Source organism: Pseudomonas sp. S1(2024) (assembly GCF_046557535.1).
The window spans coordinates 56435-112503 of record NZ_JBKGFP010000001.1 but is presented as its reverse complement, the minus strand read 5'-3'; the positions used below and the strand labels follow the sequence as shown (position 1 = coordinate 112503).

Below are 56069 nucleotides of genomic sequence, written 5' to 3'. Positions count from 1 at the left end.
ACCTGATGCTCAGGAGAAACCTCCAGCGGCGCGTAGGCCAGAGGAATTACGGAGAAAGCCCCGCGTGACATGGTCACCAGCACGGACGTATCGGCATTGAAGGTGCCCAGCGACTCGATTCTGAAGTCCCTGTCATTGATGCCCTTGTTGGCCTGGCCCGTTCGACAGTGCTGAAGAATGTGCGCCATCAGGTCGGGCTTTTTTTCCAGGTCATGGCAATAGTCGGTCTTGAAACCGAAGACGGTGAACGCAGAGCGAACTGCATTTTTCTGCAGCGCCTGGGTTGAAGGCTGAAGCCTTTGGTCAGGGTGGTCTTTGACCAGGGAGCGCAGGGCTTTAAGTGCCAGTTCAGGTGGATAGGCCGAGGCATAGGAAGGGGTCGGGCGATGCTTGACCAGATTGAGCCCCCAAGGCATTAGGGTCAACCACTGGTTCGAGACCAGCAGGTCACAGTGATCCTCCGAATGGTGGTACTGACTGCAGGCCACCCCCGAGAGTGCTGAAATGTGCGTAAAGCCGCTCTCCCAGCAGGCCTCTGCCTGATAGGTCTTGACCTGATTATCAGGTTCACTCATCAGGCCGGAGAGGTCTTGAAACCGATCCGTGCTGATCGTGTGCATTAGGTCATGCCGGACGCTGAAAGTCACCAAATTGCCCATACTGGACTCCTTTTCTGCATTCAGCGTACCACGGGGCAGCGATGGCTTTCTATTGTTTGCCTTTCTTGAAGAAGCGGGTGAAGAAGCCCTCGAACCTGGGGCTCTGCGTAGTCTTCACCACCTTGCCGCAGCCGTACTGACGCTCAAATTCCAGCACCATGCCCAGCAAGGCGGGGCTGTGCTTCATCAGCATTGCCTCGGACTGGCTGCGGATATCCTCAGGAATGCCGTACAGGGGCTCGGCAACCGAGCCGGCGATTGCGAGCAGGGTGTCTACATCACCCCCTGCGTGCAGTCCCAAGCGCATCGTCTCTTCGAAACTGTCTGCTTGAAACACGCAGGCCAGCGCCACGGGCACAGTGCCTTGGCAGGTGGGGGTGAAGGTGTACTCTTCGTGCAGGACGTCGAAATCAAAGACTGTCTGATACTCGAACCACTCCTCGATTGCCAGGCGGATCGACTCCTTGTCCATGCCGGTTCGGGCCATGAAAATGGCCGAGGCGATGGCCTGGGCGCCCTTTATGCCTTCGGGGTGCATGTGGGTCACACTGGCACTTTGATGGGCTTCCATCATGGTGCGCTGGATGCTGTCGAATGCCCAGCCAATCGGCCCCACCCGCATGGCCGATCCATTGCCGTAACTGCCATTGGGTGTGCAATAGTTGGGGGACACCAAAGCCCATTCATTGAACGATCCGCCGTAGCCATAGGTGGGGTAGGCTCTGCAGTATTTTCGGTACATGTCGGCATAATGCTGATTGCGCAGAATGCTTTCTGCCGTGGCGACACTCAGGATGCTGTCATCGGTAATGGTGGAATCGGCCAGAAAAAGTTCAGTGTCGCGGTCTTTTTCGTCGCGAAACTCCCAGTAACTGCCAATAATGTCGCCTGCAATAGCACCAATCATGATTTTTTTACCTTTGTTGTTTTTATGGCGAGGCGCCTGGGCCTCGTAGTAATTATTTGAAGGATACGAATATGGATAACTTAAATCAAACCAATATTTACTAAATTCGTCTGACTGCTTCAGAAATTCTCGGGGATTGATTTGTCCTGCTTGTTGGCCCGAGGTGCTCCCAGGTACTATTTCGGCATACGTCGATTAACGGTGAGCACAATCATGTCGGCATGCCCCCAGGTACTCAAATCATTGCTGGAAGACTTCAGGGACTCGGTCGCACAAGAGACCGATGGCAAGTGGGTGCTGACTGCAAAAGCGTCTGAGTTTGTCGTCGCCAAAGCCCCCGTGTATCGACCCATGATTGCCGCCTGGTTTGCCGAAGGGGGCAAGGCGCTGGATTTTGAATTCTATAACCTGCTCAACATCCTCAATGATGTTAATCCAACTCAGAATTTGCCCTCGGTAAATTTCTGCTTCGCCCTGATCGCCGGGCAATTGGTCAACGCCGCCACCCCGAAAGAAGTGATTGCGGCCATCACCGGGCATTTCGACAAGGAGTTGTCCTGCGGTCTTTCCATCGCGGGCGTGGAGATACGCCAGCACCTGGGTGAAAACCACCCCCTGTTGATACAAGACCTGCGCACCGATGCGCTGGATCTCAAGGCGCGACGGGGCTGGCTGGATGCCAACGGACTGTGGGGGCGCCACCTGATGGAGTATGCGCTGAAGTATGACGATGCCGGCGCTGCTGAGGTCTACATCCAGCACGCCAGCAGTGAGAACCTGCTGTCGCACCTGTATGTGGCGCCAGTGGGCAAGTGCCCGGCCATCCGGATGTTGCTGCTTGGCCAGGAAGAGGCAATGCCGGAAGAACTGTTGCGACGCCTGGAGATGGCCCTTTCCAATACTGATCCAGATCCAAAGCGCCTTCAGGCCCTCGATTTCGATCCGCGCATTTCGCCTGAATTCATCCGTGACAACGCCGAGCGCCTGCAGGGGATCATGAATGCCTTCACTGGGTGGGGTATGGACAATGCCGTTACCCGCAAAATGCTGCTGTGTCTGGACGATGCCGGCTTTGAGTGGAGCGACTACCTGGCAGACCTAACGCTGAAGACTCGCCTTTCTACGCACATGGAGGCAATGAATCCCATCAAGGTGGCGATGGTACGGTGCCTGGAGGCCATGGGCGATCGCCCGCAGCTCGCCGGCATCTTCGCCTGCCTGTCACGGCAACTCAAGCCGATCAAGCTGCTCCAGCACATTAAGGGGCATGACGCACTGCTGCTCAGGGCCTATCAGTGCAGCGGGGATCAGGGTTTCCTACGTTGTGTGTCCAACCCTGACCTGCTGGATGATACATTGACGGAAGACCTGGGACTTTGATCACAAGCCCAGATCAAGTTCAAGCAGCATGGAACGCCCGACTTCATTGACGATTTCCAGGTGGTTGTGATTCAGAACCCCGATGGAAATCAGCTTTTGGCATTGGATGGGTTCAAGCTTGGCCAGAGCGTTCGCGAAGCCTTTGGGGTCAGACGCCAACGCCACCTTCAGCTGTTTTACACCACGCGGGACGTTGGGTGAGTGACTGACCAGATCCACCAAAAACTTCGCCTGCGCAGCATGCGGAAGCAATGGAAAAACGCCAGTTGCTCGCCAGTTGTAACCGGCTTGTAACGCCAGATCTTCCGTGCCTGACACCGCACCGCCCAGCAGACCGATGGCCATGGGGTTAAAATGCGCCCCTGCTTCGATCGCCTTGTTGACATCACTGAAGCAGCAGGCGTGAATCCGAGCCAGGGCTGGATCATTGCATTCTATCAAGGGGTCAAGCAACTCGCGGTAGCACGCTGGAAAGGTCAGGGGGTGTTGGCTCTGCGCCAACACGCGAACGATGTTCAGCCTTACTGTTTTTGGTGCCAATTCCATTGCCATATGCCCGGCAAGAAGGGGGTGCTGATACAGACTCAGGATATCCTGGAACCTTTCGGGGGCGAGGGTTTGAGTCAACTCTAGAGCCTGTTCAAGGGCCGCAGAGAAACATGCCACGTTGATATTGTCGCCAATGAGCATTACCCCGGCATGCGCGGCTTGCTCCAGGGAGCCTAGCGGGTCGAGCAGCACCCTGAAGGGAAGGAGGCCAAGCAACAGCGTTTGGCGAATAGGCAATGCCAACACCGCGTCGGCAAAGTCCAGACGTTGACTGTCATTGAGCGCTTGAAGCAGGGCGGCGGGCTTGAAGGCCTGGCCGTCGAGTATCAAGGAGCTGGCCCGCATGTACGCCTGGGCAGTCTGAGCAGTGAACTCGACCGGCTGGTTGACGCGGTAGCGGACATCTTTGGTGAGCGGGTATTCGTACATACGGATTCTCCTTTGCTCCATTATTGCAGCAATACGCCAAGATTTGCTTGAAAAAATCGGCGCTCGGTACAATGGGGAAATACCGGAGATGCTGCATGACCCCTACAATCAATCCCTACCTTGCCTACAGTGTTCGACGCAAGCTTCGCACCCGATATCCCAGAGAAGTGCTGGATCCTGGCTTGCTCATGGCTGTATCTGCGCGGGCACTTGACCAGTTTCTGCGCATCATGCAGGTGCGGGCGTACGATATCCTCATCCAGGATGCCGCGCATTTTGAATCACTGCACCGCAAAGCCTGCGTTGACATGCGGGGCTATGTGGATGACTTGATTGTCACCAAGCTGGATGTGCTGGCCACCGAATCGGCGACCAACTATCTGGCTAACCAGTTGCACCGGTCACAACACCACAAGGACTACGACTGGCCAGATCCGCAGACCTTCAAGGAGTTTGTGGATGCGCTGTCAGAGGAGGATAAAACGGCGTTCTCGCAGTTATTGAAAGCCTTCACCGGCAATGATTGCGCCACGGTTTTTGAGCTCCCGCATGCGGACTGGCAAACACCCCATACGATTGATGAGTTCAAGGAAGCTGTGCTGATCTTGGGCAGAAAGTTCGTACCCTTGGAAAATGGCGATAGCATTCGGATCGACCGTTTTGCCCAGCGGTATGTGATCGAGGAGTACTCGCAACGCGAGCGAGAGGACGAAGGCGGCTTTCAGACAAGCAATCACCTCCGCATTGTCGGCACAGCGGGTACCCTTGCCGGGGCGATCGAAGTTGCCGAGCGCTCAATTGAGCGCATTGCGCCATTTCTCAGCGACGTGGCCACCCCCTGGGGCAGTCCGTTCCCTTATCGCTACAAAATCATCGCCACGAACAGCAATAGACCGGTGCTGCAGGCCAACATCGAGTTTTCCAGCCGGCGCACACCGGAGGGGTTTGTCCTCACCCCACACAATGAATGGGAAGCCCCCCTGACAGCCCTTGAATGCGCCCAGGTGCAGCTTGAGATTGAAACGGTGGAGAAGGAGATCACTGGCGCTACCCATTCGAAGTCTGGCTACGATCACCTGAACAATCGATTGAGCACCCTGAGGAATCGGTTGCCAGCCCCTGGCCACACACCTGAAACCATCAGTACCACTTTGCGTCAAACGCTGCATCTGCTCGGGAAAGAACAGGCTCTGGCCACGCTCTTGGAAGTGGACATGGGCCTTTGATCGCTTTGCATTTAAATTGATACGGGCTTGTGGAACCCGGCATACTGGAAACATCCAGGAGAATAGTCATGCAGCCGAAAATCAGCCCGTACCATTTCCGCGTGATCACCCAGCGCTTTGTATTGAGTGATCCTGAGCCGAATATGCCGGACGCCTGGGTCAACGACATTCCGCGCCCGGTAATGGATCGCTTCATTCGCCTCCTTCAGCCATGCATTGGCAAGGAGCAGGTCAAGAACCTGGCACACCTGGAGGCGCTGCGTGACAAGCGCATTGCCCAGTATGAAGAAGACCGCTTGGCGGGTGAGGACTACGAGGGCTGGGATCGCGAGGTGCAGTCAGTGACCAACTTCCTTCACCTTGCGCTCGGAAGCGTTCGCTATGGGGATGGCGTAGACTGGCAAGGTTTCTCCGATTTTGTTCAGGCGCTTGAACCCAGGACGCGCAGCAAAGTCGATACCTTGTTGAACTGCTTCATTGGCATTCCCTCGTCGCAATTGCTGGCACCGGCCTCGAAGTGGTACCTGTCGCCCACCAAAATCAACGAGCTCGAAAGTGGCCGTGATATTCTGGGTCGATTGTTCGTGCCGAAAGATGAAGGCAGATGGATACGCGCCGATCGGGTGGTGCAAGCGTTCGGCGTGCTGATGCATAGCGCTGAGACGGAGTGGGATGATGAGGAATATCGCGAGTACACCACCATCAGAAGGCATGTGATTGGCACCACGGCCACCCTGGCAGGTGCATTCGAGATTGCCGAGCAAGCCGTAGCGCAAGTCCAGGTTCGCTATGATGACCACGGGGTGACAATCGGTGGTGGGCGCCCAATGCCCTTCAAAGTGCAGATTTTTGAGGGCACAGATTCCTGGATTAATCGGCAGCCGATCATTGCAGCGGATATCACCCCGGATAAGTCTCAGGCTGGCCAACCCAGGATCGACACGGCCAGGGCCCGCTGGATCGAGCCTTACAGTGAGGCTGAATGCGCGGCGGCGACCATCAAGCTTGAACAGTTGCGCAAAGAACGCGCTGAAAATTCACTGGCCGATAACTACAGCACCTGCAAACAGCTGACCCAGGAAATGGAACTGATCCAGTCCCGCTTCCCGTTGGAGGGCCACCCTGGCCATGAGGTCATGGATACTCTACGGCGCACGCTGGTGGTCATAGGGGCACAGAAATCTCTCACAGGGTTGCTGGAGGCTGATCTTGGCTTGTAGGCTCGCCCTCGGCCACGTATCTTCCCCCCATGCGTCGACCTCGGTACCACCAGCCAAAGACCTTAGCACCATGCCAGCACTGATAGAAAAACTCGACCCTTACCACTACCGGTACTACTCCGAGAAATTGGAGCAATACCGCTCGATCCTGAGGTATGACAGGGAGGGGGTCGACGCGCCTTTGCTGAGCTTGAAAAGCGCTGATCAGGCGAAGCTGTTTTCAGTGCTTGGCCTCGATTTCAAGTCGCTCAGGATCCGCGATCTCGGCGATTTGCGACACATCCAGTCACGCCATGATGATGACTTGTTCAAGCCTGCGGCGAAGGTTACTGTGCTTGCAGCCTCGGATGACATACCGCCTCTGGCTGCTGAGGCGCCCCAAGCGCCCATCACCCCGGCGCAGTACCCGACACCTGAAGCTGAAGAAACGCTCACCTCCAGGCCAGGTTTCTTGAAAGCCCTGCAAGGGCTATTCACATTCAGCAAGGACAAGTCGGTTTCTGTCGATGCCCAGCTCCCGCAAGAACCTGGCGCGGAATCCGCCCAACCCTTGACAGCTTCCACCCCAAAGTTCCGCCCCCAGGAAATGGATTCGATGCTGGCGAGAAAGTCGCTGACTGGCATACTGGCCTACGCCCTGGAGCGACGTGAACCAACGATCGACTGGCAGAGCTTGCTTGATTTCTATAACCAAGCCAGTCCAACGGCGCAGGTATCGCTAGACAGACTTTTCAAGCTCCTGACCGACTGCAGCATCCCTGAGCTGCTTACACCACCAGGCTTGGAATGGGGGAGACCGTGTCAGATCAGCGAAGGGGCATCCCGCAAAGACATCATGGGTCGCACCTACATTGAAAACGAGAACCAGCATTGGCTGCGAGAAGATCGCTACATCCAGCGCTACTTCGTGTACGCCACGCTGGAGGAGCATAGAAAAAACAATTCTGTTGATCGCGTGAACAATGGGATGACTCTTGATTTGACCAAACATCGATTTGTAGAGCGCATTCAACTGGTCGGCACCACGGGCTCGCTCGAAGGCGCCATTGAGGTGGCCCTGCTGGTAAGCAGGCAGCTTCCCAATCAGCAGCATGAGGGCGCTCAGTGGGCCGCAGCCATGAACATCTATGAGGGGCCTTTGATCACCCGGAGCGATCCAGCCCTGCTCTCGGCGGAGATCCAACACGAGCAGGTCGATCTGGCTGACAGCACCGTGATCGAGTCCAGGCTCAATTGGCAACGTCCAGATAACCCGAGCATGGACAAGCTGCTGATGGATACCCTGGCCATACTGGGGAACGAAGAGTCGTTGGCCGGGTTCCTGGAAGATGATCTGAACCTTTAATACAAGTCTGCACGGTATGAGAAATTGAACTCGTCCAGGCAATACGGGGAATCATCGCTCACGATTGCTTTGGTGCTCACGACCGAGCAGAACACGATCAAAGCGATGAGAAGCGACCAGGCCCATTTGTGAAGACAAAGCTCATGCCACAAGGCTTTGAAACCAATGGCGAAGTGAATGATCGCGTGAAAGATGACCAAAAACCCAAGGGTGACAAGAAAGACCGGTTCTCCAGCGATCCATAAGCCTCGATACACTGAGGCCACCAGCCAGGCAATAGTAGCAACCAATAAGAAAAGCCAAGTGGGAAATGCCATTAGGGCCAATGGAACATTTGCCAGGTAGCGCTCTCGGCGATCGAAGGCTTCATTCACCCTCGCTACAACGCTGGCCTGATATTCTTCGCCTTCGGATCCTGACTCCAGCTGACATTCAGCAAAACCCAGCGCGCTACCCTTGAGCAATACAAGCTCCTGGCGACGGGCCTTCTGCATGGCCTCGATCTTCGCTTGAACAGCGGGGTGCAGCGCGACGCTTTCAACCCCCGGTAGTCGAGTGTTCATTTCTGACCTCCAATATTTTCTCAAACCGATTTGCGGTAATGCCGCGATATTACCACGGAAGAATCTGAACAAAGGCTTGGCACACGGCCCAATTTTAGGTATACTCGGTATCATTAAATCCCAGCGGAGACCGGTCATGTTTCAACGTGAAGAGTGGACACTGTTTCGCAACCTGAGCACCATCGGCCAGAAGGCAGGTGTCCCGCTCGATCGCCTGGCGGAGATCTGCTGCAAGGAGCTCGTGGACAACGCGCTCGATGCCGGCGCTAAAGCCACGATTGACCGCACAATGGAAGGCGTGGTCATCACCGACAATGGCCCTGGTATCTCGGCTGACCCGGATTACATTGCACGGCTGTTCTCGATCAATCGTCCACTGATTTCCTCCAAACTGATCCGCCTGCCCATGCGCGGCGCCCTGGGTAATGGCCTGCGTGTCGTGGTCGGCGCTGTCCTGGCATCCCGAGGCACCCTGACGGTCGAAAACTTCGGCCTGAAATTCATTCTGACGCCCCAGAACGACGGCTCCACTTCGGTCGAGACCGAAGCATCCTCGGTATACAAGGGCACCCGCATCACCTTGTGCCTGGGTGACGCCATTCCGGTCAATCGCGATTCGCTCAGCCTTTCCGAAGTGGCCATCAGCATGGCTCCGCTGGGTGACGTGTACAAGGGCAAAACCTCCCCCTGGTGGTACGAGGAGGAGGCCTTTTTTGAAATGTTCGCGGCCAGCGGTGATCGCCCGGTCGAAGACATCCTGGAGCTGTTCCACGGTATCAAGCCTGCCTTTGCCCGTGACCTGGCCAATGGCCGGATCGCTTCACAGATCGACCACCATGTGGCGCGCAACCTGTTGATCGCCTTGCGTGAGCAGTCGACCAAGCTGTCGCCCGCCAAGCTGGGGAAAATGGGCGACGCATTCTCTGGCTTCGGTTATCAGCACATGAAAGGCGAAATTCCGATCAAGAGCGCGGGGATTGCAGGCAGCCTGCCATACAGCATCGAGGTCTATGCGGTCTCGAACGATGACGCTTCGGACACCATCACGTTGCTGGTCAACCGCACACCAGTAACCGGTGACCTGCGCATTTCCCGCATCAAGCCGTCGACCAAGGTGGGTATTTTCGGCTGCGGGCTATCGCATGGCTTCGAGGTGGGGCGCAAAGGCGTTACCCTGTATGTGAACATCACCACCCCGTTCATGCCAATCACCACAGACGGCAAGGAACCTGATCTGTTACGTTATATTGCACCACTTGCAGAAGCACTGAAGAAAGCTTGCGCCAAGGCCCGACGCCTGGCGGCCAAAGACAGCGCCGGCAAGGTCATCTCGCAGCGCTCGGTCATCGCTGACAACCTCGACGACGCGATCGCCAAGGCGAGTGGCGATGGCAGCTATCGCTACTCCCTGCGCCAGTTGTTCTATGCGGTAAGACCCTACATGCTGGAGGCCTTCGGCAAAGAGCCTGACTACAACTACTTCGCCCAGATGATCACCGACATTGAAGCCGAGCGGGGCGAAGATTTGCCGGGTATCTATCGCGATGCACGCGGAACGTTGTACCATCCGCACCTCGGCGAAGACATCCCGCTCGGCACCATGAACGTCGAGAAATACCAACGCCCAGCCCACACCATCCGGCACGTACTTTATCTCGAAAAAGAGGGATTCAATAACCTGCTAAAGGATACGAAGTGGCCGGAGCGCAATGACTGTGCATTGTTGACCAGCAAGGGCTTTGCATCAAGGGCCGCACGTGACGTCATCGACTTGCTCGGCGACTCCGAAGAGGAGTTGTACTTCTACTGCATTCACGACAGTGATGCCTCGGGCACGCTGATCTACCAGGCATTGACCGAAGCCACCCGCGCCAGGGGGGCCCGAAAGGTAAAAGTGATTAATCTTGGCCTTGATCCCTGGGAGGCGGTCAATGTAATGGGTCTGCAGGTCGAAACCTTCAAGGAAGCGAGCGATTCGAAACGCAAACTGCCGGTCGCCAACTATGTCCATGAATATGACGGCGAAGATGGCAAGGGCTACTGGGCCGACTGGCTGCAGACGCGCCGGGTGGAACTGAACGCCATGACCTCGCCACAGTTCCTGGCATGGCTGGACAAGAAGTTCGAGCCGTACAAGCAGAAAGTCGTGCCGGATTACCAGGTATTGCGCAGCACATTCAACGACCAGGGTAGAAAGGCGATCGAGGCAGAGCTGGCCAGAAAGATTCTCAAAGAGGCCGGGTTCGAAGAACAGGTGGCCAAGGCCATGGAGAACCTCGCCCACGCAGCCGGGGAAGTAGACTTCGAGCAGATCGTGCGGGACGGCCTGGAAGAAGTTCCGGAACACCGTTGGGACAACCCGCTGGGGCAAGTGGCTGACCGGATGGCCAAGCGCACGGTCGGTTGATCAACTGGTAATCAGAAAGGCCGGGGAAACCCGGCTTTTTCATGCCCGCAGCGCAGGGGTAGCGCACCCGGCAACTCACTTCAGCTGGGCAAGTTTGCTATCAATATGCCGCTTATTTGACGTCAAAAGGCCATTGTTTCAATATCCGTGATACTTCGTCATAATTTAGTCACCTTTAATACAGGAGGCTGTTGTGACTGAATATGCTTTAATTGATCCGAATATTGAGCCGTTTAACACAGTCCTGGGTGAATCAGGGGCTTCCCTGCAGATGCACATCATGCGTGGCACTGAATGCCGAGCTGGTGCACCGCTGGAGGACGGACAATGGGAGTATCGCCTCTTCGCCAACGGCGCTATCGCTCTTGTTCTCAGGGATGCGGTCAGTCGCATCCCGGTCAGGAATGAACTGGGCGAGACCATTCTGGCGTCCCCTGAAGCGATTTCTCTGTCCATGAACCTGCTCGCGCTCAAAGATCAGCAGCAGTTGGTACCGCTGGAAGTCGCCACCCGACTTGAAACCCTTTACCGGGCGTTGAAGGAAGCGCTGATCCAGGAGCATTCCACCTTGATTCTCTCAGGGCTTGCGCCCGACCTGCGTGCGCGAAAACCTGCTGATCGCAGGGAAGGGCGTCTGCGCCCACACCGGGAAGCACACAGCATTATTCAGATGGAAGGATAGGGTTTTGTCCACTGGGTCGCTCGCGCTACCATGTATCAAAGGAGATCGCCATGAAAGCTGCCGACAACGACCCACTGGTACCGTTAAAAAACCTGCTGCATAGTCGCGCCGAAAAAGCCGCCCTTGCACTTGAGCCTGATGATGGGATTGGGCCGATCATGTGCAAACTGGTTGAGGCAGGGATCAAACTTGATGCGGACAAACCCGTAGCCAATGCCTGGGCCAAAATCCTGGGCTCGGTGCCGGCGATTCATGCGCTGCTGAGGGAGGGCGCTTCCCCCTACTGGGCATCCGCAGCGAAGGTTGAGAGCCGGTTCGGCGAACCACTGATCCTCGGCCATCATCCAGGCATTGCGTCATCTGCGAGCGCCCGTTCGATGGTGCTGGCACTGGGCATGCTGCAGAGCACCTCAACACTGGCCACCAATGAGCACATGGTAGCCTCCAATCTGCTGCGCATGATGTTACTGGGCGTGATCACTCCGTATCATGTGGCGACTGACCAAATCAGCCCTCGGTGGAAACAGCTGCTTTGCCAGCCCGCAGTGCAATTGACGATTGCGGATGAACTCACCCGTCAGCCTGGCGGGCAGGCCTTGTTGGACAAACCGGAAAACGTCTTGAAAATGGGCGTGATGTTCCAACAGCTTGGCGCCCAGACTGTCGTTGAGGCACTGCAAGACCATCCTTTGGCGCAAGCGCTGTTTACGCCGAATGTCATCCGTGACGGCGCCGTGACCAACCTGGTCATCCTGAGCCTCGATCTGCCTGATGCAGACAAGGTTGCCCAGGTGCATGAAGCGGTAGCGCGCTTTCTGGGGATTGAAGCACTCGATGAGATCTTCGATCAGGCCTTTGCCCACGCCTGCCAGACCCCAATGACCAACGAAGGTACTGGTGTGGCAAGGAGGGTGTTATCTCTTCGCCTGGCCAACCTTTCGCAGCTGGGGGTGGGCTCGCAAGCACAACCTTGGCTCGCCCAGGCTGCTGCCTTCCCCCTGGATTCGGCTGATCCAGAATCTCAATTCCACCTGCAGCCGTTCTGGCTTGAGCTGGCCAGATATCCTGAGCTCATGCAAGGCCCAACCCGGTTCCTGCAGCGCCTGACGGACAGTAGCTTCCTCAAGGGCACCCTGGATACTATGGGAGAAAACGCCTGGGCACAGATTTTCAGTGCCGCCTGGGGCACAGATGCTGCTCAATCGTCACATTTGGAAGTACTCACACGCCTGAATGCCCAGGAGCTAGCGTCATACCCTGTACTGCGCAAGGCCATGCTTGGCGTTATTGAGCGGGAGATCGTGCGACCCGAAGCGTCGTTGGCTTTCTTACAGAAAGATGATCTTGATAAAATCTGGGATGGCTATCGCAACGCTGCGGTGAAAATCTGCAGCATGGTTGGTCTGTACTTGGCGCCAGATTACTGCACAGAAGCCGCTGCGGCCTGGTTTGACCTGCTCAAACATGCCATCTGCCAGCAAGCAATGATTGCAAAGCTGCCTCGCGATCCCGTGTTGCTTGCCAAGTTGGATGACGCAGGTCTGGAATCAGCCTTGTCCGGGGATTTAGGCCTCTGAGCTGAAGATCTGGTTGACTTCGATTAGCATGGTCTGTCGCCGGCAGATCCTGAGCTCCGCTTGCCACTGGACTAACGCAAGATGCAGGCGTGCAACCAGAATCAGGTGTGCGGGTTCCTGCAATGCTCAGCCGGGTTGCGCCTGGAAGCTAGGCGCATGCCCCGACTGAGTGGGGCTTAGCAACTCAAGTCTTGCTCAGGTTGCGTAATGATTCGAAAGTCCGCTTCGTTGCGGTAGCTGCGATGGCCCTCGGCCATGTCGATCAACCAGAGCTTGCCTTCCTTGTCCTTAAGAAAATCGACACTCCAGTACCCTTTGAGGCTGCGTGTAATGCGCTCTGAGGCGTTGATCATGAAATCCAGGTCTTTCCCTGTAGGGTTGGATATCGCCTTCAGGGCCTCTTGCCAGGCGGCAATGGACGGTTTTTGAATTGAATCGACTGGCCAGTACGGCTGGTACCCTTCGATGACGCCATCGCGAGCGAACACGCGGTACTCTTCCGTGACCGGCATTTGGCCCTCAAAGGCCGTGAAGACCGGGGCAACATCAATCATTTTTCGAACGACCAATTCGGGGGTGAATGTCTCAATGCCGTTCATGCCCTGGAAGTTGAGTAGCTCGCAGACGTGAGCCAGGATCGTTTGCGGCTGGCCATCGGGCAAGGCGCAGGCTTCTGACCAGTAATGCTTTGCGCTGGTGAAGGCCGTTTTGATGAACAGCGGGTAGCCATGCTCGGTGCCGAACGTCTGAATGGCCTGCACCAATGCATCAATTTGAGTTTCAACCTGGGCATCGGCGGGTTTGCCGTCAAGCAGCGTGCTCTGAAGCTCGGGGCTCAGCGTGATCGTGGAGGTCTTGGGATGGCGGATACCAGCCACTTCGACGGCGGGAAACCAGTTGGAGAATGCATTGGGGTTGGCCTGGCAACGCTCGTAGGCTTCCGCCATCATGGTCTTCATTTGACTCTCGTCAAACTCAGGAATGACAAACAAACTGTCCAGGTCAAATGGGGTTTTTCCGGTCATTGCATAGCCCTCTTTAGTTAGAGCTATATTGGCATAATCAAGGTTTAAATTGGTAGAGGGGAGGGGCCATCCTGGCCAATGCTCCATTAGGGCCGAGACAATACGCCCATACTCTGGATATCTGCTTCAAGCTCTGTAACCAATTCGGCGATGTCGGGATATTCCGATTTGAGCCAGGTGCTGCTAACGTAGAGGTGTCCCAGGTAGGCAGTAGTAGGGCTACCGGTTTGCTCGCAGGCCGAGATAGCAATCATGGCTTCATTTTCAGCGTCGGCGAGCGCTGCCGGCAACAAGATCAAGCCGTCCTCGGTGATGGCGAACGACCGGGCCCATTCTGGATAGCGGGAGTCAGATGTATTCTGCGTTACATACCATTTCATGTTGCCTACTTCACCCTCGTACCTGAGAAAGCGCCGCATATTAGCGACTACTGTCCAAAATTGATACCCACAATGTGCGGCAAGCACGATCCATCAAGGATGGCATTTAGCCACAAGGTGACCCTATGAAAACCGTACAAAACGCCTGTTTTCTCGCGAGCTTGCTGGCAGATGCCACCACTGGCCGGTTGATGCCAGCAGATATGAATCGCCCCTATGTTTGGGAAAAGGCGCATGTAGAGACCCTGTTTGATTCAATTTTGAAGCAAATCCCGATTGGTAGTTTCTTGTTGTGGCAACCGAACGGAAAGGCCAACCTGTCTCAGCTTTCACGCAGCCGGCTTGGCCCTGTCGCCATCCTCAAGGATGTGCAAAGTCATACCCCGCTCAGCCTGCTCCTGGATGGCCAGAACCGCCTTGCCACTCTGATGTGGCTGGCGAATATGAGGCCAGATTTGGTCACCGCTCAACTGTCAGGCACAGAGAAAGCCACGTGGGGATCGGGGGAGGCGCTGGTGTTTGACGGGGATACAGGTTCTGTAATCTTTGTTCCCAGTGCTTTGGCACAAGAGGGGTTGCGCGTGCCCGCATGGATGCTGATGCGCTCAATTTCAGCGGAACAGTCTGTGGCTACGCAAAAGGGTCTGCGGCAACTGTACCTGCATTGGGAGACGTTCAAGTCGGAACACGAAATCGATCTGTTCCTTACACAGTTTGAAGCCGCTGCAGAGGCCTTCAGGGATGCCAGGGTCACCGTGACCACCATTGAGGATGCGACAGCAGAAGAAGCCAGAGCGATTTTCCTCAGGATCTGCCGTGTTGGCGTACAAATGAGCCAAGTTGATTTCGACCGGGCGGTAGGTTGGACACCTAAACCACCGGCAGATGTTTCTCCTGAGCCTGAATGTCCGTAAGATGTGCGTATTTTCATCTCATTAAGGACACGCCGGCATGACTTCTTACACCCCTGACAGTTCAAGCAATGACTTCGAGACGCTGTATAGGGCAGCTATCAACAGCGATGAAGTTGGGGGCGTAGCCCGCGATACGGCGCAGAAAGTCGTTGAGCGGTTCTTTGAGAACAAAAACGACGGACAGCTTTCAGACCTTACTGCTCAGATTCAGGAGGCAGCGGGTGATCGCAACATCGACCGCATCTTGAAACTTACGGAAGAGCTTAAAAGGGCCAAAGACACCGAGCATGAGCGGGCGATGCGCCTGGTGAAGTTCGCCGAGGAGTTCACATTCCAGGAGCTCTTGCAGGCTTTCCCTAGCGACTTTAAAGACCTGGCCTACGAAATTGGCCTGCTGGTGATCCAACACACCCAACAAGGCATCGCCAAAAGCAAGCGCCGTGGAGGCTCAGCGCCTGGATCCCGACGTGTCAGCCGGCACAAGTACCTGATCTCCAGGGGTGATCAGACCATTGAGGCCGTCAGCAACGTGGGCTCGCCGAAGAAGCCGGGGGCTGAGCGTGAATTCTTCGAGTTCATGGGCTTCACCGTCTCGGAAGACGGACGCTCGTTGCAACCGCCAACCTTTGTCAACATCAAGGGCGAGACGGTTACCATCGTGTCGAAGAAGGCTGTGATCGAAGACCTGATGGCGGGCCATGATGCTTGGCTGAGCAAGGGCTACAGCATCAAGGTGCAGGAGCAGACACCTGAACCATCCGGTGCCTGATATCAGTTCAGATCAAAGCCCCACGAGCCAGCCTCCGGGGCTTTTTTTCTGGCAGCTGACTTTTTGATCACGACATTGTCGTTGTCGTCATAGCTGATGATGCTGCGGGCTTCTTTCTTGAGCAGCTTCAAGCAATGTTCAGGGTTCAGCTCTGTCTCAGAAAGGGCAACGATGGTGATTCCCGTTGTCTTAACGAACATGAACATGTCGGGTTTGTTTTCGGTGCGCTCAGGGTGGAAGTAGCGCTCAGTATCGTAGAGGTTGGTGATGGACTTCTTGTATTTGAACTGGAAGAAAACCTCGCGTTTGCCTTCCCGCAGCTGACAACTGAAATGATCACCCACTTTGAATGAACCATTCATTATGTCGTCCCACACAGGATCTACGGCGGTGTTCAGTTTAAAGAAGTAGTTGCCATCCAGGGTCTCTTCATAGATGTAGGCAAATTGATTTGCCCGGAAGGCTTTGAGCAGCGCCGATTTGATGTCGCCGAAAACAAAGGTCATGCGTTGTTTTTCAGCTTTGATCTCAGCTTCAAGGGAAGGGTGCATTAGGGGTACTCCGCGTTCGAGTGTCGAGGGTACCACAGCAGAGGGGCGCATTGTAGGTGGCGCGAAAGCAGGGTACGCCTGGCGAATGGCTGACTTGCTTCAAGCATGACAGAAGTCGAAGCCAGGTGTCATGAATATGTTCACAGAAATGGCGCGCCTGGCCCGATTTGAACGGGCGACCTTTCCCTTAGGAGGGGAACGCTCTATCCAGCTGAGCTACAAGCGCATGAGGCAGTGCATGGTAGCGAGTGCCGGACTCGAACCGACCTGACAGGGGAATGAACCCAGTGGCATCACCCGACCGCCGAACTCGCATAACACAGGTGTATGAAGCCTAGACTTCATTCCCGGCTAGCCAACCATAAACCTTATGGTCAGTAGTGGACAATGTTTTCAGGCGAAACACTCTCCACTACAGCCTGGATTTCAAGTGGTTTCTTTCACTTGGCGCCCCAGGGTGCGTGAATTTAAATGACACTTGCAGCTTACTTGTGTAGCATATGTTGTCGCCAGATCTTGAGGCGAGCCAGGATCTTGTGGCGCTGGAGCCCATCGAAAATGTGTTTGCCGACAAAAGCGCCGAGCGAGAACACTGTCAGGGCGGTGACACACACCAAGACCAGGACACTGACAATAACGGATTTGATTGCAAAACCAACGCTATTGAACATCGAACCACCAACATGAGTTGATGTAGCTGAAAGGTGGAGCGGGTACCGAGAATCGAACTCGGATAGTCAGCTTGGAAGGCTGGGGTTCTACCATTAAACTATACCCGCGCATTCATTTGTTGATCGACATGGGAAAACAAGCCGTTCAACTAAAATGGTGCCCTGAGGGAGACTCGAACTCCCACACCATTGAAAGTACAACCACCTCAAGGTTGCGCGTCTACCAATTTCGCCATCAGGGCTTTTGTTGCTATTTCAAATCTTAATCTAGATTTAACCTCAGGTCAACAGCCTAAGCTATTGATTTTCCGCGAATATGGCGGACAGAAAGAGATTCGAACTCTTGGACGAGTCACCCCGTCGACGGTTTTCAAGACCGTAGCCTTAATCCACTCGGCCATCTGCCCGGAAAGCATGGGCTGTTGTCAGCCAACACTCTAGTTTGTCGCTCGAACTGGGCCCGGTCGTGACTTCGGGCTGTAGAGACCACCATCCTACTTATTGCTCAGTGGGGCGGTTCGGCTAGGTGATGAGGGCTTTCAGACATCGCCCCACCGAAACGCTGAGCTTTTCTTTCCCTCGATTACCCAGAGCCGGTGGTTGCCGCTCTCTCGAATCCCGGAAAATTTGCCTGCCTACAGGCTTCCTTTCGAGTTCTCAGTATATTGTCATCGCTGGAGGCCGTCAATACTCGATTTGATATTTTATTGATTCTACGAAACTTTCTGGAAGGATGCTGCTGTGCCGCCCCTGCTGACAGGCTATGCCAAGAGTGGGAATGCGCTGTGCGGTAACAGCATGGGAAGGAAATTTCTGGTGGGCCTCGGCAAGCCCGCGCAGGATTGCGCTTTCGGTTTATATTGTTTCCCCGGCATTGCCGAGCCGCTCCACAGTCGGTCACAGGAGCTGAGATTGACCCCATTGAGAGCTCGCGTCCTAGGCACGCGAGCGACCTACTGCCCTAGCGCATTTGATAGATATACGACCGAAACGCGGGGATGCGCTCAGTGGCTATCCTGCAGCAGGCTGCCGCGCTCTCGCAGCGGCCCAGCATGCCCACATCATTGCTTAGTACTGCCTGCACCTTGAGCTCTGCGAGACTCAAGGCTGTCATGAACGACATAGGCACTTGCGCCAGCGTCTGCGCGCACTGCGCCAGGAACTCCACCTCCAGGAACTCGAAGCCCGCCAGCACAGCAATGGGAAAGGGCGCCCTCATTGCGGTGGCGTCAGTTGCAGCGCCCGCAGCACGTTCGGTGACGAAGCTGTCGATTACACCCTTCTATGCTTTCCAAAATGCCTCGGCCTCACTGTTAGCCCCCAGTGCCACGAGCATGACCTTCTGCTCGCGTTTGGCCATGAGCAGGACGCTGTCTAGTTGGCAAGAAATGCCAGCAAGCAGCACATAGCCGACTTGGGCGTTGTCGAACAGCTCGATCAACGCGGCAATTTCTTCGCGCCCCCCACGACCAGACCACCTGCACGCCACGGGTGGATGTTCGTGAAGATGACTTGATGCAAGGCTTTGTTTCGAATGTGCGAGCTCTTGGCCCTGACGAGCAAGGCCTGCGACACTGACACATCGAAATTGGCTGAGTACACCAGATCTTGTGCATCGTCCTGGAGGATCGCGGCGGAGGTCGGCATTTCAAATTACCTGAATTATGAGCGTTAACTAACCAAGATTAACTGACAAATCCAAAACAAAAAGGGGGTTGCGCCTATCAGTGCCCAAGCCTTCTGCACCGATCGCGAACCCCCTTGCTTGCCAGCCGAAGCTGTAGGTTGCTATTCCACCCTGAAGTCACGCCGCAAGCGGCACTGGTACGGTTTCATAAGAGCCCCAGGGAGTTAACCAGCTTCCCCCTGACGCTGAGGGTTAATCAGTCACCCACAACTGCTCGACCTTTCCCCATCTATGACGCTACACGTGATTGCGCCGCGTCTCCGGTGCCAGTGGCCATGACGGATTACCTCTCCCTCACGCGCCCTCGCTTCAGTCAACCCACAGAGCGTAATAGCGTCATCGGTAGGGGGTAGGCCTTCCCCTGGCGATCTACTGGAACGGCGAGTGAAGCATGAGCCCGTCTCCAGCGCTAGTGGGGGCGGTACCGGGTTTCGAACGCGCCGCAGCGCGAACAGATTCCGATCATCCACCCCGCTGCCCATTCTCGGCGCAAAAGATTGACGCGCAACCTCAAGGGCCGAACATGGACAGGTATGGTGCCGCCAATAGGATTCGAACCTATGACCCCCTGCTTACAAGGCAGTAGCTCTGACCAGCTGAGCTATAGCGGCATATTCTGTACTGATGATCCAATCTACATTGTCTGTCGATCGTCGTCAATATATATCTAAAGGTGGCGGAAAGCGAGGGATTCGAACCCCCGTGACCCGTAGGTCGCACCGCTTTCGAGGCGGGCCCATTTAGCCAGGCTCTGGCAGCTTTCCGTAACTCGGTGCTCAGTGCGCTTGCAAAGCCGCCTGGTGCTTGCACGTGTGCTCCACTGAGCGATAAAGTAGTGAAATTCCCATCTCAGGTACCAGCCAATGCCAATACCTCACACCGTCCCTGGTTCAGCCTGCACCCGCGTGAGCCCTGAAGACTGCGAAGCCATCAAGGCCTGGTTTGAGTCCCCCGAGGCGGGCGCCGCTTTACAAGCGGCTGCGCAGGAAGCGCGTGCAACGATCGCCAGGATGCGCCGTGAAAGCCGGATTGACTGGCGTGAGCTGCACCGGCCTATCATGCGCATCCTGCCTTAGAACATAAATTGGTGCGGAGGAGGGGACTCGAACCCCTAAAGCTTTCGCCGCCTGAGCCTAAATCAGGTGTGTTTACCAATTTCACCACATCCGCGTTTTACAACAAAAATGGTCGGGATAGGAAGATTCGAACTTCCGGCCTCCAGTCCCCCAGACTGGCGCGCTAACCTGGCTGCGCTATACCCCGTAAAACTTGTCTAATACTCAATATCACTCAATTATTGTGCCAACCAAATGGTAGGACTAAGATAAGACACTTGCACTTTGACACCTTTCAACAGATGTCCGTATTATGCACGGCCACACACATGGTCGGTACAACTATATATGGTCGGAGTACCAGGATTTGAACCTGGGGCATCCTGCTCCCAAAGCAGGCGCGCTAACCTGGCTGCGCTATACTCCGAATTATTGCATAAACCTATGTTTCATACCAAGACCTTTGACGGGGGAGTCGAACCCCTTTGCCCAGCCAGGCGCTTTCTTGGATTCGAACCAAGCCGCTGCCGGTTAGTACCGGCGCACCACCAATGGATCAAAGGCCTTGGTATGAAACATACAACTTGTTGGCGGAGAGTCCCGGATTCGAACCGGGGAGGCTGTGACACCTGGCAGGATTCAAAGCTGCTACTTTAGACCGCTCAGACAACTCTCCGTAACTGGTGCTGAGGGCGGGACTCGAACCCACGACCTGCGCCTTATGAGGGCGTCGCTCTACCGACTGAGCTACTTCAGCAAGACTCGATGTCATGGCCATGTTCCAGCCAAAACACATTAATAATCAGGCATTTGCGATGGAAGCTCGAAATGCCAAAAAGGGCTGCTAGACTCAGGCCTACGGCCTGCAGGGAACCCGTTTCTCCCTGTTGATCCTGAGGTCGAAGGTTCAGCAAACCCTCCACTTGACCACTCAAGTTCTTCATCAATGATGAACTAGCACATATGGCGGTGATGCAGGGATTCGAACCCTGGATACCTGTGATAGATATGCCTCCTTAGCAGGGAGGTGCTTTCGGCCACTCAGCCACATCACCATATAAAATTCTGTCAGATTGTATAAAGAGCGGTAAATCTTGAATCGAATGTGGCGGTGAAGAGAGGATTTGAACCTCCGAACCTGTGACAGTTACCTGATTTCCAATCAGGCCCATTCAGCCGCTCTGGCACTTCACCGAAAACTTTTCCAAGGCATTAAAAAACCCGGAGCATGTCCGGGTTTTTGGATACTGGATCCCGGACGGCGTGTCCGAGATGCGAACACGCGATACTATGCCATTGGTGACGGCAGCGTCATTGTCAGACTAGATGGCATACTTGGCATGTTCATGGGTAGTTCCTCGTGCATATGTCTAATAGTAGTCACTGCTTCGAATTAGTGTCAACAGCCTTTTTCAAAAAAAGGGAAATAATTTTTCAGCTTGACCTACCACAAACATTGCGTATACTTGGTGTACGTTAACTGATGCGATGGAATCACCGCCATGCAGTATATCAAGCCGGAAAACCTGATCTTTCATAACGATGCCCTGGTGACCCTTGAGGTACTGCGTGAGCATACCCTGGGGTGTGAAGGTGATGAGGCTGTACGCCTGGGCATCCTTTCTAAAATCGATCGCCGCATTGCCGAACTGAAGGCCTCAGTTTTTGAGCGTAGGGAGGCCAATGGGTCTATTCGGGTACGCCATCCCGCCATCGGCGTCCTGTGTATCGATCACGAAACCCTCAAAGAGCCGACCCAACTGTTCGCTTCCCATATCAAAAGCCTGGTGGCCTTCACCATCACCATCAGTCGTGCGGACGCCATCATTGGTGTCGATGGGCTGATTGATTACGAGCCCTATGAAGAGATTGCGCGCTTTAAGATGACTGCATCAGCGTTTAGCGAACTGATTACAAGTCCTGGGCGTGGTCACCATCCGGCCACATTCGAATTCGCCAAGTACTACCGGATTGATCCCTACCTGCCGGATGCCATGGCCAATTCAAAAACACTGTTGGCCCGCAGTGTGGAAAATTGTCTGGATGGCACGCAAGAGTGGCTCAGCAACCTGGCAGGACTTATCTCCGAAGCTGCTGAAAAATCTGCCAAGCCAACCCTCAAAGCCGTTGCTGAGATGCAGAAATACACGTCCATGCTTGAGTCATCGGTGGTCGCAGGCCCTGCGTACAACCTGGCACGCTTAGCCGAGTTTGCCGAGGTGGTTAAGGCCCACAGTCAGCAGGAAATCGAGGCGCTCATCGCCCTCCACAAAATGAATGAGGAGTCTCGTTGATGCGCTCAATTAATACTGCCGTGCTATCGTCCCTGGATCTTTCGGTTGCCGAGCTTGCGTTACTGGCGCCCACCGCAATCAAGCGACACGCGGAGCATGCTGCCAAGTACAACTACAAACCGGATCCGAAGCGCTCATTTTCGGAATGGTTGGCGCTGTACGGGCCAAAGGGTCTAAAGGTTGAGCAATACATCGATATTCAGCTCATGCACGCCCTGGCCACCCGCCATAAGCCCTACACATCTGTCCGCGAAGTCGAAACCAAGCTATTCGCACAGGAATATGGCACCCACCACAGTAGCTATGGCAGCATTTCCCTAGGTGCGCCCTCGTCGAGTCGAGTCGCACTGGTTGGCACCTCAACCATGTCCAGTTATTTCATGCAATTTGATATTCAGTTCGGCCAGTTGGCCGTCCGTGATGGCGACACGCCTCATCTGATGGACAACATGGGTTTGATTCGGGCAGCCATGTCTGTTGAGCAGTTCTCGCTTTTGATTCGCGGTGGCAGTGGGGTCAGGGCCCCAACCAAGCTTCAAGTTATTCCTGAGGGCTTGGGAGACGACCCGCCCGCATTGAGTCCGACCTCTGCCAAGCGCCAGGATTTTGAAGGTGCAATTCGCCAAGCGGCACAACCATTCATTCTGGCGATGAAAGCGATCGCAGAGATCCTGGGGCAGGACTTGTCCAAAAAGGCGAATCGTGTGGCTTTGGGCGAGGCCGGTAAGGCGGCACAGCTCGCGCTGACCGAGGTGCAGGGGCAGATTTCGGCAATGACCGTGGCGGCGAGCCAGGAAGAAACCGAGCGGGTGCAGCGCCAATTCGACGTGGAAATCGCCGAGCGCCTGCAATCGATGGGGATTGAAAACCTCAGTGCAATCATTCCCCGGCTGACCTGACGGGCCTCCCCCTGAGTGAGCCCCAACTTGCACCTGCAACTGGGGTTTACTCGTGAAGACCGCTAGAGCCCAATCTCACTCTCCAGGTGCATCGTCAAGACGCGCTCGCTGACGTGGTCGAGCAGGTAGGGGAGCTTGATGATCTTGAATACTCTGTCAGCCAAACGCGGATTGCTGGCATACGTGAGCACCAGGTCTTGCGGGAGCGCCTGCAGAATAAGCGCCGCAACAGGTGCGGCCTGCTGCTTGGCACCGGCCTCAATCAATTCAGCAAGTTCCGCCAACGGCTGTGGTTGCCTGTCTTTAAGCCCTAGGTAGATGTAGCCGCCGACAAGGTATTGCTTCAAGCCAATGAACCAATCGGCACCGTCCGCGATCAGTCGGGTCATCAGCTGATCATCCCCATCCCTGGCTTTTTGCTCACGGCGGAACATCGCCTGGATGATTTCATGGCCGCCATTTCGGGCGAATTCGGCTTTGTAAATCGGCTCCACTGTTGCCCAGGCGCCAGACGGAACGGCGCCAATGCTTGCGCCCAGCCAGTCTGCGAAATTCATGCTGGAATACGCTGCAGGATGGTCTTGGTCGCCGCCAGTAAGCATGAAATTCATGAACGCGGCGGGAATCTCCTGGTTCGCTGACCTGGCATATCGCACCATGTTTTCTGCGTCCATGTAACGCCGGATGGAGCGTATCCCCTGCAGACTCTTGAATGCTTCAATGTCACCGGCCCTGGCCACATTGAGCAGTACTGCATTGATGTTGGTGCCATTGTTAAGGAGTTTGCGAACGTCAGCGACCTTGCGCAAGCTACCATTCTGGAAGCGCATGACGCTCTGGGTAAGGGGCAGGGGGTTGAGGTGATCCAGGCGGTAGCTGCGACCTTTCTGCTGGTGGATGATCGCGATTATCCGTTCGCGAGTGTCTTCTTGTGTCAGGGCTAAGGCGCAAACCTTGTCAAAGGCGGAATCTACCCAGCGTTCTAACGTCGTTGTGCGAGCATGCTTGTCCGGGACATGGCCTGGGAACCCCTGCTCGATCACCACATTCGCCAGCTCGCTTTGGCCAGCGTAGAGTTGCTTTGCCACCTCCGAGATCACCTTCTGACGAGGCTCATCCGCTCTCCAGGCCATCCACTCAATCACCTGCGGTGCAATCCCGGTCAGACACGTCGCGTCCTTCCGGGCATGCCCGGCATCGGCAAGCTCGTTAAATTGAACTTCGGTCAAGACGAAGGAGGGGGTCGGCGTAGCAGTCATACAAACTCCATCTGCATCGGGATTTTCTTCTTGAGATAGACCTATTATGCTTGCTGCCCCGCACTGGGGTAAATCACCAGGCAGTTGACACCATTAGGTATACTCCGTATACTTTAATCACCACCTCATCAAGGATCGTGCTCATGAAAATGCTCAAGCTGCTAGTTGCCTCCGCGTTGCTGTCGGTCTTGGCGGGTTGTGCAGGCCTAACCTCGAACTCTGACAGTTCCGTCGAATACACCTATGCAGGCGTGCCTGACGCCATGGCTGATCACTGGGTGGGGGCGGCCACTGAAGACGGTGGCAAGGAGAACTGGACGTTCGCCATGGATTTGCGCCAGAAAGAACTCAGCCTGGTGAACTACTTCTCGCAGAACTGCACCGCCGTCATGAAGTACCAACGCACTGAGCCTAATGGTGGCCTACTGTTCCTGCAGCAGCGCAGCTCGGGCAACCAGTGCTTCGGCAACCACTATGTCCGCCTTACGCAGATTCAGCCCAATACCCTGGAATATGCCTTCTACACCCTCGAAGGCAAGAAGAAAGCCAGCGGCCAGCTCAAGCGCTCCAGCACCACCGCCTTTCATGTGAACATGGATTCGCGCCTGGTGGGCACCTGGAAAGGTACGGCAGTGCTGGTCGGCGGCAAGTCCACGCCGGCTGTTATCACCATCGGCAAGACCCAGACCAGTTCTGCCAGCTACGATGCGTGTGGCAACAGCCGCCTGTACTACCGCTCGTTTGTCAACCGCTCGGTGGCATTTGAAGAGCAGGCCAGCAACGGTCAGCCAAGTGCCTGTGTTGGCCAGATCACGACCTTCAACTACATGCCTGACGGCACGCTGCGTCGCATCAACCTCAACGCCAAAGGTGAGCGGATTTCGGCGACCTACTTCACCAGGGTCAAATGACCTGGATCTGATCGGTAAATGAAGCCCGCGCCAGCGGGCTTTTTTGTGGGCAAAAACCGCTATCGGCTTGACCCATAAGGGCTTTTCACTCATAATGTATACAGAGTAGACCTTATTGGATGTTGCCATGAAAGTTGCACTTTTCGGCTCCGCATTCAACCCGCCCTCAGCAGGCCATGCCGATTGCGTTGCGCAGCTGGCCCAGTTTGTAGACGAGGTGTGGTTGATACCGTCTTTTCGCCATGCCTTCGACAAAGACATGTCGCCCTACACCCTGCGCTGTGAATGGGTACAGGCGTTTGCGCAAGACCTGGGGCCGCATGTGAAACTCATGGCGATCGAACACGAGCTGGCGATAGCGACGGGTACGCCGCGCCCCATCTACAGCTACGAGGTGGTGGAGCATATCGCGCAACACCATCCTGATCACCAATTGCTGCTGGCCATTGGCCCTGACAACATGCATGCCTGGAGTCGATTCAGCCATACCGAGCGCATCCACGCCCGGTGCCAAGTCATGGTCACCCAGGAGAGACTTCAAGTGCGCAGCACAGGTATTCGCCAGGAATTGGTACGTGGTCATGTTCCACGTGCCATGCTCACACCACATGTGATTCAGGCACTCACCCAATACAACCCATGGAAGCCACTTTATGTCGCTTGAACAACTGCACGACAAAAGCCCAGCGCCTCGCCATGACCCTATCGTGACCCTGGACGCGGTCATCTTCTGCTGGTTGAACGAAGAACTGCTGGTGTTGCTGGAAAAGCGACGCAAAGAGCCATTCAAAGATGTGCTCGCAGTGCCTGGCGGCTATATTCACACTGACTCAGATAAAACCATCGACACCGGTCGCGATCGCATCCTGCGGGAGAAAGTGGGGTTCCTGCCTGACTACATGGAGCAGCTCGAATCGGTGGGTGGTATGGATCGAGATCCGCGTGGCTGGTCGGTCTCGATCATCTACATGTGTATTCTCAAACAAGACAGCCCAGTCTTGGCGAACTTGCCCGAGCACCTGCAGCTGCTTCCCATCTCGCAAGTCACAGGCCCGGACGGTGTCGAGCTTGCGTTCGATCATCGCGAAGTGATCAACCGCGCCTATCAGCGCCTGTCCAGCAAGACCGCTTACTCCAGTTTGCCGCTGCTGTTCATGCCCAGGCTGTTCACGATGCCGATGATCATTAACATCCACAAGGCCATCATGGGCACCACGCCGAACAAGATGAGCCTGCACAAGCGTTACAAACAGGGCGACCTGATTCGCAAGGTGCCAGGTGAAATGCTCTCACTGTCGGGTGCGCGGATTACCGATGCCTACGAGGCCACTATCGTAGAGCCTGAAATGTTCAGCGGCTCGCTGGGGGGTGGGGGATGATCAACTGGATTCAATCCCACCCCCGCAATACACGGGGCCGGGATTTCGCGATCAGCGATATTCATGGGTGCTTCAAGTTGCTGGAAACCAGCCTGGAACAAGTGGGATTTGATCCTGCTTGCGATCGCCTGTTCCCGGTAGGCGACCTGGTCGATCGCGGCCCTCAGAATGAATGGGTACTCGACTGGCTGGACAAGCCCTGGTTTTTACCGGTGAAAGGCAATCACGAGGCCTTCATCTTGAAGCTGTATGCACAAGGCGAGCCTTCGCAAGAGGCGCTGACCCATGCCCTGAATTTCAAGAAGTCTGGATTCGATTGGTGGGGTGAAACCTCCCGGTCGTTCCGACACAAGTTCTTGGCGGCCATCGCCAAACTCCCCATCGCCGCGCAAGTCGACACGTCATTGGGCAAGGTGGGGTTGATTCACGCGGACGTGCCATCAGGGATGCACTGGGAGCACATCGTCGATCTGATCAATGATCCTGATGCTGAACAGCAACGCCGGCTACTGAGCAACCGCGACCGCGTGACCAACAAGGACTGCACACTGGTACCGGGGCTTGAGCGCGTCTACGTGGGTCATAATATTGTGAAAAGGCCCCTGGTGCTGGGCAACACGGTGTGCATTGATACGGGTGCCTACCAGGGGCGTACGGCAAAGTGGCCGGGGAAAGGCGGCCTGAGCATCATTCGCCTGGATGTGCCGATGACTGAGCTGCAAGCAAAGATCAACAGCTGCAAGCCCAACAGGGGGCTGCTGATCCCTTAAGATGCAAATTGGCCAGGTGCAAACACTGGCCAAAAAATGGGGATTTGCCCTGGCACCTGTTGCCCGCTTTGCCCCCGAAAGCCCCTCCCTGCAGGGCGCAACAAGCGCTATTCCTCAACTTCAAAGGCGTCCAAGCGCTCATTGATGTCGAGCAGGACGGCATCTGTGCTTTGCACTAGATCCAACATCGAATCCGACACCTTGAGCTCGGGCTGAGCCAGGGTTTGCGTGATCAGTGCCTGGATTTTCCCCAGCAGATCTTTGAGCTTCCACAGTGCAATCAGGCGCGGCGGTTCAAGCAGAGCAATCAACTGATCATTCATGCGCAACTCAGTTTCGCTGATTGACAGCGCAATGGACTCAAGCTTGTACTTGAGCAGCAGGTCAGTCTGACTTGTCTCGGCCTGATTCATGGTGAGCCTCTTCAGTGGGTCGATGCAGGTGCGCTGGCAGTCGCGGCACGTCGTACAAGCCACTCACGCACCAAGGTGAAAGCCAGGGCCAGGAAGACCGGGCCCAGGAAGATACCCAGGAAACCCCAAACCATCATGCCACCCAGCACGCCCAGCAGCACGATGGGCATCGGCAGCACGCCGCCGCGACTGATCAGAATGGGTTTGAAAATATGCTCGGCACCACCAACAATCACAAAGCCCCAGAACAGCAGGAAAATCCCCATCCACAGCTGGCCATCGTACATCAGCCACAGTCCGATCGGGACATACAGCAAAGGTGGGCCCATGGGAATCAAGCTCAAGAAGAAGGTGGCCAGGCCCAGCAACAGCACTCCAGGGGTGCCGGCGATGGCAAAACCGATCGCCAATAGCACCGCTTGGATGAGTGAAGTGCCTAAAACCCCATTGATCACTCCCTGGATGGTGTTTTGCGCCACCGTCCAGTAACTGCGTGACGACGGCCCAACAATGTAGGACAGCGCGTCATGGAGAATTTCGGTGATTTGCTCGCCCTGGATATGGAACCAGAAGGCGAAGACAATGGCCATCAGGCACTGCACCACAATCGTTCCCACTACGGCACTGTGACTCAGCAGGTAGGTGGCAGCGGTATGCAGGTATGGCTTCACATCCAGGAACCAATCCGGCCCTTTTGCCTCCCAAAACCCCCATTGCTGATGGATGTAGCTGCCCGCCAGCGGGATCGACTCTACCCAGGATGGGGCTGCGGGTAACGTGGTGTGTGCCATCGTAACGATCGGATCAATAAACTGCTGCGTGCCTCCGGCCAAACTCATGGCCAGCGCCACCAGGGGGCCTGCGATCAGGATAACAAAGACCAGGGAGATCAGGCTGGCAGCGACCCAGCGCGACCCCGTAACCTTGCGAAGCCATTGCACTGCGGGCCAGGTTGCGAAGGCAATCAATGCGCCCCAGGCCAGGGTAATTGCAAAAGGTGTGAGCACGTAGAGGGCAGCAAGCAGCACCCCCAGCACAATGGCCATGCCAATGGGCTTTTCCAAGCGGTTGAACATGTTGAATCGTCCGTTTTGGTGAATGAGGTTAATTGCACTGTAATGGCGACCTGCCACTTTTGCAATATATTGATTAAGCGTTGTTTTTGACATTGAGACTGACCGCCAGTGGCGTCTTTTTCTCTACAGTACACCCGCCTTTGAAAAAATCAGGAACGGCAGGTGGGCCGTGACGACCATTACACAGATCGGGAAAGCAAACAGGAAGACCAAGCCCATCAACTGCATGGCCAGCACACCACCCAGCAAGTACATCATTGCGGCCAGCACCACAGCGCACAGGGCTAAGCCGATTGTTATGAGGGCGATTCGACGAACCTGGGCGCCGGCAAGCAGCCAAGAGGCTGAGCCAGACTGGCCAGTAATCGAGGTGAACACTAGGTTTAGCAGCGCCGCCAGACGCTTGGCGTTGAACTGCAGGAGCAGCGAGCCGCCCACACTGACAACCGTGGTCAGGGCAACCCAGTCAGCCCGCCCAGCTGCGCCTAAGAACGCTTGGGCATTCAGTGTCAGAGACTGCTCAACCGTGTGAACAGCCTCGGCATTCATGGCTGCCAGCGCCTCCCATCGCTGGGTGATGTCGGTGCCCAGGATCGACACCCTGGGTAACCAAGAGGGCGGTGTGCCAACCTCGGTGCTTGCCATTGCCAGGTAGGCATCGAGCAGCCTCAGCGCATCAGTCGGGAACGCCGCTGGTAGCCATACTAGGGCGCCCAGCAAGCTCAGCACAAGGGTGGCGCAACCTGCGCCAATCACAGGCCTTCCCACAGCCCGAACCAGGTACGCGAACAGTGGTTGATTGAGCACAGCCAACAGGATGCCAGTCTCGAAGGCGCTTGGCAGAGGTACGACCGCGAATAATCCAGCGATGACTACCCACAACAACAGAGTTTTCGCGACCATCAAATGCAAGTTGATAGGCATGGCAGGCTCACACGCAAGAGTCACTCGGTAAGGGATCTTCAAACCCCATGATTACTGGCGTGTACGGTGTTATTTGCCCGTACAGATCGGGCAATATACACCAAAACCATTAGAGACCCAAGTCGAGCTCCAGCACCAGGTCGCGATAACCCTCCAAAACCGGGGCTTTCATGGCAATCTCACGCGGAAACGCCGCGCTTTTGTAGGTGGCCTGGATCATTTGAAGTTGCGCTGGATCGCGCAATTGTGCCGGCAGTGTTGCGCTCATTGCCTGGGTGATGAAGAGCAGGAGTTGAGCGGCACGATCAATCGCCGTCGCTCGATCGTGAGCAGAACAGTTACCCAGGCGCTTTTTGGCTTCGGCACGGTAGGCGAAGAGCACTTGATTGCGCAGTTGCTGATCCGTGGCACCACGGCTGAACGGCTCCTGAGGAACCACAAGTTCACGGTGCAATGCGGCCTTCATCAGCTGGATACGACCGACCATGCCATTGAAATCTACCCAGCGATGCTCACTCGCAGTGTCCTGCAACTGCTCAAGGTAGTCCTTGGCACCATCAAAATCGCTGACGTTGAGGAGTTCAATGAGCGGGGTGAGGGTGTTCATGCCGACAATCTCCATGGTTCAGTTTTAGCCTATCATGCCCGCGCACACACAATCACTCGCAATCTTAATCAGGATAATGTGTCGTCATTTCATATGCTTACGCTACGTTTCTCAAGTTAATTAGAGAAATCGTATCATTCTAGAAACGACATGAGGTAATCGTGCAGAATGCCCTGAAATCCGGAGGAGGTTATCAAAGCCCTGCTAAATCAATGGGTTAGGCGCAACTGGTGAGGTGGGTCTCATGATCTTGTCTCCACCACCTGCACATGCCATAGTGAACTGGCAGGGCGGCTAACCGGATGAGATCGATCGCCCTCTGGCAGCCAGGGCTGTATTCGCGCAAGGCGAATCGAGAAGGGGATGACCCATCGAAGCAGTGTCCGGATCTACATTAAGAAAAATGCGCCCTGAGGCGCATTCTCTTTGGACGCAAATCAACGATCGCGATCATCATCCGGATAGTCTTCACGACGCTCTGCGTAGTCGCGATCACGAAACTGTGATCGGCCCAGCCCCCCTTCGTAGCGAACAGGTTCAGCAGGCTTGTCTTGATGATCTTCAGGTGCATGTTGGCGCATGACAAAGGCTCCGATAAAGGCTAGAACGCTGAATTGCATTTAGCCATATATTGATTTTAGATTCAATAGGCGCCATGCCCCAGTATCACTGATTTCATCGCCTTCGACACCCTCGGCGGCTCCGACCACATGGCCTGTAAAGTCGCCAAGTGCCTGGATTCGGCGGCCTGTAGGCATGTCGACCCCCTGTAATTTTCTACATTTAGGGGAGGGATTACCCACCCTTGCAAAACAATATATGCTATACTAAAAGCACATTTTGGAGATATCCCATGAGCGAAATTCAAAGCGTCGACACCCCGGAAGTTGTTCACGAAACCACCCAGGAAGCACCCGCCAAACGGCTTGCAGATACCCTGGCGACGCTTCGCTCCATGGCGCTGGATGCTATGGAAGAACACCGCGATGCGCTGATGGAGCTGCCCGAGGTCTACAATCACTTGCAAATGATTGATCGCCACCTTTTCAACGCGGCGGTGGAAGAAGAACGCTCCCGTGCGCCAGCGCCTGAGCCCAAGAGCAACGATCTGCCGGATCTGGTGGCCCAGTTAGCGCCGGGGGAGAAATTTCTCCTCAGATCCCTGTTGAAAGCCCGCAATGGTATCAACAAGCACATGCTGGGCACCGAAAACCAACGCCTGATCGATTGGGGCTTTGTCCTCGCCGAGGGCAACTTGCTCCAGCTTTCCGAGCGCGGCCATCAAGCCAACCAGCTGCTGAGCCTCAAACCCAATCGACGCGCTGAAGCCCCAGTGCTGGCCGTTTCGGCCAACTGACTTCCCGGTAAACGGGGGTGCCGGAGAGATTGTTACTACTCCGGTTCCTCCTGTTTTACCCTTCATCGCCCAATCAGTCACCCGATGGCTGCTAACCCTCAGGGTAACGATCATGAATAATCTGGGTGCCATCCAAGCCTTTCGTCAGGCTTGTAATCCAGCAGCTTACCCACTACCTCCGGGCCATAGACCCTTAACAGCGCGCCAACCACCGCACGGCTTGGTCGGGAAACAATCAGTTCTGCCGGAGAAAATGCGTATCGCTCCAGGTCTGTCCTGACTTGTTCGGCATTCCAATCATCGGGCGTCGTATCGTAATTCAGCGGCACCCCCACCAATCGCTTACCCCCTTCGAAGATCTCAAAGCGGTGCCAGAACCCACAGTTTGGAAATTTGAGCTTGTCACATTCTTCAAGGATTTCAGGAATGGCTTGCAACATCGACTCCAGGCTGTTGGTCACCTTGAAGTGATCAATCGCTGTGCAGATGTAAATCTCGTTGCCGTCGTCATCCTGCGTATCAATGGACGAGTAGTGCACGGCTTGAAGCGTATAGCGAAACGAACCCGATTGATCGCCGGGATCGAGTAGCGGATTGAATTTTTGTTCTGCATTGCACGCATAGCTAAGGCTTGTCTGAGTCAATAACTCCCATAGCTGATCAAGATATTTCCATCCGCCTGGTTTCTCTCCAAGTGCAATCAGCGCCTCTAATTCTTGGGGCGGACTTCGCAACGCAGTGCCTTCACTGCCCAACAGCTTGGCAAGCTGCCTCCTAAGGCCATTGATGGTCAGGTCGCCAGGGATTTCATCAAACCCGGCCAGCCTGGCAATCAGGACGCACCCCGTGTCTCCAAGATTTTGGGCCATGTAGGACGCTACCAACGTAGAGGAGGTGTTTTCCAGGTCTTCCCACTCATGGGCCCAATTGCCGAACTCCTGGAGGGATCGGTGCATGATGAGGATGAGGTCAATCGGTCGTGAAGGTTTCAAAATCTACCTCTAATTGCAGTGCAAGAGTTGCAAGGGGGCACCTGAATGCGAAGACCTTACAAGCCCAGGTCAAGGCCCAGGCAATGTTCCGCATACAGATCCGCCACTTCTGCACCGAACGCAGCTTCAATGGCTCTCAGGCAGGCCTGACCATCCCTTTCTATGATCAGGCCACGAGGATCAAATCGACCTTCCGGTGGAAAATCGCTACAGCCCATCGAATCCATACAGATGTACATGATGGAGCGGCGGGCGGGTGTAAACGGATTGGCGATCTTGCTCTTTGCTTTAAGCACCTTGAGGCACACATCGTTCTGATGTGCGGATTCCTCATCCCCGGTCAACCTGTCGGCAATCAGCTTGAGCTCCTGATCGCAAAGCCTTGACACGTCGGGGAGTTTTTTCAGCAGGGCAGCCAAGTCATTGGCAAAGAAGCTGGTTTTAAGATCATGCGTATCATAATACGGATCATCATCGGGGTGAGCGATCGACACCAGGCTATCAAAGGCCATGACCTCATATTTCCAGCCTTGCGTGAAGTCCTCGGCTGGATTGAGGCACTCCTGAATGGGGTGCTGCAGCAAGGCTTCGGTCAGCGGGACACCCGCCTGGTACTCCCAGAGAACATCAACGTAACGCCAACCTCCAGGGACGCCTTTCAAGGCATTTATCTTCATGAGGGTGGGCAATTGCGATTCCCACCCTTGAGACAAATCGTTGAATTTGCTGCGTAATGCAAACCGCAGGAGATTTATAGTGAAGTGCTGAAGGAGCCCTACAGCGTTAACCAACTCGGCGAACAAGGTAAGTCCAGGGTCTTCGGGATCAAGGGGCCCCAACCCTGGCGCCGTACATTCCAGTACAGGCATCTCGTCAAGCTGCCAGCCCGAGGAATAGCCCACTGATTTTCGCATGGCATAAAGCAGATGCAGGGCACTGGCACTAGGGGTGGGGATGGGGGCGCTCATGGTTCACCGAAAGTCTGGCGTTGCAGGGCCGAATACGACCAGTATGACAGGTGAGCTTTTTTGGAGGCAAAAAAAGACGCCACGCCGTGCCGGCAAATGGCGCCCTTGACCTGACGGCACCTAGGGGTTACGAATGGCTGCCATCAGGCCCGACAGGTCATGACTGTTTTCCAGGAAGGTGGCGATTCGGGGCAGGATTACATCGGCACTTTCCTGAATGCAGCGGATGCGAAACTCGGGCTCCAGCTCCTGAGGAATCAAGCAGAAGAGAAGGTTGTCGGATGAAGCTTGCGGGTCTACGTAGAGCACCGTCGCGCAGTTGACCAGGGCGGCTGCGATCGGATCCATCAGGTAGGGGAACTGCAGGGTCGTCCCGGAGATGATCAGCAGATTGGTCGATCGGGCATGGGCCATGACCTTGTTGTAGTTCTCGGTCTTGATGTTTTCGCCGAACAGCACAACGTCCGGACGGATAGGGGCCTGGCCAGGATGGCGGCAGCGATAGCAGCGCGGCGGCAGCACCATGTCTTCGGTGATCGCCAGTTCGTGCTTCTCGCCACAGCGAAAGCAGGAATAGGAGTGGGTCGAACCATGCAGTTCTACCAGGCGCTGAGGATCAAGCCCAGCGCGAAGCGACAGCCCATCCACGTTTTGAGTGAGCTCCAGATAGTCACTGGAAGCGTCGCTGATGCGTTTTAAGGCCTTGTGCGCCTCCGAGGGCACCGCTGACTTCAAAGCCATCAACAACGTGTGCCAATGGCGCCAGAGGAGCTCTGGGTTCTGCTTCAGGGTTTGTCGAGAGACGATCTGCTCCACAGGCATTTTATGCAGGGCTTCGATTTCGGTGTAGCGCCCTGTGGCTCCCCGGTAGGTGGGCAAGCCACTGCCCACGGAGATGCCAGCGCCGGTGATCGACATCACTCTCATTCACGTGCTCCTTGAAATGATTGGGCGAAGACAACCCAATCGAGTGTCAACGCAGTTAACTCAATATAACGCAAATCGCGAGGGCTTTAGAGGCCAAGCTCCATGGTGAGAATTTCTTCTGCCACCATGTCTGAGTAGTCCTCCATGATGCATGTTTTCAGCAGCGGGTTGCCAGCCAGGAGAAGAAGATCGGCAACCTCTTGAGCATGAGGTAACACCGCGTCCACGCCGATTCGCTTTCCAGTGATAAGGTCATCGATGCACTTGAAACCCTGCTGGGACAACGACCCTGAAAGCAGACTTTTCACAAACGGTTCGAGCAGATGATCCGGAATCACCGACAGAGGCACCGCACCATTCACCAAGGCCTGGGGCAATGTTTTCGGGCTCTGCAGCAACGGCTCAAGCAGGGGTGCGATCGCATCGTGGTTGATGCGCTTTGCAGCGAGCAGCTCATGAATACACTTCAAGCCCTCACGGGACACAGAGCCTGACAGCAGGCAGGTCACAAACCTTTCGAGCAAATGATCTGGAATCACTGACAGCGGTACCCCGCCATTCACCAAAGCTTGGGGCAACCCTTTCTTGCTCTGCAGCAAAGGCTCCAGAAGGGGTGCGATCGCATCGTGGTTGTTGCTGATCCATTGCTTATGCCGCCCAATCGCATTGACCGCGATCAGCGCTGGATCCTGGGACGGTGCTGGGCGACCCCAGGCGGCACTGAATTCACCCAGGGCATAGTCAATGAAATCCAGGTTGCAGTGCTGCCAGAAGTCGGAAAAAAGCCCCTGGTGCAGCGACTCGTATTCACGCCCAATCCGGGCAGCCAGATCCGGCCTGAACACGACTTCGTAGGGATGGCTGACGATCATGTCGTCACGCCCCTGGTTGACGTCCCGCTTGCCAGAGGCATGAACGGTGAGAAAAGCCTGTTCGATAGGGCCCTTCAGGGGGTGACCTCCCTCGTAGGCGGGCAGGTAATGCAGCGTCACTGCCGGCATCAGGCTGAAATAGCGCTCAAAGTCATCCGTGAAATCGGCAGGGTGCACCCCAGGCGGCAATTCACTGAGGTGGCCGCGCATGACCCAGTTTCGCAGGATGGCTTGCGGCCAGTTGAGGTTTTTGATGCTGCCGGTGTCCAATTCAGGATGCAGGTCGAGCACACGACCAATGGCCGATTGCAGGTTACTCTCCAGGGGGCGACTGCGTTGCAACTTGAGCTGACTCAGCCCAGACGGATTGTGCCTGGAGCTCGGGTCAAAAAACTCGCGGTGCAACTGCCCGAGCAAGTCGTCGTCTTTCGACAGGTGCTGAGCGAAGCGATGCAGCTGGCGAGCTGCTCTTTGCGGTGAAATGCTAGCCCAGAATGGCCTTTGCTCCATCATCAGAATGGCGGGCTGGTAAAATGCACTCATCACATCGTTGCGGTGTGGAAACAACGCCGAGGTTTGATCCGTGCACAGAGTTTTATCCTCCCAGGATTCGAGCTCATGTTGCGCGCCGTCGCCAATGATCCATCCGCTCAAGGAGGCCAGGGGATGCAGGCCGTCTTCCAGCAGCAGCATGAGCGCATGCTGGGTCATGTACCCCTTCCCGCCCTCGCATTTGAGCAGGTCGTCAAAACCGAACACGATCAGCGACCCGAAGGTTTTTTTAAGCTCTTCGGGGAAGGCGTCATCGGCTATGGCCTTGGCATAGGCCTTTACTCCAACCATTCGTGTGTGTTGCTGCAAGGCACGGTTGAGCATGTTGGCCAGGTAATCATCCTTGATGCCGGGGTTCATCAGAGCGGCAAATTTCTTGATGCGCACCAGGTGTTCGACCAGGCTTGAGGGTAACGAATCGATTGAACGGTGCTGCAAAATCTTCGACATGGTCGAGAAACCCAGGAAACTATGACTGCTTCCAGCATGCCTTTAGGGCACAAAAAAAGCCAGCTTTCGCTGGCTCGTGTTGCGGTTTTGTCAGTCTTTCGAGCCCATGCCGAGCAAGCTCAACAAGCTGGTAAACAGGTTGAAGATGGACACGAACAACGAAACGGTTGCAAGCACATAGTTGGTCTGACCACCCCGGAGAATCTGACTGGTTTCGTAAAGAATGGCTGCCGAGGAAAACAGGACAAAGCCCGCTGAAATCGCAAGCTGCAGACCACTCATGGGGAAGAACAGCGACAGGATGACGGCCCCCATCAACACGAAGAATCCGGCCATCAGGAAGCCTTCAAGAAACTTCATGTCCCGGCCCGTTTTGAGCACGTAAGCGGAGAGGCCGCAGAAGGTGAATGCGGTCAAGAGCATGGCATTGGCAACCAGGTCGCCGCCATTTTTCATGGCCAGGTAATGGTTGAGCATAGGCCCGATGGCGTAGCCCATGAAGGCGGCCAGGCCAAACGTCCAGGAAATGCCGCCCACGCCATTCTGGTACTTGTGGATGGCGTACATGATACCGTAGAACGCGAGGAGGGTGACGATCAGCCCTGGGCCTGGAAGGTGGAGGCTTTGGCTAACCAAAGCGGTGATGCCGCTGACCACCAGCGTCATCGAAAGCAACATGTAGGTTTGGCGCAGGACGCGGCTGGCAGCCGAGCCTTCAATGGTGGTGGTTGTCGACGAATTAGTGCTCATGGGCATCTCGCTGAGTGGATTCAATATATAGTTAATCACAGAGGCACTGAGCCGTCATCAGGCGACCGTTTCAATCTGTTACAACGACCCCGTCATCAGCCTGGCACCCCATTCCTGGCAAGCCTATTTCAAGCATCTCAATATATTCCAAAATCAGCCGGCGATGAACGGGCCAGCCCGTGACGGAGGCTACTTCCACGGCAGTGCCGTGGGTTGCTCGAAAATGCGAGTGTTTTCAATTGACGCTCCCATCTAAAGGAGGGAGTTTCCAAAGCCGAGATGGATGATCCCGGCTTATTCCCAAGACCACCCCATACCGTAACGCTTACAAGCCCAATGAGTTCTCAAGGGCGTAGGCGAGCTTGCTCTCCGGCAGCTTTTCCATCATCTGAAGGGACGGATTGCCGAACTTGAGCATTTCGTTGATGATGCTGGGCTTGGGTTTTTTCAGTGCCAACATCGCATCAAAGACCTCGGTAAACAAGGGCTCATTGTGTTGTCTGACCAGGCGCATAATGTCGGGTTTGCTCGATATGTACTCACCCGAATACGTCTTGATCAAATCCGTTTTGTTGTCGTGAAGCACTTTGACCAACAACCTGACGGCATTTTTGCGGGTACAAAGGGCGAGCCCAGTGTTAAATTGGGCTTCAAATGCGCCATTGTCACGCCGGGCGTCGACTGCAGTGAAAATATTGGGAATGAGGCCAAAATTTGCCTGCCCAAGTTCAATCATCTTGTCGACCTTGCCGACAGGCAAGGCCTTGACATCGACGTCATACTCCGTAGCGTAACCAATACGCAATGCGTATTGATGATGGCCAAGATCAATGCCTTCGCTCGCCAGAATCCTTGTCACTTTGGCCATCGGGGCGACATAGCGCAAGCCAATCCACGCATCGTTCACATCGCTGTCAAGCGGTAAGTCATGCTCGGGAATTGAACCGATCTCCACCCCGAGAAAATCTACAGGGTGGATACCCAGCGTTGGCCACAGGCGTGGGAAGGGCAGAAACGCCATTTTTGCATGGCACTCAGCAAGATCGAGGACATAGGGTTGGGCCCCATGTCGGTGGGTATAGAGGTAGCTGAGCTTGTCCACCAAGGTTTCCATGATCAGCTTCGGATCCTCCCCCTTCAGCACGAACACCTGTGCAGGGAGGGCGCTCAGCGCCTGGCCAAAATCCTTGACATGACTGAAATGTCGCATTTCATCAGCCCTGGTTACTTTCTTAGTGGTCACATTGAGATTAACCAGGAAGAGATTTTCGGCAGCATTGTGAAACGCCTGCTGATCACCCGCCCAGGTAGCGAAATCGATCTGGCCACGGTCGTCCATGCCCATCAAATCCGCCAACAACGGGGCGTTCTTTACAACTTCGGCGCTTGACTGACCGATCAAGTTCCGCAAGTTGTAATTGGTTATCTGCTTCACCAGCGCGTGCATTTGCGGGTTGGTTCTGCGAAGCTCATTCACACGACCCAATGCCCGATCTTCATCAATGAGATAAAGGGGAAGCAGCAACTTTCTGTACACGTGCTCCAATGCCTTGTGCAGCTCTTCATCGCTGAGCTCGGCGGGTATACGAATCCCTGCGAATCCTGATCTGTCGAGACGCTTCATCAGCTTCTCGGGGCCTGAATACTTGGAAGGAACTGCATTTTCCAACGAAACGCCATCGGCCTGCAGCAAATGAATCAGGCCTAGATCAATATCTGTATTTAGCAGGGCCATCAGTTCGTAGCCCTCCTTCAGGTATTTTCCGGGCTTACGGAATTTTCGCCAATCCTGAATGATCTGGGCTGCAGATGAGCCCACATCGGTATGATACTCAGCCCTAATGGCCTCGAAAATCCGGGTGTAATCATCCAGAGCCTCCTGACCGAGAATGGCCAAAACGCGCTCAGGGGAGGTGTTGCGAAAGAGTGTCATGGGATGGTATTTCCACAGGTGTTTCAATCACTTTAGCCATGTATTGTTATCGGTGTCTACGCCGGCAAACCTGGTGACATGGTGCTTGCAGGAGGTTCCCCGACACTCGCGCAACTAAAGACCGAGATCCCGTTCCAACACCTGGTCGAGGTGGCTGTCTGGGAGTTTTTCGAGGTCTTCTTGGCGGGGAGTGCCCTGCTTGAGCAGCATGTTGATGATCGAGGCTTTGGGCTTCTTTCGCGCCAGGGCCAGGGCAAAAACATCTTGGAAGAGCGCCTGATCTTCGTCGGCAATCACTTTGACCATCGCCTCCTTGGTCAGGTAACTGGAGATGCCTGTCAGGGTGTGGATCGCCTGAAAGGCTCCCTTGTTCAAAAGCTTGTCGATAAGCATTGCAGCCACTTCACGCGAACACTTCGACAGACCCTCCATGAAGTGATGGGTGGCTTCATCTCCCCGCATGTTCATCGCCCAGGTGACCATCAGTACACTGGGTGCGCGATCCGGATACACATCAGCCGCCTTGACCATGTCATCCAGCGATCCTGGTGACCAGTCGTACAGGTCAACATGATAATCACCGCCAAAGCCGATCCGATCCTGGTACTTGGGGTCAGTAAAGTCCACGCCTTGCGTACGGAGCACATTCACCAGGCGCTGGAAAGTCAGGCCCTTCCTGTCACGAAACAGCCGGGCGCTTCCATGCCAACTGTCACTGAAGCAATCCGGGAACATCAGGCGATGATCGGTGCTCTCCTGGATTGGAAACCCAAGGAAATCTGCGGCTTCGATTCCAAGGTCTTTCCACAGGTGGGGGAAGGGCAAGAAGGGCGCTTTGCACCCTGCATCGATCAGGCTGCTGGTGAAGTCGTTGTGACCGTGTCGATAGGTGTACAGGAACTCCAGCTTTTTACGAATCCCGGCCATTACCTGAAGAGGGTCTTCCCCCTGGAGCACGAACGCTTGGGCGGGCAGAAACGTCAGGGATTGGGCCATCCGGCGCACGTAATCAAAGTGCGTGCGCTCCTCGCGCATGACCGGCTTGCTTTTTTCTGCCAACGTATTCAAAAAAAGCGCTTCCGCTGAAGACTGGAACGCGCTCTGATCGCCAGCCCAGTCTTTGAGGGTGACCCGCCCTTTGGCGTTGATGCCCATGAGGTCGGCGAGCAAGGGGGATTTAGCAGGCACAGCCAGGGTGGTTTTCCCCATCATCTGCACCAGGGTGTAATAGGTTACGCGCTCGGCGATGAGCAAGATCCGGTCGTTGGTCTGTCGGCGCTGCTCAATAGACCGGAGCTTCTCTGTCGCATTTTTGCAAAGCACCGGGCCGAGCAGCTCATGGAATAGCACCCCGATCCCTCCGCGAACCCAGGACTCTGGCATATTCCTGGGAATCTTGAAGCCACAGAGGCCCGTCAACTGGATTTGCTTGGGTAGATCCTCATCCGAGCGATCCCATTTTGCACGCTTCTCGGGTTGAAACTGCACGCCATCCTCAGCCAGCAAACCCAGCAGGCCCAGGTCATATCCATCTTCGCCAAATGCCTGGAGCAACCGTGCCTCGGCATCATCGCACTTCTGGAACACCTCGGCGGCATATTGGTCTCGTCGCCCGCCAAAACCATTGCCATGCACCTGATCGATGGCATCGCGGTAAGTCGAAAAGGCTTCCTCACCACAGACAGCTTTGACTATGGCATCAGTCGTGTTTTTGAAAAGCTGCACCAAGGGCCTCATTCATATCCAATATATCTAGTATTGAATTTCCAAGGTAATCAAGCCCCAAGTCAAGTTTTGCATGGACAAATAGCCAAAAAACAAGTGACTTGTCTTTCAAAACCAGCTGTGGAAAAATCGCGAATATACAGGATATTGGAATCAGCCATGAGTCAGGTCATCACGATTTATACCGATGGTGCGTGCAAGGGTAATCCAGGCCCTGGTGGCTGGGGCGTCATCCTCCAAGCTGCTGGCGCCGAGAAAGAGTTGTTCGGCGGCGTTCCCGACACCACCAACAATCGCATGGAAATGCTTGCCGTCATCAAGGGCTTGGAAGCGCTCACGCGCCCGTGCGAAGTCGAGGTCTACACCGATTCCCGATACGTCATCCAGGGGTGCGACGAGTGGCTGGAAGGCTGGAAGAAGCGCAATTGGCGCACGGCCCAGAAGGAGCCCGTCAAAAACGTCGATCTCTGGAAAGTGATGGATGAACTGCTGGGGCGCCATGATGTGATCTTCCATTGGGTCAAGGGACACAATGGCAACCGACTCAATGAGCGTGCCGATGCCCTGGCCAACAAGGGTGTGGCTTCGCTGAAAAATGCAGGCCAATCCCAAGCGGCCCAAACCCCAGGCGTCGCCGAGACTGCAGCAAGCCAGGGCGCCTTGGACTTCAACTCAGCGGCGAGCCGTCTGCCACCCATTCGGGTGTATACCGATGGTTCGAGTCGCAAGACCAAAACAGGCGGTTGGGGTGTGGTCATCATCAACCAGGGTGTGGAGACGGAAATGTCTGGCCACGCTTGGGAAACGACAAATAATCGCATGGAGCTTGAAGCCCCAATCCGAGCCCTGGAAGTTCTGCCTGCCGGTCAACCTGCGCACATCACCACCGACTCACAATATGTACAAAAAGGCATCGAGGAGTGGATCAAGGATTGGCGCAGGCGGGGCTGGCGCACGGCGTCCAATGAACCGGTCAAAAACGTAGATCTCTGGAAGCAGCTCGAAGCGTTGTGCGCCGAACGCAAGGTGACCTGGGCCTGGGTCAGGGGCCACAATGGCGATCCTTACAACGAGCGGGCAGACGCGTTGGCACAATTTGCGTCCCTGCATGCCCAGGAGTTGCTGGGGCTTGAGAAGATCAAGGCAGCGATGTCATGACGACAGGCAGGGCATTCGATAAGACCCGGCCTGCGGATTTCCAGGCGTTCCGGAAAGCATTTTTTTCAAGCCTGGAGAACAACTTCGCCCGCTTTAAGCGGGGGGAAAATTACCCTGATAACTGGTCTCTTCGCGAACTGCACCTGAACAATCCAGATGCTTGCTGGACGTTTTTACAGCGGTATTCATACTTCCAGGACAACAGCGAGCTTGACCTGATGGCGGCCCTGGTTGCAGACGGTTTTTCCTACCGGGATCTGGTGCTGCTCACAGAAAAATCGCATTGCGCTTACAGCTACCTATGGGATGAATTTTACGAATCATCCCTGGGCGCCATGGCTGTTCGCTTGCCGTTTGCTTCCAAAAGCGGGTGCTTTTCTTCGCTGCAACGACTGTTCAAGGAAGTCAGTACTGTTGCATTCAATCAAGATGGCGCAACTGAAGAGGCGAAACTGACCGCCTTCTTCAAATCGATGCTGCTCAACAGCTTGCACGGCCAACCGACTGCCATAGCCACCCACTACAACACCTGGCTGCCTCAGGAGGAAATGTGCAACCTCCTGAGCTGTGACGGGGAGATGTCAGAATCGCTGGCCGAAACAGCCATTAGCACCTTAGTCGGCAAGCAATATGCCTTCGAACCCTACCGTAACTACCACCCCCTGGATTCGGATCGAGCGCTGCCAAATCCTACTGGCTTCGAAGCCCTTATGCAGATTTTGATCCGCAGCCTGGTGTATGACAAAGCAGCGATCATGCACCTGACCGACGTCGATGAAAATGCAAAATGGCGGGTCTTGCAGGTCACGGCCAGGCTCCTGGCAGACCATATCAATGCCGACCCCTGGCAGGCTGACAAGCTGGCCACGCAAATGTTGATCAACGCGCTCTGCATCTTCGAAAAGGCCGTGCCGGAGCCTTTGCGTCGCCATCACCTGTTTGGCCAGCAGTTAGAAGACAGGGCGTATACACGGCTTGAACACCTTGTTTACGCCGGGCCCTTGCAGGCCCACCGCCTGGAGCCACTGCAATCGTTTAACGCCACGGCGTCCTTCCCACTCTTGCTGAGCTCGCTTGAGCAAATCGATGGCCCTCTCCAGCCCAGCGAGCTGCTGAATAGCCACTTGATGCAGGTGCCGGCGATCGGTGAAATTGCCCACCTCAGAAGAGTGCGTGGAATCGAAGACCATATTGACGCGATGCCAAATCCCGCCTTCTTGAATGTCCGGGCAAAGATTCCGACCGTGGTACAAAAGAAGGCGCATGAAAAAATCATGGTGCGCTCGGCATTGATGCTGCTGGACTACTCACTGCCGGACATGGATGCAACACGCCTCGCAGCCGCAGGGCTCCATAGTTACGGATTCAGGCCTGCAGATGTCGATGAGCAGCGGTTGATCATCAGGGCGCTGTGTGAAAAGGGTCAGCCTTCAATGGATCTGCTAAAGGTCTGCAATATTAGCCAGACTGTTATCCGTGAGCATCTGCATCAGCTAGGGGAGGAGGCCATGGAGCATACGCTCAGCCAGGATCTAGGGCTCTAACCGTGCCCCCGGTTCTCAGGGCGAAGGCTCTGCGTCCTGTCGGGCGGTTCGCTCGCAGGTTTTGATGCTGGGCCACGTGTAGTTGGCAATGGGTATATCATACTCCTGCACGCCTTGCTTCATCGCCTCCTCAGCCATGGCATGCAGGGTTTGCAGGTGGGGCGCCATCCACTCGGGGAGCGGCATGTAGGCGCAAACGAACCTGGCTTCCTCCGGGCACATGCCGCCCATGCCGAGATTGTCATACACGGTGATGCCATGATTTTCGAAGGTCACGGTCGCATAAAAACAGTGGCAGCCGGACTTTTTCACCTGCCCGGAGGCCGCATCCACATCGTTGGAATGCAGCATCAGCGGTTCGTCGATCACATTGAAATGGTAGAGCAAGCCGTGGCTGATCTGCGTCAGCGGGTGCAGCCAGCTGATCGTTTTGGTGGCAGTCATGGCCTTGACCTGCTCGAACGAGAATGGAAATACCTCCAGGCTCTCCTCGATCCTGTCGGCCCATTCCTGCTTCTGTTCGCGAAATGTGGCGAAGGCTTCCTGTATTTCCTGGATACTGTAATTCTCCAGCAGCGAGTCCATTACCCGTTGCCTGGCGGCCTGTTTATCAATAGTCATGAAACCCAACACCTTTTTCTTCCATCATAAGCCAGGCACAACGCCGGGTGAAAGCTTCTGCCTACGGACAGTTCCCCATGGGGCAAGGTAGGTTCCCTGGAAGATGCCCGAGGACGCTCTACAAGCGCTCACCGCGCCTTATCTCATAGCCGTCGTATTTTTCGTACCAGAACGGCTTGGCAATGTCCTCATCCAGGAAGAGCGAGGTGGTACCGGTCTCTGGGGTAATGGGGTAGTTGCCCCTGGGTTGACCGTCAACGAGTAGAACCTCGGCCTCCACCACCTTCACCGTCTCCTCGCGCAGATCAAGCTCCAGGAGAAATCGCTTCCAGTGAATCCTGCACTTCATTTCATAGGTGGGATCCATGAGATGATCATACTCACCAAGGCGTGGAGACTGTGCGTCCTGGTACGCACTGTCCAGGGGTGCTAGCGAGTCCTGGATCAAGGCCCATACCTGCTGCAGGATCGCTTCATCCTGCTTAAGGAAGCGCTTGGCGCGGCAGCTGCCTGAGGGCGAGTACCAGCCTTGCTCCTGGTAGACTTCGGCGAAATGCGTGTTTGTATCTGGGCGGTACAAGTCGAAGTCATAGGTCAGTGGCCTTTGATCAAAGAATGGTTTTTCCACCCAGACATCAACAGAGCGTAAGCCGCCCATGCAAACCTCGACGCAATACGGTCGTGTAATCCATACCTTCATCCGGTATCTCCTCTGGGCAAGCGGGATCGATTGAGCCTGGCCAGAATCCGGCTGGGCGCCCTCACTGTATAACCCCATTTCGGCCATGATGGAAGGATCCTCGAAGGCAACGCTCTTTATCAATAGGCGTAAAACCCGAGGCCTACAAGCCCAGCCCAACCCCAAGTGAAAGCTCCAGCATTCGGTCTCCTACGATGCCAAGCACCTCGGTGGGCAGACTGGCCTTGGCCATGATTTCAGCCGCGTGCCGATTGCCCGAGATCCGCCGCCAATGACCCTCGCCGAAAATCTGCGCGTCCACCATGTGTTGAGCCATCGGGGTATCGACATCAAGGTCGTGCTGGCGGCGCAGCTTGGGATCACAGAGGATACCCAGCAGGGCATCAGCCAAGGGCGCTTTGAGCACCTCTGGCAGGGCGTCCAGAGGCTTTGGGCGCCAGATCAATGCCGAACCCTCATCAACCACAACCTTGCTCTCAATCAGTCCTGCAAGCGCTCTGGCAGAGTACCCACCCTTGATGGCGCCTGGGAGCACGTAATGCGCATTGGCGAACCATACCTTGAAGAGCATGACGCGAGCCCACTCGCGATAATCTTCGGAGATTTGATTGCCCGCCAGGAAGTTGAGGTGGGTGCGAAGGGGAGCGGGGTCGATGTCAGCGAAATCCGCCATCAGCCGAATGGGCAGGGTGCCCATGGCTACGTTGACCTTTGCCTGTTCATCTGCATTGTTGAAATCCACCGGCATCTGGCAAGCCAGCCGAGTTAGCCACGCACTGCGCGCTGTGTCGCTGCCAAGGGTGTCAAGGTAATCTACCAATCGGCCATGGACTAACGACAGTGCTTCGAGGGAATAGATGTTGGAGAACATCAGCGCCTTGCCAATCTGATCCTTGGCGCCGTCCTGGAGTGTCGGGTTCAGAAACTGGGCCAGCAGTGCGTCGCAGCTGCCGGTGTACAGGTGGTTTTCCCGGTAATCGCGATAGCCACGCTCATGCCCGTCGCGCAAGCTGAACCCCAGGCCCAGGTGCACCGCACTGCAGGTGATTTTCCGGTAATCATTCGGCTCATGCTCGGCGGCGCAGTTCTGCAGGGCCTCGCGCTTGTATTTCACATGGAAGGTGAGCGCATTGATTTCTGTGGGGTTGAGCGGGGCCATCCGAAACAGGCGATTGACCACCTCCTGCTGAGCAGCAGTCGTAGCGTCGAAAATCAGGTCGATATACAGGGGGAGGAGGCGACCATCCTCGGTAATGCCTCTGAACTCGGTGGTGGAGATCTCCGTGTGCGTCAGCGACATGCCCTGCAGGGCCTCCAGGCGCTCCACCCACTGACCCAGGTGTTCGTACAAATGCTTCACGTTGACCTCGATGCCCAGCCTGGAAGCCAGAATGGCAGTGGTCTTCACGCCAATGACGCCCACCTCGGTTTCGAGGATGTAGCTCGCCAGGGCTGGATCGTCAGCCTGAATCTGCTGAAGCACAACGGACAGGGTGTTGCGGCAGTTAATATTCGGCGTGCGGTGATGATCCCGCATGAACTCAAAAAAGCCTCGATGTCTCAGGTCATCGACTGGCCCGGTCATTAGCTGGAACAACGGCTCAAGGGCCATGGAGGTGAGCAAGTGTTGCTGGAATAGCCTGTCGTAGTCGCTGCGGATGGGATTCATGAATAAGCTCACCGAATTCTAGTTGCTTGGGTTGGGCCAACTTGGAGGAATGCTGTCATCACAACCCCAAGGCGTTGCTCAAACTCTGCTCCCGCATTTTTTCACCTACGACTTCGAGTATGCCGGGTGACAATGTCGCTTTAGTCATAAACGCTGATGCCTCATCATGCTCACTGATTTGCCGCCAATGCCGGCGCGTCAGGATTCGGGCATCGACAATGCGCTGGGCAATGGGTTGCTCTGGTATGATTTTTTGCTCGGTGCAAAATTCGGAATCACATAGACATCCTACGATGACGTCAGCATACAGTCTGCGGATACTCTCTGGCAGCTTGGTTGGTGGCACAGGAGCCCATTCATAGTTGTTGCCCCTTGATCCAATAATGCCCTGCTCAACCAGGGCGCGTACCTTTTCCTCAGGATATCGCCCCAGCATTCTGGATTTTTTCAAGCGCACCGGATCAGAGAAACAAACATCAAAGATCATCCTGCGCAGAGCTGACTGGAACTTAGGCAGAGGATCATCTTCATTGAGTTGCTTGATCAATGCCATGAAGGGGGTGGGATCACGCTCGGCGAACTGAACGATCATGCGCACCAGGAGCCCGCCTGTCTCAATATTGGTGAAGAATTTTTCGTTATACCGAACATAATCCTCCCGCAGTCCGTTCGCCAGGGAGGTTAGCCAGGCTGAGCGTGCTGCGTCAGTCGTCATGGAGTGAAAGAAGCCAAAGAGATGCCCATGCAGCATGGCCAACGCATGTCGCTCTTCAACGTCCGCAAACAACAACCCCCTTCCGAGATGTATCGCCGCATCTTCGCACAACTCAGGAACCAGAAATTTTGCAACAATGTCGTTGGTATTTTTTTCATCATTGAAGTATCGCTGCATCTTTTCTGCATCAAGACGACCTGAGAACCCCAGGTGAATGGCACGCTCTGCCACTGCTTGCTTGTTATCCCCGCCATATTGCAGGCGCAAGGCGTTAAGCACGCCCTTGCCTGATTCCTTGCACAATATCAGGGCATCATAATCATGGGCATCCAAACGGGTAATATCGAACAGCCTCGTCACCAGCGCTTTTTTTTGGGGCGTTGTCGCTTTGAAGATGATGTCAAAAACCAAGCGGGGGATACGCGCATTCCTTGATATTTCGTCTTGGCTTTCAATCGACAAAATGTTCTGCTCTTGCAGCTCCTTAACTTGCTCGGCTTCCACGCGCTCAACCCAGGCTTCTAGCCTGTTGAATATCGTTGAAAGCTCATAACGAATGTCATGATCCTCAGCGAGCATGGCCACCGCTCTTAACCCGATTGTTGCGAATTCGTTTTCAACGATCGTTGTGGCCAGCGCTGGGTTGCCAATGGCAATTTCGGCGATCACTCGCTTCAGAACGGGATAGGGGTCGCACAGGTGCCGACCTCTGTTCTCCCGCATGAAGCCAAAAAAACCATGCTCTCGCAGGCCCTCGATAATCCAAGGCTCAGCGTTGAAGCGAGGCCTTGCAATGATGTGCTCCACCATTCGATCAGTGAACAGGTGGTCATAGTCTGGGCGTTTTTCCATGATGTCGATCTGCCGCTCAAAGTGATAGGTCGGTTTCGAGCTTTCGGGCCATCAGGGACTCCGAGGCTTCGAGGAGCTTTTGCGGGAGAGTGACTCTGAGCAAGGATTTTGCCGCCAAATCGTCACTCGAAATCCGCAGAATGTGCTTTGGGGTCAGCACGTCCAGATCGATCATCTCCTGAAGCACCTTTGTGGTCATGTTGTTGCCTCTGCGGAATCGGGCGCAAATGATACCGCAGACTATGTCGCCCAGCGGCTTGGCCAGCGACTGGGGCAGTGCTGACATATCGAGGCGAGGACAGCCCCATCGAGCGTATTCCCCCGGCTTCAGATCATTACTGATGAGCTGCTGCAGACCATGTTCCTGCAGCCGCTGAAGATAGCTATGGCTCAAAGCGCCAAGCAGGTCATGCTCCTTCGCTGCCGCACCCACATCGAAGAGTCCGAGTTTCAGCACCCGCATGTATGCTTTGCGGTCATAGCTTTGGAGCCCTTCAGGAGTATTGACCGCATTCGCCAGCTCGATGAGGCCGGCAGGCGATCCTTCGAGGGCGGATTGGGCAATGCACCGAACCACCGAGCTACACGCTTCTATGTTGAAGTCGCTGTCCCAGGTGTCAGCCATGACTTCTTGCATAAAGGGGCTCATCTCTTCGGCACCTGGCGGCTTGACCAAAAACTTGAGCAGGCCGTGTGCCAGGCCGCTGCAGAACTGATCCCGCTCCTCTGCACCAAGGTTGGCCAGGTGGGTTAACAGCGCGAGTTCGAAGGCAATGCGCCTTGCAACGTTGCTGTTCACAAAGGGGTGGACATACCACGCTAAACATTCCTTAGGATCAAACGAATCGACATCCTCAAAGCCCAGCAACTTTATCAGTTGAGGGCATTTGACCAACGCCTCCTGGTCAGCGGATTCGTATTTCTCAAAGTCCAGGGCGTCTTTCATGACCATCGCGATCAATTGATTCGGCGCATCAGTCTCCTGCGACAGGGTCGTTGACAATGACCAGGTTTTTTCGAGCGCGGAACGATAGTTTTTATGCAGGCGCAGCGCCAGAACATCGGCGGGAAGCAGAGGGGCTTGGACAAAGTAACGCTTTAGTGCAGCCTTCTGGGCCGGTGTATTCGCCTCCAATGCAAAATCCATCATCGAAGTGACATAACGGCTAGGGCCCACCTTGAGACCATATGTGCGCTCCATCTCCAGTATTCGACTGCGGTCAGGATCTGGCCCACTGTCCATGCGGCGAAGCCGCGCTGTCCAGGCAGGTAGCTGCTTGTAAACCTGCTCAAAATCCAGCCCGACGTTGTTTTCCGCCGCGACCCGCAGGGTGGTCTTGAGTCCTACGTTGGGGATTTGCTCGGTCAAGATTTGCTTGCAAAGCTCAGGCTCCGTCAGGTTGAGTCGCCCAATTACGTTCTCAAACGCCCGCAGGTTGAGAGTGTCGACAAGCCCTTTCCCGTGACGCAGCGCATAGAAGAAAGGCCAGCTCGTGGGCGCTGAAACGTAGGCCCTTACAACACTTGGCCCCGAAGTATTCATCGCCAGCCTTTCTTCCTTGAACAAGCTGTCATAGCCGGGGTTTTCTAATGCGGTGTACTGCCCATAGCTCATAGCCCAAGATCCTCCGACAGGGCATCGGCCATAATGCTTTCATTTTCCCAACTGATGGTGCGCATCAGTTTTCGAGGATCCTTTTCAGGGCAGACGGGATTTATGGCCAATTTCTCGCAGAGCCGCAGAGCATATTGCTCGTCCACGTCTTTCAGACTTTCCAGGTACAGTTTGGACTTGTCAAAGCTGCTGGCGTGCTCAACCAGGAGAAGGCTGTAGTCAATGGTTGCCTGCCTTGCCTGCGTGAAGTCGGAAGTCAAGCTCTTCGCGCTGTCCAGATAAGCTTCGTCGGCATGTATATCCGGCACGCTACACTCACTGATATCTCTGAAATAGTCCGCGACAGCGTAAGGCCTGCGTCCGGAAGCTTCGAGGTAGTGGGGTAGACGGTCTTCGAATAACAGCAAAGCTGCCTTTCCATGTTGCCCTGCAAACAGGGCATCGAACTTGTCGTTGTCCAGGCACATGATGTGAAGAACTGCAGCCCTTTGTGCAATGCTCGGCTTGTCCAGCATCAGATCGACCATGTCGAGTGCTGCCGCCCGCTCCCGGATCTTCAGGTACTGCGGATCCTTCTGGTAGGCCTGCTTGCTTTCCAGCAGCCTGGGCAGTGTGTGGCACATGAATTCTTCATTCATCGAATCGTTGTTGATCATGGTGAAGAAGGTTGTCGTGGGCAGGATCTCTATCGGAATATGCGGGGCAATGGCATTGACTTCATAGGGATTATACGTGTTGCGGAAGCTTCGGCTGAAACGACCACCCTGGATCGCCTTGTCCAACAGGAACATCGGGCTCTTACGGCAATCGCTGGCGATGATTTTCAGGAGGCCTACAGTCTTCACGGTCGTGTATTCAGCCACCGCAGCCTGCAGCACGGAAGGCATCTTGTCATCCGTGAGGTGCAGGTGATCAAGGCTTTTGAGCGTGGGCCACACCTCGTGCTTGAACGCCTGGTAAGTCGCCCCGGCGCCGCCTCTGCACCCCAGGTAGCGCCCGATCATGGCCATCAGGAACTCATTGCCCACCAGCTTCGTCATGCGGCAAGTTTCAATGGCGGCCTCGACAAAGGGCAGGAAGAGTTCGCGTTTGAGCTGGCTGACGTCGCTAACCAGCCTCAGGAAATCCTTGATCTCGAAAGCATCCAGGGCAGGGCGGTAACCTGCTTCAAAGAGCGCTTCCAGTTTTTTTGGCAAGTTCTCCTTGATGCAATTTTGAGCAAACGGCATCAGCAAATCGCAATTGTCCGTCATGTCGATGCAGGCACGCATCAGACCAAGCCTCAGGAGGGCATTGGGTACCGACAGCATAAACTCCGAGAGCATCAGGTCATAATTGCTCCATTCGCTGGCCCACTGGGCCAGCACTTTGGGATCGTTGATTCCCAGGCCCTTGTTGAAGGTCAACTGGGCGTCATCCAGGGCTGCCTGTAAAATCCTGTCGACTGCTGGCTGGGTGCCCTTGTCAAGGGCCTGCTTGTAGGCCGCCAAGTGCGTCTTGCAAGTACCCCGCGCCTGCTTGAGCAGCGCCTCCAGGGAAAGCTCCATGTGTATCATCGTTAGCCCAACTTGAAGTAGTCTGCTGCGGGTTGATCATCCTCCCTGTGCGACTCCTTGTCGACCAGGGCATTTTTGAAGCGCTGCACCAGGGCAGTATCCGAAGCATGATTGAGCTCTGGTTCCGGGCGATCTATGCCACTGAGGCCCCAGGGCAGAGCAGGCTCCCCAAAGTCGACAACCACGTCATCCGTTTCAGGCATGTGGGTCTCAGCCTTCGATGGAACCGCAACACGCGGGTCACAGAGTACCGATCGGTCAACCCCAGCAAAGCGCTCCAGATCGCAATACAGCAGGCCTGGATCATTGTCGACGTAGCGACCTGCATAGGCAAGGCCATTGAGCTCAACCAGTGCTGGGCCCTGGTCGGTCAGGCAGAAGTCGGCGACGTAGGCGGGCGCCACATGTCGGTGCTGCTCGGCAAATGCATGGGCAAATTGACTGACTTCATTGGGCACCGGGCTATGATCATAGTCCCGGTATGCAGACATGCTCGACACTTCACCATTTACGATGAAAGCCCGGTACTCGCCACGATGGTCGGGCTCGCGCAGAATATTCATGACCGATGAGATGATCACCCCTTCGCTCAGGTCAATCACCTTGAAGTGACCCTTGACCGGCCCTCGGTAAGGGCAGTCGTAATCAGGATACTTGTGCAGCGCCACCACTTGCTCTGCCGGCAACTTGTTCACCTGGCCAGCAAGGGAGGGGAAGTCCCTGGTGATAACACCTGCTGGCTTGATCAGTCCGTTCAGCTCCAGCGATGATCCCACCACGTGGTGCAAAACAGACTTCTTGGTGCTTTTCAGAAACAGTGGGGTGACCAGGTCTCCGGAATGAAAGCTTGCGGAAAACAAGGCCTGGCTCATTTGAATGACCTGACGCTTGAGGAAGAATTCGGGGGAGACAATATGGTTCGGCCACTGTTCCACCTGTCGCTCATGACCACTGGACACCAATAAAGGGAATACGCGCAGCTTGTCAGGCAATGACGCATCACCGTAGAGGCGCAATACCAGTGGTGTCGACGGATCCAGCGCCGCCAGCTCGCAGTTGGTGTCCAGAATGGGCTCATCCGCCTCATCCCCGAGGAACGACGGTTCCGCCACGACCACATAGGGAATCTTCAAGGCCCGGCACGCCAGGATTTCCTGAGCCCGTTCGCGACGAATGCAGTAATCCAGGTCTTCGTTGCGAAATTCGTTGTACCACGTAGCGATACCCAGACTTTGGGCTAGGTCTTCACGGGAAGATTCACTGAACACGACGAGCATGAGGCAACCCTTTTATTCTTCTTATATTGGCATTATGGCATTGGAGTAGCAGGGCTTTACAGCCCAATGTCAGTTTCCAGGCATTCGCTTCTGACGCTGGGTTTGGCATGTTCAATCAATCGCACCGGATCAATGGAAAGGGCCCTCGCGAGGGTGTTCAAGCCCTTCGCCGATTTGATATGCGGGGCGTAATCTGAGGCCGAGAGGATGCCCTTGGCATGTAAATCAATGAGTGCTGCCCGCAACTGCCAGTCCCCAAGCTGCCTGCCGGCGTCAGGATTATCGGGCTGGTCAGTCACACGGGCCATGAGGGCGTCCAACATCGGCAATACCAGCGTGCGCATCGCTTGCGCTTGCTCAGGTGTAGAAAGATAGGCCAGCAAGGTCAGGGCTGATCCTCGGCTTTGCAGATCTTTGAGGGTGGTGCGCCGCGCCAATCGGCGCAGAATCTGTTCATGGACTTGCTGGCGCAGCTTGACTGGCAAATGCCCATACAGCACCTTCGCGCCTTCGACACGTGGCCTGGACAAGGACGTGCGGCTCATCTCGTCCCCATACAAGCTGAGGACATGCTCCGGAGTCAGCAGGCGTGCCCGCAACGGAGCCATTTTTCGATGCTTGAATAGGGTGTCTATCAGATCAAATCGCCAGGAAAAGAGGTGATTCCTGACGAAGACGCTAAAGCCGGAGCTTTGCCCCTGCGCCACATCCAGCAGGGCGCGAATAGAGTAGGGTTGCCGGCTCATATACGGCGCACAAGCCAGTAACACACCGCACAGCTCCACATTGCGCTCGCGTAGCGGGTCATTTTTCAAGTGGGTGCGCGCAAAAGGCTGAGCATCCCCGGCATTGAGGTAAAGGCCTTGAGCGAATGCCCGGTGCACCAGGTTCCCATTGATGTCGAACAGCCCGGTGATTTCAGTATCGGCGAGGTGGTACATGGTGGCATTGGTGAACCGCGCCAAGGATGCTTTCACTGGCTCAGGCTCGAACACTGACAGGAACGCGGCAACGCACATCAATGTGAGCAGGGATGCATTGCGCTCCATCGCACAGGACTCGTCAATTTGTGCAAGGCTTTCGAACGCGGCTGTCGTCTGGAATGCCTGGTTGATGCGTTTGCCTGATGACAGGCTCTTGCCCAATGCAGGAAAACGGCTGTTGATACTCCTGAGCATCAAGGTGATCCAGGCATCCAGCGTCGGCTGATCTTCACTCAAGATGCAAGCAATGCGCTCCAGTGCGATATTGCGCTCATCAATACCGCCACCCAGAGACCCCATCATGCAGGGGACGCAGGCTGCCGAACTGAAGATGAGGGCGATCTGGTCTGGGTTGTAGCGCTTGCGCAGTGATTCGCCAATGACAGGGTCGTACGCCAAATGATCACTGAACAGAATGCGGCTCATCAGGAAGGAGAGCATTGAGCGCTCCTTCCCGCCCACATGGTCTGTTGCCAGAATCGACAGCCAATCGAATCGCTCGTCGAGAATCAGCGTTTTGAATTGCAGGTAAGACAAGCCATCTGGCCAGAAATAGGCGCGTAGCATGCTTTCTGGGATCCGAGGCTGAACTTGACCATCTTCTCGCCGCTGAGAGATCTCTTGCAGCAGGACGGTTCGCCAGTCGCAACCATGTTCTTGGGAAAAAAAGCCGGTTTCATCCAGCGCAGGTTCGATCGACGATGACATGAGTTGCACCAAGCATTGATGAGCCGAATAGCGACAATATTCGGCTCACGGAATGAGCCGAATACAGTGGGCGGCGCCGGCTGGATGGAAAGCTGCGGGCGCCTGGGCTTCCTTTGCGTTAAGCTGGCACCGAAATGTCTTCGACACCGTAGAAATCTGATCCCGTCCGCTGCCAGTAGCTGACGGTGAAACTGCCCTTGTCGCTAAACCCCTTCATTTCGTACAGTGCATGCAGATCGACGAAAAAGGTTTTCGGCAGCACAGTGTCGACGTCACCCGAGAAATCGATTTCACTGATCAGCGCTGCATCCGCAATTGGCAGGGCTTCCGTCCACAGACCTACACCGCCAATGACAAACGCTTCGGGTACACCCTGCACCATGTCGATGGCTGCCTGCAGCGACGGTGCAATTTCGGCACCAGGGATGTACTTGAGCTGGGAGCTGACGATGATGTTACGCCGCCCTGGCAGCACACGCCCCATGGAGACGAGTGTGTTGCGGCCATAAATCACAGGGTGGCTGTACGTGGCGTTCTTGAAATTTTCCAGCTCTTCCGGGTTCTTCCAGGGAAGGGCGCCGTTATCTCCGACCTCACCATTCTTACCAGTGGCCAGGATGAGGTTGATTTTGGTGCGGGCAGTCATCGTGAGCTCCAAAGCGAAAATCAAATCAAGGGGTAGTGGTCGAGTTGCTGGTTTGTCCGGGCATCCAGCAGGCGCTGAGCCATCACCATCGGGTTGATGGCGCGCATCATGGGCGGGACGTAGCCGTTATTGCGGAACGCCAGAAGCAACTCATCCACCACTTCATGAGTGATCCCCTCGGCATCCACAACAATTTCGATCAGGATGCCCTCGTCATGGTCGTTGCGCAGCTCGAAGCTTTCTTCACGCAACAGTCCCATCAAATCGATCAGCGAAGGCGTGACCGCAATCCGCTGGCCAGGCGCCTGACCCAGTTCAAAGGCCGCCAGGCGAGCAGCCTTCAATTGTGCGGTAAGGATCCGTATGTCATAGAGCAAATCTTCTTCCAGCACCGGCAACTTGACGCGCAGTTGCTGCACCTCGATGCCCTCCTGATCGCTGCAGAACCAGAAGCGATCCGGAGTCTCCTCCATGATCAGATTCACGACCCTCATCACATCATTAGCGCGTTCATCTCGCGGCAGTTCGATCCACATCACGCACACTCCAAGGCAATTTTGATCATTATAATGCGCTCGAAGCCTGATTCGGAATGACGCTTGAATTGCGCAGCAACAGATGCTGCAACTGGGGATGACGACCTTCGCCTGTGGTGACCGAAGCACCCCTGACAAAGCCCATGTCGAACAGCGCCACAGCCATCTCCACAGGTAAATTCGACAGTTGATCCAGGGAGGTGAAGCTCTGGTAGAACGCGGTTTTCGCCAGGGCCATCTCGGGGGATTTGGCAGCCAAGTGCTGCCGCACCTGATCCTGACCAACCTTCTCGTACAACTGCTTCATGTGCTCGATGAGGTCGCTAACCCCGCGCCAATTAAGCTGCCGCGCCAGGCTGCACTCATGCCAGACAACATCCGTGCGACCCAGTGCAAGCCTGGACTCAAATGACAGGTCGGTGCTCCAAAGACTTT

General features: G+C 55.3%; 52 protein-coding genes, 13 tRNA genes and 1 pseudogene (2 of these 66 running past the window's edge). 19 read left to right on the top strand and 47 right to left on the bottom strand.

Annotated features, from left to right (window positions below):
- A protein-coding gene (locus ACLCGK_RS00610) for a hypothetical protein (protein ID WP_410950835.1) crosses the window boundary here: on the bottom strand, positions 1 to 659 show its 5' portion. It extends 148 nt beyond the left edge of the window; the window shows 659 of its 807 coding nt (coding positions 1-659); its start codon is at positions 657 to 659; its stop codon lies beyond the left edge, outside the window.
- Between the two features lie 49 nt (positions 660 to 708).
- Complete coding sequence (locus ACLCGK_RS00605) at positions 709 to 1566, bottom strand: ADP-ribosylglycohydrolase family protein (RefSeq protein WP_410950834.1); 858 nt, start codon at positions 1564 to 1566, stop codon at positions 709 to 711.
- A gap of 243 nt (positions 1567 to 1809) precedes the next feature.
- Here ACLCGK_RS00605 and ACLCGK_RS00600 point away from each other — a divergent pair, with 243 nt between their 5' ends.
- Positions 1810 to 2946 carry a hypothetical protein gene (locus ACLCGK_RS00600; RefSeq protein WP_410950833.1) on the top strand — a complete coding sequence of 379 codons (1137 nt, stop codon included), beginning with the start codon at positions 1810 to 1812 and terminating at the stop codon, positions 2944 to 2946.
- Here ACLCGK_RS00600 and ACLCGK_RS00595 read toward each other — a convergent pair whose 3' ends face one another.
- Positions 2947 to 3924, bottom strand: coding sequence for a hypothetical protein (locus ACLCGK_RS00595; RefSeq protein ID WP_410951276.1), 978 nt, complete (start codon positions 3922 to 3924; stop codon positions 2947 to 2949).
- Positions 3925 to 4019: 95 nt separating this feature from the next.
- On the opposite strand from ACLCGK_RS00595, the gene ACLCGK_RS00590 reads away from it, so the two are divergent.
- From ACLCGK_RS00590 to ACLCGK_RS00580, 3 genes are all read left to right on the top strand, one after another.
- The gene (locus ACLCGK_RS00590; RefSeq protein WP_410950832.1) at positions 4020 to 5150 is read left to right on the top strand and encodes a hypothetical protein; all 1131 of its coding nucleotides are present in this window, start codon (positions 4020 to 4022) and stop codon (positions 5148 to 5150) included.
- 68 nt (positions 5151 to 5218) lie between these two features.
- The gene (locus ACLCGK_RS00585; protein WP_410950831.1) at positions 5219 to 6370 is read left to right on the top strand and encodes a hypothetical protein; all 1152 of its coding nucleotides are present in this window, start codon (positions 5219 to 5221) and stop codon (positions 6368 to 6370) included.
- Positions 6371 to 6440: 70 nt separating this feature from the next.
- On the top strand, positions 6441 to 7715 hold the full coding sequence (locus ACLCGK_RS00580) for a hypothetical protein (protein ID WP_410950830.1): 1275 nt from the start codon (positions 6441 to 6443) through the stop codon (positions 7713 to 7715).
- On the opposite strand, the gene ACLCGK_RS00575 is transcribed toward ACLCGK_RS00580, so the two are convergent.
- Positions 7712 to 8278: a hypothetical protein gene (locus ACLCGK_RS00575; RefSeq protein WP_410950829.1), complete on the bottom strand. Its 567-nt coding sequence runs from the start codon at positions 8276 to 8278 to the stop codon at positions 7712 to 7714. The two genes, ACLCGK_RS00580 and ACLCGK_RS00575, sit on opposite strands and share 4 nt — an antisense overlap.
- Positions 8279 to 8414: 136 nt before the next feature.
- Between ACLCGK_RS00575 and ACLCGK_RS00570 the strand changes: the two genes are divergently transcribed.
- From ACLCGK_RS00570 to ACLCGK_RS00560, 3 genes are all read left to right on the top strand, one after another.
- Positions 8415 to 10685, top strand: coding sequence for a hypothetical protein (locus ACLCGK_RS00570; RefSeq protein WP_410950828.1), 2271 nt, complete (start codon positions 8415 to 8417; stop codon positions 10683 to 10685).
- Between the two features lie 193 nt (positions 10686 to 10878).
- On the top strand, positions 10879 to 11367 hold the full coding sequence (locus ACLCGK_RS00565) for a hypothetical protein (protein ID WP_410950827.1): 489 nt from the start codon (positions 10879 to 10881) through the stop codon (positions 11365 to 11367).
- A 50-nt stretch (positions 11368 to 11417) separates the two neighbouring features.
- Positions 11418 to 12944 carry a hypothetical protein gene (locus ACLCGK_RS00560; protein ID WP_410950826.1) on the top strand — a complete coding sequence of 509 codons (1527 nt, stop codon included), beginning with the start codon at positions 11418 to 11420 and terminating at the stop codon, positions 12942 to 12944.
- A gap of 176 nt (positions 12945 to 13120) precedes the next feature.
- Here ACLCGK_RS00560 and ACLCGK_RS00555 read toward each other — a convergent pair whose 3' ends face one another.
- Positions 13121 to 13969, bottom strand: a complete 849-nt coding sequence (locus ACLCGK_RS00555; protein ID WP_410950825.1) for an ATP-grasp domain-containing protein — start codon at positions 13967 to 13969, stop codon at positions 13121 to 13123.
- A gap of 86 nt (positions 13970 to 14055) precedes the next feature.
- The gene (locus ACLCGK_RS00550; protein ID WP_410950824.1) at positions 14056 to 14349 is read right to left on the bottom strand and encodes a hypothetical protein; all 294 of its coding nucleotides are present in this window, start codon (positions 14347 to 14349) and stop codon (positions 14056 to 14058) included.
- Positions 14350 to 14474: 125 nt separating this feature from the next.
- Here ACLCGK_RS00550 and ACLCGK_RS00545 point away from each other — a divergent pair, with 125 nt between their 5' ends.
- Together ACLCGK_RS00545 and ACLCGK_RS00540 are read left to right on the top strand one after the other, a co-directional pair.
- A complete protein-coding gene (locus tag ACLCGK_RS00545) occupies positions 14475 to 15263 on the top strand; it encodes a DUF262 domain-containing protein (protein WP_410950823.1) in 789 nt (262 codons plus the stop codon).
- A 37-nt stretch (positions 15264 to 15300) separates the two neighbouring features.
- On the top strand, positions 15301 to 16032 hold the full coding sequence (locus ACLCGK_RS00540) for a hypothetical protein (RefSeq protein WP_410950822.1): 732 nt from the start codon (positions 15301 to 15303) through the stop codon (positions 16030 to 16032).
- A gap of 2 nt (positions 16033 to 16034) precedes the next feature.
- Here the strand turns inward: ACLCGK_RS00540 and ACLCGK_RS00535 are convergent, their stop codons facing one another.
- The 17 genes from ACLCGK_RS00535 to ACLCGK_RS00455 form a co-directional block, all read right to left on the bottom strand.
- Entirely contained in the window at positions 16035 to 16583 is a 549-nt protein-coding gene (locus tag ACLCGK_RS00535; protein ID WP_410950821.1) for a hypothetical protein, read from the bottom strand.
- A 149-nt stretch (positions 16584 to 16732) separates the two neighbouring features.
- A tRNA-Arg gene (locus ACLCGK_RS00530) sits at positions 16733 to 16809 on the bottom strand.
- A gap of 479 nt (positions 16810 to 17288) precedes the next feature.
- A tRNA-Gly gene (locus tag ACLCGK_RS00525) sits at positions 17289 to 17362 on the bottom strand.
- A 47-nt stretch (positions 17363 to 17409) separates the two neighbouring features.
- Positions 17410 to 17496, bottom strand: a tRNA-Leu gene (locus tag ACLCGK_RS00520).
- A gap of 75 nt (positions 17497 to 17571) precedes the next feature.
- Positions 17572 to 17661: transfer RNA gene (locus tag ACLCGK_RS00515), tRNA-Ser, on the bottom strand.
- A 554-nt stretch (positions 17662 to 18215) separates the two neighbouring features.
- The gene (locus tag ACLCGK_RS00510; RefSeq protein ID WP_410950820.1) at positions 18216 to 18473 is read right to left on the bottom strand and encodes a hypothetical protein; all 258 of its coding nucleotides are present in this window, start codon (positions 18471 to 18473) and stop codon (positions 18216 to 18218) included.
- A 63-nt stretch (positions 18474 to 18536) separates the two neighbouring features.
- Positions 18537 to 18695, bottom strand: coding sequence for a hypothetical protein (locus ACLCGK_RS00505; protein ID WP_410950819.1), 159 nt, complete (start codon positions 18693 to 18695; stop codon positions 18537 to 18539).
- A complete protein-coding gene (locus tag ACLCGK_RS00500) occupies positions 18692 to 18901 on the bottom strand; it encodes a hypothetical protein (RefSeq protein WP_410950818.1) in 210 nt (69 codons plus the stop codon). Before ACLCGK_RS00500 ends, ACLCGK_RS00505 begins: the two co-directional genes overlap by 4 nt.
- A gap of 574 nt (positions 18902 to 19475) precedes the next feature.
- Positions 19476 to 19552 (bottom strand) — tRNA-Thr (locus ACLCGK_RS00495).
- Between the two features lie 63 nt (positions 19553 to 19615).
- A tRNA-Ser gene (locus tag ACLCGK_RS00490) sits at positions 19616 to 19705 on the bottom strand.
- A 321-nt stretch (positions 19706 to 20026) separates the two neighbouring features.
- A tRNA-Leu gene (locus tag ACLCGK_RS00485) sits at positions 20027 to 20111 on the bottom strand.
- A gap of 15 nt (positions 20112 to 20126) precedes the next feature.
- A tRNA-Pro gene (locus ACLCGK_RS00480) sits at positions 20127 to 20204 on the bottom strand.
- Positions 20205 to 20345: 141 nt separating this feature from the next.
- Positions 20346 to 20423: transfer RNA gene (locus ACLCGK_RS00475), tRNA-Pro, on the bottom strand.
- Positions 20424 to 20584: 161 nt separating this feature from the next.
- Positions 20585 to 20672: transfer RNA gene (locus ACLCGK_RS00470), tRNA-Ser, on the bottom strand.
- 5 nt (positions 20673 to 20677) lie between these two features.
- A tRNA-Met gene (locus tag ACLCGK_RS00465) sits at positions 20678 to 20753 on the bottom strand.
- A 207-nt stretch (positions 20754 to 20960) separates the two neighbouring features.
- Positions 20961 to 21051, bottom strand: a tRNA-Ser gene (locus ACLCGK_RS00460).
- A 51-nt stretch (positions 21052 to 21102) separates the two neighbouring features.
- A tRNA-Ser gene (locus ACLCGK_RS00455) sits at positions 21103 to 21190 on the bottom strand.
- A gap of 308 nt (positions 21191 to 21498) precedes the next feature.
- On the opposite strand from ACLCGK_RS00455, the gene ACLCGK_RS00450 reads away from it, so the two are divergent.
- Together ACLCGK_RS00450 and ACLCGK_RS00445 are read left to right on the top strand one after the other, a co-directional pair.
- Positions 21499 to 22290 carry a hypothetical protein gene (locus ACLCGK_RS00450; RefSeq protein WP_410950817.1) on the top strand — a complete coding sequence of 264 codons (792 nt, stop codon included), beginning with the start codon at positions 21499 to 21501 and terminating at the stop codon, positions 22288 to 22290.
- Positions 22290 to 23189 (top strand): hypothetical protein, encoded by a 900-nt coding sequence (locus ACLCGK_RS00445; RefSeq protein ID WP_410950816.1) that lies wholly within the window; start codon positions 22290 to 22292, stop codon positions 23187 to 23189. Before ACLCGK_RS00450 ends, ACLCGK_RS00445 begins: the two co-directional genes overlap by 1 nt.
- A gap of 62 nt (positions 23190 to 23251) precedes the next feature.
- Here the strand turns inward: ACLCGK_RS00445 and ACLCGK_RS00440 are convergent, their stop codons facing one another.
- Positions 23252 to 24448, bottom strand: coding sequence for a hypothetical protein (locus ACLCGK_RS00440; protein WP_410950815.1), 1197 nt, complete (start codon positions 24446 to 24448; stop codon positions 23252 to 23254).
- Positions 24449 to 24591: 143 nt separating this feature from the next.
- On the opposite strand from ACLCGK_RS00440, the gene ACLCGK_RS00435 reads away from it, so the two are divergent.
- From ACLCGK_RS00435 to ACLCGK_RS00420, 4 genes are all read left to right on the top strand, one after another.
- On the top strand, positions 24592 to 25359 hold the full coding sequence (locus tag ACLCGK_RS00435; protein ID WP_410950814.1) for a hypothetical protein: 768 nt from the start codon (positions 24592 to 24594) through the stop codon (positions 25357 to 25359).
- Between the two features lie 127 nt (positions 25360 to 25486).
- Positions 25487 to 26023: a nicotinic acid mononucleotide adenylyltransferase gene (locus ACLCGK_RS00430; protein WP_410950813.1), complete on the top strand. Its 537-nt coding sequence runs from the start codon at positions 25487 to 25489 to the stop codon at positions 26021 to 26023.
- Positions 26013 to 26738 carry an NUDIX hydrolase gene (locus ACLCGK_RS00425; RefSeq protein WP_056798623.1) on the top strand — a complete coding sequence of 242 codons (726 nt, stop codon included), beginning with the start codon at positions 26013 to 26015 and terminating at the stop codon, positions 26736 to 26738. Before ACLCGK_RS00430 ends, ACLCGK_RS00425 begins: the two co-directional genes overlap by 11 nt.
- On the top strand, positions 26735 to 27508 hold the full coding sequence (locus tag ACLCGK_RS00420; RefSeq protein WP_410950812.1) for a metallophosphoesterase: 774 nt from the start codon (positions 26735 to 26737) through the stop codon (positions 27506 to 27508). The genes ACLCGK_RS00425 and ACLCGK_RS00420 overlap by 4 nt, the downstream gene beginning before the upstream one ends.
- Positions 27509 to 27615: 107 nt before the next feature.
- Here the strand turns inward: ACLCGK_RS00420 and ACLCGK_RS00415 are convergent, their stop codons facing one another.
- The 5 genes from ACLCGK_RS00415 to ACLCGK_RS00395 all read right to left on the bottom strand — a co-directional run bounded on the left by ACLCGK_RS00415 (position 27616) and on the right by ACLCGK_RS00395 (position 31099).
- Positions 27616 to 27921, bottom strand: coding sequence for a hypothetical protein (locus ACLCGK_RS00415; RefSeq protein ID WP_410950811.1), 306 nt, complete (start codon positions 27919 to 27921; stop codon positions 27616 to 27618).
- A gap of 11 nt (positions 27922 to 27932) precedes the next feature.
- On the bottom strand, positions 27933 to 29090 hold the full coding sequence (locus ACLCGK_RS00410; RefSeq protein WP_410950810.1) for an AI-2E family transporter: 1158 nt from the start codon (positions 29088 to 29090) through the stop codon (positions 27933 to 27935).
- A gap of 30 nt (positions 29091 to 29120) precedes the next feature.
- A complete protein-coding gene (locus ACLCGK_RS00405) occupies positions 29121 to 29921 on the bottom strand; it encodes a hypothetical protein (RefSeq protein ID WP_410950809.1) in 801 nt (266 codons plus the stop codon).
- A gap of 109 nt (positions 29922 to 30030) precedes the next feature.
- Positions 30031 to 30528, bottom strand: coding sequence for a hypothetical protein (locus tag ACLCGK_RS00400; protein ID WP_410950808.1), 498 nt, complete (start codon positions 30526 to 30528; stop codon positions 30031 to 30033).
- A gap of 394 nt (positions 30529 to 30922) precedes the next feature.
- Positions 30923 to 31099, bottom strand: a complete 177-nt coding sequence (locus ACLCGK_RS00395) for a hypothetical protein (protein ID WP_410950807.1) — start codon at positions 31097 to 31099, stop codon at positions 30923 to 30925.
- Positions 31100 to 31381: 282 nt separating this feature from the next.
- Between ACLCGK_RS00395 and ACLCGK_RS00390 the strand changes: the two genes are divergently transcribed.
- A complete protein-coding gene (locus tag ACLCGK_RS00390; protein WP_410950806.1) occupies positions 31382 to 31885 on the top strand; it encodes a hypothetical protein in 504 nt (167 codons plus the stop codon).
- A gap of 110 nt (positions 31886 to 31995) precedes the next feature.
- On the opposite strand, the gene ACLCGK_RS00385 is transcribed toward ACLCGK_RS00390, so the two are convergent.
- The 7 genes from ACLCGK_RS00385 to ACLCGK_RS00355 form a co-directional block, all read right to left on the bottom strand.
- Complete coding sequence (locus ACLCGK_RS00385; protein ID WP_410950805.1) at positions 31996 to 32877, bottom strand: hypothetical protein; 882 nt, start codon at positions 32875 to 32877, stop codon at positions 31996 to 31998.
- A 56-nt stretch (positions 32878 to 32933) separates the two neighbouring features.
- Entirely contained in the window at positions 32934 to 33845 is a 912-nt protein-coding gene (locus ACLCGK_RS00380) for a hypothetical protein (protein ID WP_410950804.1), read from the bottom strand.
- A gap of 120 nt (positions 33846 to 33965) precedes the next feature.
- The gene (locus ACLCGK_RS00375; RefSeq protein ID WP_410950803.1) at positions 33966 to 34763 is read right to left on the bottom strand and encodes an SIR2 family NAD-dependent protein deacylase; all 798 of its coding nucleotides are present in this window, start codon (positions 34761 to 34763) and stop codon (positions 33966 to 33968) included.
- 95 nt (positions 34764 to 34858) lie between these two features.
- The gene (locus ACLCGK_RS00370; RefSeq protein WP_410950802.1) at positions 34859 to 36646 is read right to left on the bottom strand and encodes a hypothetical protein; all 1788 of its coding nucleotides are present in this window, start codon (positions 36644 to 36646) and stop codon (positions 34859 to 34861) included.
- A 90-nt stretch (positions 36647 to 36736) separates the two neighbouring features.
- Positions 36737 to 37396 carry a Bax inhibitor-1/YccA family protein gene (locus tag ACLCGK_RS00365; protein WP_410950801.1) on the bottom strand — a complete coding sequence of 220 codons (660 nt, stop codon included), beginning with the start codon at positions 37394 to 37396 and terminating at the stop codon, positions 36737 to 36739.
- A 325-nt stretch (positions 37397 to 37721) separates the two neighbouring features.
- The gene (locus ACLCGK_RS00360; RefSeq protein WP_410950800.1) at positions 37722 to 39329 is read right to left on the bottom strand and encodes a hypothetical protein; all 1608 of its coding nucleotides are present in this window, start codon (positions 39327 to 39329) and stop codon (positions 37722 to 37724) included.
- 114 nt (positions 39330 to 39443) lie between these two features.
- Positions 39444 to 41054, bottom strand: coding sequence for a hypothetical protein (locus ACLCGK_RS00355; protein WP_410950799.1), 1611 nt, complete (start codon positions 41052 to 41054; stop codon positions 39444 to 39446).
- Between the two features lie 159 nt (positions 41055 to 41213).
- Here ACLCGK_RS00355 and rnhA (ACLCGK_RS00350) point away from each other — a divergent pair.
- From rnhA (ACLCGK_RS00350) to ACLCGK_RS00340, 3 genes and pseudogenes are all read left to right on the top strand, one after another.
- Positions 41214 to 41654 (top strand): annotated as a pseudogene (gene rnhA / locus ACLCGK_RS00350) (ribonuclease HI); the annotation flags it as partial.
- Positions 41655 to 41741: 87 nt separating this feature from the next.
- Complete coding sequence (rnhA, locus tag ACLCGK_RS00345) at positions 41742 to 42212, top strand: ribonuclease HI (protein WP_236707513.1); 471 nt, start codon at positions 41742 to 41744, stop codon at positions 42210 to 42212.
- Positions 42209 to 43756 carry a hypothetical protein gene (locus ACLCGK_RS00340; protein ID WP_410950798.1) on the top strand — a complete coding sequence of 516 codons (1548 nt, stop codon included), beginning with the start codon at positions 42209 to 42211 and terminating at the stop codon, positions 43754 to 43756. Before rnhA (ACLCGK_RS00345) ends, ACLCGK_RS00340 begins: the two co-directional genes overlap by 4 nt.
- 15 nt (positions 43757 to 43771) lie before the next feature.
- On the opposite strand, the gene ACLCGK_RS00335 is transcribed toward ACLCGK_RS00340, so the two are convergent.
- The 11 genes from ACLCGK_RS00335 to ACLCGK_RS00285 all read right to left on the bottom strand — a co-directional run.
- The gene (locus tag ACLCGK_RS00335) at positions 43772 to 44341 is read right to left on the bottom strand and encodes a hypothetical protein (RefSeq protein ID WP_410950797.1); all 570 of its coding nucleotides are present in this window, start codon (positions 44339 to 44341) and stop codon (positions 43772 to 43774) included.
- A 154-nt stretch (positions 44342 to 44495) separates the two neighbouring features.
- Positions 44496 to 45077, bottom strand: a complete 582-nt coding sequence (locus tag ACLCGK_RS00330) for a hypothetical protein (RefSeq protein ID WP_410950796.1) — start codon at positions 45075 to 45077, stop codon at positions 44496 to 44498.
- A 142-nt stretch (positions 45078 to 45219) separates the two neighbouring features.
- Complete coding sequence (locus ACLCGK_RS00325; protein WP_410950795.1) at positions 45220 to 46746, bottom strand: hypothetical protein; 1527 nt, start codon at positions 46744 to 46746, stop codon at positions 45220 to 45222.
- 58 nt (positions 46747 to 46804) lie between these two features.
- On the bottom strand, positions 46805 to 48313 hold the full coding sequence (locus tag ACLCGK_RS00320) for a hypothetical protein (protein WP_410950794.1): 1509 nt from the start codon (positions 48311 to 48313) through the stop codon (positions 46805 to 46807).
- 16 nt (positions 48314 to 48329) lie between these two features.
- A complete protein-coding gene (locus ACLCGK_RS00315) occupies positions 48330 to 49928 on the bottom strand; it encodes a hypothetical protein (RefSeq protein WP_410950793.1) in 1599 nt (532 codons plus the stop codon).
- Positions 49925 to 51475 carry a hypothetical protein gene (locus tag ACLCGK_RS00310; RefSeq protein ID WP_410950792.1) on the bottom strand — a complete coding sequence of 517 codons (1551 nt, stop codon included), beginning with the start codon at positions 51473 to 51475 and terminating at the stop codon, positions 49925 to 49927. The genes ACLCGK_RS00315 and ACLCGK_RS00310 overlap by 4 nt, the downstream gene beginning before the upstream one ends.
- 11 nt (positions 51476 to 51486) lie before the next feature.
- A complete protein-coding gene (locus tag ACLCGK_RS00305; protein ID WP_315696230.1) occupies positions 51487 to 52761 on the bottom strand; it encodes an ATP-grasp domain-containing protein in 1275 nt (424 codons plus the stop codon).
- 56 nt (positions 52762 to 52817) lie between these two features.
- The gene (locus ACLCGK_RS00300) at positions 52818 to 54452 is read right to left on the bottom strand and encodes a hypothetical protein (RefSeq protein ID WP_410950791.1); all 1635 of its coding nucleotides are present in this window, start codon (positions 54450 to 54452) and stop codon (positions 52818 to 52820) included.
- Positions 54453 to 54570: 118 nt separating this feature from the next.
- Complete coding sequence (locus tag ACLCGK_RS00295; RefSeq protein ID WP_410950790.1) at positions 54571 to 55098, bottom strand: dihydrofolate reductase; 528 nt, start codon at positions 55096 to 55098, stop codon at positions 54571 to 54573.
- 20 nt (positions 55099 to 55118) lie between these two features.
- Positions 55119 to 55634, bottom strand: coding sequence for a hypothetical protein (locus ACLCGK_RS00290; RefSeq protein WP_056798564.1), 516 nt, complete (start codon positions 55632 to 55634; stop codon positions 55119 to 55121).
- 28 nt (positions 55635 to 55662) lie between these two features.
- Positions 55663 to 56069 carry the final stretch of a hypothetical protein gene (locus ACLCGK_RS00285; RefSeq protein ID WP_410950789.1) on the bottom strand. The gene runs 664 nt beyond the window's last position, so only the last 407 of its 1071 coding nucleotides appear in the window; its start codon lies beyond the right edge, outside the window; its stop codon occupies positions 55663 to 55665.

Excerpts from the sequence above, each read along its gene's own strand:
- ACLCGK_RS00330 (WP_410950796.1), bottom strand. The coding sequence starts at position 45,077 with ATGAAGGTATGGATTACACGACCGTATTGCGTCGAGGTTTGCATGGGC.
- ACLCGK_RS00335 (WP_410950797.1), bottom strand. The coding sequence starts at position 44,341 with ATGGACTCGCTGCTGGAGAATTACAGTATCCAGGAAATACAGGAAGCC.
- ACLCGK_RS00580 (WP_410950830.1), top strand. The coding sequence starts at position 6,441 with ATGCCAGCACTGATAGAAAAACTCGACCCTTACCACTACCGGTACTAC.
- ACLCGK_RS00435 (WP_410950814.1), top strand. The coding sequence starts at position 24,592 with ATGAAAATGCTCAAGCTGCTAGTTGCCTCCGCGTTGCTGTCGGTCTTG.
- ACLCGK_RS00375 (WP_410950803.1), bottom strand. The coding sequence starts at position 34,763 with ATGTCGATCACCGGCGCTGGCATCTCCGTGGGCAGTGGCTTGCCCACC.
- ACLCGK_RS00570 (WP_410950828.1), top strand. The coding sequence starts at position 8,415 with ATGTTTCAACGTGAAGAGTGGACACTGTTTCGCAACCTGAGCACCATC.
- ACLCGK_RS00510 (WP_410950820.1), bottom strand. The coding sequence starts at position 18,473 with ATGAGGGCGCCCTTTCCCATTGCTGTGCTGGCGGGCTTCGAGTTCCTG.
- ACLCGK_RS00545 (WP_410950823.1), top strand. The coding sequence starts at position 14,475 with ATGAAAACCGTACAAAACGCCTGTTTTCTCGCGAGCTTGCTGGCAGAT.
- ACLCGK_RS00320 (WP_410950794.1), bottom strand. The coding sequence starts at position 48,313 with ATGGAAAAACGCCCAGACTATGACCACCTGTTCACTGATCGAATGGTG.
- ACLCGK_RS00590 (WP_410950832.1), top strand. The coding sequence starts at position 4,020 with ATGACCCCTACAATCAATCCCTACCTTGCCTACAGTGTTCGACGCAAG.
- ACLCGK_RS00310 (WP_410950792.1), bottom strand. The coding sequence starts at position 51,475 with ATGGAGCTTTCCCTGGAGGCGCTGCTCAAGCAGGCGCGGGGTACTTGC.
- ACLCGK_RS00305 (WP_315696230.1), bottom strand. The coding sequence starts at position 52,761 with ATGCTCGTCGTGTTCAGTGAATCTTCCCGTGAAGACCTAGCCCAAAGT.
- ACLCGK_RS00415 (WP_410950811.1), bottom strand. The coding sequence starts at position 27,921 with ATGAATCAGGCCGAGACAAGTCAGACTGACCTGCTGCTCAAGTACAAG.
- ACLCGK_RS00360 (WP_410950800.1), bottom strand. The coding sequence starts at position 39,329 with ATGACACTCTTTCGCAACACCTCCCCTGAGCGCGTTTTGGCCATTCTC.
- ACLCGK_RS00340 (WP_410950798.1), top strand. The coding sequence starts at position 42,209 with ATGACGACAGGCAGGGCATTCGATAAGACCCGGCCTGCGGATTTCCAG.
- ACLCGK_RS00500 (WP_410950818.1), bottom strand. The coding sequence starts at position 18,901 with ATGCCGACCTCCGCCGCGATCCTCCAGGACGATGCACAAGATCTGGTG.
- ACLCGK_RS00400 (WP_410950808.1), bottom strand. The coding sequence starts at position 30,528 with ATGAACACCCTCACCCCGCTCATTGAACTCCTCAACGTCAGCGATTTT.
- ACLCGK_RS00300 (WP_410950791.1), bottom strand. The coding sequence starts at position 54,452 with ATGTCATCGTCGATCGAACCTGCGCTGGATGAAACCGGCTTTTTTTCC.
- ACLCGK_RS00445 (WP_410950816.1), top strand. The coding sequence starts at position 22,290 with ATGCGCTCAATTAATACTGCCGTGCTATCGTCCCTGGATCTTTCGGTT.
- ACLCGK_RS00540 (WP_410950822.1), top strand. The coding sequence starts at position 15,301 with ATGACTTCTTACACCCCTGACAGTTCAAGCAATGACTTCGAGACGCTG.
- ACLCGK_RS00295 (WP_410950790.1), bottom strand. The coding sequence starts at position 55,098 with ATGACTGCCCGCACCAAAATCAACCTCATCCTGGCCACTGGTAAGAAT.
- ACLCGK_RS00430 (WP_410950813.1), top strand. The coding sequence starts at position 25,487 with ATGAAAGTTGCACTTTTCGGCTCCGCATTCAACCCGCCCTCAGCAGGC.
- ACLCGK_RS00405 (WP_410950809.1), bottom strand. The coding sequence starts at position 29,921 with ATGCCTATCAACTTGCATTTGATGGTCGCGAAAACTCTGTTGTTGTGG.
- ACLCGK_RS00370 (WP_410950802.1), bottom strand. The coding sequence starts at position 36,646 with ATGTCGAAGATTTTGCAGCACCGTTCAATCGATTCGTTACCCTCAAGC.
- ACLCGK_RS00595 (WP_410951276.1), bottom strand. The coding sequence starts at position 3,924 with ATGTACGAATACCCGCTCACCAAAGATGTCCGCTACCGCGTCAACCAG.
- ACLCGK_RS00605 (WP_410950834.1), bottom strand. The coding sequence starts at position 1,566 with ATGATTGGTGCTATTGCAGGCGACATTATTGGCAGTTACTGGGAGTTT.
- ACLCGK_RS00560 (WP_410950826.1), top strand. The coding sequence starts at position 11,418 with ATGAAAGCTGCCGACAACGACCCACTGGTACCGTTAAAAAACCTGCTG.
- ACLCGK_RS00550 (WP_410950824.1), bottom strand. The coding sequence starts at position 14,349 with ATGAAATGGTATGTAACGCAGAATACATCTGACTCCCGCTATCCAGAA.
- ACLCGK_RS00425 (WP_056798623.1), top strand. The coding sequence starts at position 26,013 with ATGTCGCTTGAACAACTGCACGACAAAAGCCCAGCGCCTCGCCATGAC.
- ACLCGK_RS00555 (WP_410950825.1), bottom strand. The coding sequence starts at position 13,969 with ATGACCGGAAAAACCCCATTTGACCTGGACAGTTTGTTTGTCATTCCT.
- ACLCGK_RS00410 (WP_410950810.1), bottom strand. The coding sequence starts at position 29,090 with ATGTCAAAAACAACGCTTAATCAATATATTGCAAAAGTGGCAGGTCGC.
- ACLCGK_RS00535 (WP_410950821.1), bottom strand. The coding sequence starts at position 16,583 with ATGCACCCTTCCCTTGAAGCTGAGATCAAAGCTGAAAAACAACGCATG.
- ACLCGK_RS00575 (WP_410950829.1), bottom strand. The coding sequence starts at position 8,278 with ATGAACACTCGACTACCGGGGGTTGAAAGCGTCGCGCTGCACCCCGCT.
- ACLCGK_RS00325 (WP_410950795.1), bottom strand. The coding sequence starts at position 46,746 with ATGAATCCCATCCGCAGCGACTACGACAGGCTATTCCAGCAACACTTG.
- ACLCGK_RS00290 (WP_056798564.1), bottom strand. The coding sequence starts at position 55,634 with ATGTGGATCGAACTGCCGCGAGATGAACGCGCTAATGATGTGATGAGG.
- ACLCGK_RS00390 (WP_410950806.1), top strand. The coding sequence starts at position 31,382 with ATGAGCGAAATTCAAAGCGTCGACACCCCGGAAGTTGTTCACGAAACC.
- ACLCGK_RS00585 (WP_410950831.1), top strand. The coding sequence starts at position 5,219 with ATGCAGCCGAAAATCAGCCCGTACCATTTCCGCGTGATCACCCAGCGC.
- ACLCGK_RS00315 (WP_410950793.1), bottom strand. The coding sequence starts at position 49,928 with ATGAGCTATGGGCAGTACACCGCATTAGAAAACCCCGGCTATGACAGC.
- ACLCGK_RS00440 (WP_410950815.1), bottom strand. The coding sequence starts at position 24,448 with ATGACTGCTACGCCGACCCCCTCCTTCGTCTTGACCGAAGTTCAATTT.
- ACLCGK_RS00420 (WP_410950812.1), top strand. The coding sequence starts at position 26,735 with ATGATCAACTGGATTCAATCCCACCCCCGCAATACACGGGGCCGGGAT.
- ACLCGK_RS00450 (WP_410950817.1), top strand. The coding sequence starts at position 21,499 with ATGCAGTATATCAAGCCGGAAAACCTGATCTTTCATAACGATGCCCTG.
- ACLCGK_RS00395 (WP_410950807.1), bottom strand. The coding sequence starts at position 31,099 with ATGCACCTGAAGATCATCAAGACAAGCCTGCTGAACCTGTTCGCTACG.
- ACLCGK_RS00380 (WP_410950804.1), bottom strand. The coding sequence starts at position 33,845 with ATGAGCGCCCCCATCCCCACCCCTAGTGCCAGTGCCCTGCATCTGCTT.
- ACLCGK_RS00365 (WP_410950801.1), bottom strand. The coding sequence starts at position 37,396 with ATGAGCACTAATTCGTCGACAACCACCACCATTGAAGGCTCGGCTGCC.